This is a genomic window from Actinoplanes sp. NPDC020271, assembly GCF_044388125.1.
Classification (GTDB): domain Bacteria; phylum Actinomycetota; class Actinomycetes; order Mycobacteriales; family Micromonosporaceae; genus Actinoplanes.
The window spans coordinates 115,344-171,380 of the sequence record NZ_JBIRWQ010000013.1 but is presented as its reverse complement, the minus strand read 5'-3'; the positions used below and the strand labels follow the sequence as shown (position 1 = coordinate 171,380).

52 protein-coding genes and 6 pseudogenes (2 of these 58 running past the window's edge) are annotated in these 56,037 nt (G+C 70.1%); 37 read left to right on the top strand and 21 right to left on the bottom strand.

From position 1 onward, the window contains the following. A protein-coding gene (locus ACH442_RS27175) for an ATP-binding cassette domain-containing protein (RefSeq protein ID WP_396340929.1) crosses the window boundary here: on the bottom strand, window positions 1-132 show its beginning. It extends 774 nt beyond the left edge of the window; 132 of the gene's 906 nt are visible here — the first part of the coding sequence; its start codon is at window positions 130-132; the stop codon falls past the left edge of the window. A gap of 215 nt (window positions 133-347) precedes the next feature. Between ACH442_RS27175 and ACH442_RS27170 the strand changes: the two genes are divergently transcribed. Next, window positions 348-4,265, top strand: a complete 3,918-nt coding sequence (locus ACH442_RS27170; RefSeq protein ID WP_396340928.1) for a Pls/PosA family non-ribosomal peptide synthetase — start codon at window positions 348-350, stop codon at window positions 4,263-4,265. After that, entirely contained in the window at window positions 4,262-5,590 is a 1,329-nt protein-coding gene (locus ACH442_RS27165; RefSeq protein WP_396341024.1) for a M1 family metallopeptidase, read from the top strand. Before ACH442_RS27170 ends, ACH442_RS27165 begins: the two co-directional genes overlap by 4 nt. A gap of 124 nt (window positions 5,591-5,714) precedes the next feature. Here ACH442_RS27165 and ACH442_RS27160 read toward each other — a convergent pair whose 3' ends face one another. Continuing rightward, window positions 5,715-5,975, bottom strand: coding sequence for a hypothetical protein (locus tag ACH442_RS27160; protein ID WP_396340927.1), 261 nt, complete (start codon window positions 5,973-5,975; stop codon window positions 5,715-5,717). 178 nt (window positions 5,976-6,153) lie between these two features. On the opposite strand from ACH442_RS27160, the gene lon reads away from it, so the two are divergent. Continuing rightward, window positions 6,154-8,400, top strand: coding sequence for an endopeptidase La (gene lon, locus ACH442_RS27155; protein WP_396341023.1), 2,247 nt, complete (start codon window positions 6,154-6,156; stop codon window positions 8,398-8,400). Window positions 8,401-8,427: 27 nt separating this feature from the next. Further along, complete coding sequence (locus tag ACH442_RS27150) at window positions 8,428-8,787, top strand: hypothetical protein (protein WP_396340926.1); 360 nt, start codon at window positions 8,428-8,430, stop codon at window positions 8,785-8,787. A gap of 32 nt (window positions 8,788-8,819) precedes the next feature. Here ACH442_RS27150 and ACH442_RS27145 read toward each other — a convergent pair whose 3' ends face one another. Together ACH442_RS27145 and ACH442_RS27140 are read right to left on the bottom strand one after the other, a co-directional pair. Next, window positions 8,820-9,290 carry a hypothetical protein gene (locus ACH442_RS27145; RefSeq protein WP_396340925.1) on the bottom strand — a complete coding sequence of 157 codons (471 nt, stop codon included), beginning with the start codon at window positions 9,288-9,290 and terminating at the stop codon, window positions 8,820-8,822. Window positions 9,291-9,419: 129 nt separating this feature from the next. Then, on the bottom strand, window positions 9,420-10,253 hold the full coding sequence (locus tag ACH442_RS27140; RefSeq protein WP_396340924.1) for a helix-turn-helix transcriptional regulator: 834 nt from the start codon (window positions 10,251-10,253) through the stop codon (window positions 9,420-9,422). Window positions 10,254-10,355: 102 nt separating this feature from the next. On the opposite strand from ACH442_RS27140, the gene ACH442_RS27135 reads away from it, so the two are divergent. Together ACH442_RS27135 and ACH442_RS27130 are read left to right on the top strand one after the other, a co-directional pair. Continuing rightward, complete coding sequence (locus ACH442_RS27135; protein ID WP_396340923.1) at window positions 10,356-11,180, top strand: oxidoreductase; 825 nt, start codon at window positions 10,356-10,358, stop codon at window positions 11,178-11,180. Between the two features lie 55 nt (window positions 11,181-11,235). Further along, window positions 11,236-12,399 (top strand): hypothetical protein, encoded by a 1,164-nt coding sequence (locus ACH442_RS27130; protein WP_396340922.1) that lies wholly within the window; start codon window positions 11,236-11,238, stop codon window positions 12,397-12,399. Window positions 12,400-12,495: 96 nt separating this feature from the next. Here ACH442_RS27130 and ACH442_RS27125 read toward each other — a convergent pair. Further along, window positions 12,496-12,666, bottom strand: a pseudogene (locus ACH442_RS27125) (transposase); the annotation flags it as partial. 269 nt (window positions 12,667-12,935) lie between these two features. On the opposite strand from ACH442_RS27125, the gene ACH442_RS27120 reads away from it, so the two are divergent. The 7 genes from ACH442_RS27120 to ACH442_RS27090 all read left to right on the top strand — a co-directional run bounded on the left by ACH442_RS27120 (window position 12,936) and on the right by ACH442_RS27090 (window position 19,774). After that, on the top strand, window positions 12,936-13,121 hold the full coding sequence (locus tag ACH442_RS27120; protein ID WP_396340921.1) for a hypothetical protein: 186 nt from the start codon (window positions 12,936-12,938) through the stop codon (window positions 13,119-13,121). A gap of 80 nt (window positions 13,122-13,201) precedes the next feature. Then, a complete protein-coding gene (locus tag ACH442_RS27115; protein ID WP_396340920.1) occupies window positions 13,202-14,191 on the top strand; it encodes an LD-carboxypeptidase in 990 nt (329 codons plus the stop codon). Between the two features lie 301 nt (window positions 14,192-14,492). After that, complete coding sequence (locus ACH442_RS27110) at window positions 14,493-15,518, top strand: hypothetical protein (protein WP_396340919.1); 1,026 nt, start codon at window positions 14,493-14,495, stop codon at window positions 15,516-15,518. Then, window positions 15,505-17,982 (top strand): nitrate- and nitrite sensing domain-containing protein, encoded by a 2,478-nt coding sequence (locus tag ACH442_RS27105; RefSeq protein WP_396340918.1) that lies wholly within the window; start codon window positions 15,505-15,507, stop codon window positions 17,980-17,982. Before ACH442_RS27110 ends, ACH442_RS27105 begins: the two co-directional genes overlap by 14 nt. A gap of 12 nt (window positions 17,983-17,994) precedes the next feature. Beyond that, a complete protein-coding gene (locus ACH442_RS27100; protein WP_396340917.1) occupies window positions 17,995-18,423 on the top strand; it encodes a roadblock/LC7 domain-containing protein in 429 nt (142 codons plus the stop codon). A gap of 74 nt (window positions 18,424-18,497) precedes the next feature. Next, the gene (locus tag ACH442_RS27095) at window positions 18,498-18,851 is read left to right on the top strand and encodes a DUF742 domain-containing protein (protein WP_396340916.1); all 354 of its coding nucleotides are present in this window, start codon (window positions 18,498-18,500) and stop codon (window positions 18,849-18,851) included. Between the two features lie 68 nt (window positions 18,852-18,919). Beyond that, window positions 18,920-19,774 (top strand): NAD-dependent epimerase/dehydratase family protein, encoded by an 855-nt coding sequence (locus tag ACH442_RS27090; protein WP_396340915.1) that lies wholly within the window; start codon window positions 18,920-18,922, stop codon window positions 19,772-19,774. Window positions 19,775-20,046: 272 nt separating this feature from the next. Here ACH442_RS27090 and ACH442_RS27085 read toward each other — a convergent pair whose 3' ends face one another. Beyond that, window positions 20,047-20,397 (bottom strand): DUF952 domain-containing protein, encoded by a 351-nt coding sequence (locus ACH442_RS27085; RefSeq protein ID WP_396340914.1) that lies wholly within the window; start codon window positions 20,395-20,397, stop codon window positions 20,047-20,049. A gap of 345 nt (window positions 20,398-20,742) precedes the next feature. Here ACH442_RS27085 and ACH442_RS27080 point away from each other — a divergent pair, with 345 nt between their 5' ends. Next, window positions 20,743-21,036, top strand: coding sequence for a hypothetical protein (locus ACH442_RS27080; protein WP_396341029.1), 294 nt, complete (start codon window positions 20,743-20,745; stop codon window positions 21,034-21,036). Window positions 21,037-21,053: 17 nt separating this feature from the next. Here ACH442_RS27080 and ACH442_RS27075 read toward each other — a convergent pair. Both ACH442_RS27075 and ACH442_RS27070 read right to left on the bottom strand, forming a co-directional pair. Further along, window positions 21,054-21,353 (bottom strand): annotated as a pseudogene (locus ACH442_RS27075) (zinc-binding dehydrogenase); the annotation flags it as partial. A gap of 29 nt (window positions 21,354-21,382) precedes the next feature. Further along, window positions 21,383-22,348, bottom strand: a complete 966-nt coding sequence (locus tag ACH442_RS27070; protein ID WP_396340913.1) for an amidohydrolase family protein — start codon at window positions 22,346-22,348, stop codon at window positions 21,383-21,385. Between the two features lie 56 nt (window positions 22,349-22,404). On the opposite strand from ACH442_RS27070, the gene ACH442_RS27065 reads away from it, so the two are divergent. The 5 genes from ACH442_RS27065 to ACH442_RS27045 all read left to right on the top strand — a co-directional run bounded on the left by ACH442_RS27065 (window position 22,405) and on the right by ACH442_RS27045 (window position 26,047). Continuing rightward, window positions 22,405-23,418 (top strand): Lrp/AsnC family transcriptional regulator, encoded by a 1,014-nt coding sequence (locus ACH442_RS27065; protein WP_396340912.1) that lies wholly within the window; start codon window positions 22,405-22,407, stop codon window positions 23,416-23,418. Between the two features lie 69 nt (window positions 23,419-23,487). Next, on the top strand, window positions 23,488-23,910 hold the full coding sequence (locus tag ACH442_RS27060; RefSeq protein WP_396340911.1) for a VOC family protein: 423 nt from the start codon (window positions 23,488-23,490) through the stop codon (window positions 23,908-23,910). Window positions 23,911-24,069: 159 nt separating this feature from the next. Beyond that, window positions 24,070-24,225: a hypothetical protein gene (locus tag ACH442_RS27055; protein ID WP_396340910.1), complete on the top strand. Its 156-nt coding sequence runs from the start codon at window positions 24,070-24,072 to the stop codon at window positions 24,223-24,225. Window positions 24,226-25,043: 818 nt separating this feature from the next. Further along, window positions 25,044-25,190 (top strand): hypothetical protein, encoded by a 147-nt coding sequence (locus ACH442_RS27050; protein WP_396340909.1) that lies wholly within the window; start codon window positions 25,044-25,046, stop codon window positions 25,188-25,190. A gap of 227 nt (window positions 25,191-25,417) precedes the next feature. Then, on the top strand, window positions 25,418-26,047 hold the full coding sequence (locus ACH442_RS27045; protein WP_396340908.1) for a hypothetical protein: 630 nt from the start codon (window positions 25,418-25,420) through the stop codon (window positions 26,045-26,047). 598 nt (window positions 26,048-26,645) lie between these two features. On the opposite strand, the gene ACH442_RS27040 is transcribed toward ACH442_RS27045, so the two are convergent. The 3 genes from ACH442_RS27040 to ACH442_RS27030 are packed head-to-tail and all read right to left on the bottom strand — an operon-like array spanning window position 26,646 to window position 31,038. Continuing rightward, complete coding sequence (locus tag ACH442_RS27040) at window positions 26,646-27,233, bottom strand: DUF6262 family protein (protein ID WP_396340907.1); 588 nt, start codon at window positions 27,231-27,233, stop codon at window positions 26,646-26,648. Then, window positions 27,230-29,863: a tyrosine-type recombinase/integrase gene (locus tag ACH442_RS27035; RefSeq protein ID WP_396340906.1), complete on the bottom strand. Its 2,634-nt coding sequence runs from the start codon at window positions 29,861-29,863 to the stop codon at window positions 27,230-27,232. Before ACH442_RS27035 ends, ACH442_RS27040 begins: the two co-directional genes overlap by 4 nt. Further along, window positions 29,860-31,038, bottom strand: coding sequence for a tyrosine-type recombinase/integrase (locus ACH442_RS27030; protein WP_396340905.1), 1,179 nt, complete (start codon window positions 31,036-31,038; stop codon window positions 29,860-29,862). The genes ACH442_RS27035 and ACH442_RS27030 overlap by 4 nt, the downstream gene beginning before the upstream one ends. Window positions 31,039-31,174: 136 nt before the next feature. On the opposite strand from ACH442_RS27030, the gene ACH442_RS27025 reads away from it, so the two are divergent. The 5 genes and pseudogenes from ACH442_RS27025 to ACH442_RS27005 all read left to right on the top strand — a co-directional run. Continuing rightward, a complete protein-coding gene (locus ACH442_RS27025) occupies window positions 31,175-31,312 on the top strand; it encodes a hypothetical protein (RefSeq protein ID WP_396340904.1) in 138 nt (45 codons plus the stop codon). A gap of 12 nt (window positions 31,313-31,324) precedes the next feature. Continuing rightward, a pseudogene (locus tag ACH442_RS27020) lies at window positions 31,325-32,050 on the top strand (DUF6192 family protein); the annotation flags it as partial. A 10-nt stretch (window positions 32,051-32,060) separates the two neighbouring features. Next, entirely contained in the window at window positions 32,061-32,465 is a 405-nt protein-coding gene (locus ACH442_RS27015) for a hypothetical protein (protein WP_396340903.1), read from the top strand. Beyond that, window positions 32,462-32,662, top strand: a complete 201-nt coding sequence (locus ACH442_RS27010; protein WP_396340902.1) for a hypothetical protein — start codon at window positions 32,462-32,464, stop codon at window positions 32,660-32,662. The genes ACH442_RS27015 and ACH442_RS27010 overlap by 4 nt, the downstream gene beginning before the upstream one ends. Beyond that, window positions 32,659-33,456, top strand: a pseudogene (locus ACH442_RS27005) (IS5 family transposase); the annotation flags it as partial. The gene ACH442_RS27010 and the pseudogene ACH442_RS27005, both read left to right, overlap by 4 nt. Before the next feature lie 8 nt (window positions 33,457-33,464). On the opposite strand, the gene ACH442_RS27000 reads toward ACH442_RS27005, so the two are convergent. After that, window positions 33,465-34,247, bottom strand: a complete 783-nt coding sequence (locus ACH442_RS27000; RefSeq protein ID WP_396340901.1) for a transposase family protein — start codon at window positions 34,245-34,247, stop codon at window positions 33,465-33,467. Window positions 34,248-35,141: 894 nt separating this feature from the next. Further along, window positions 35,142-36,563, bottom strand: a pseudogene (locus ACH442_RS26995) (NF041680 family putative transposase). A 305-nt stretch (window positions 36,564-36,868) separates the two neighbouring features. Between ACH442_RS26995 and ACH442_RS26990 the strand changes: the two are divergent. Then, the gene (locus ACH442_RS26990; RefSeq protein WP_396340900.1) at window positions 36,869-37,675 is read left to right on the top strand and encodes a hypothetical protein; all 807 of its coding nucleotides are present in this window, start codon (window positions 36,869-36,871) and stop codon (window positions 37,673-37,675) included. 170 nt (window positions 37,676-37,845) lie between these two features. Here ACH442_RS26990 and ACH442_RS26985 read toward each other — a convergent pair whose 3' ends face one another. Beyond that, the gene (locus ACH442_RS26985) at window positions 37,846-38,448 is read right to left on the bottom strand and encodes an SMI1/KNR4 family protein (RefSeq protein WP_396340899.1); all 603 of its coding nucleotides are present in this window, start codon (window positions 38,446-38,448) and stop codon (window positions 37,846-37,848) included. 126 nt (window positions 38,449-38,574) lie between these two features. Next, a pseudogene (locus ACH442_RS26980) lies at window positions 38,575-38,982 on the bottom strand (transposase); the annotation flags it as partial. Window positions 38,983-39,336: 354 nt separating this feature from the next. Here ACH442_RS26980 and ACH442_RS26975 point away from each other — a divergent pair. After that, complete coding sequence (locus ACH442_RS26975; RefSeq protein ID WP_396340898.1) at window positions 39,337-41,457, top strand: HelD family protein; 2,121 nt, start codon at window positions 39,337-39,339, stop codon at window positions 41,455-41,457. Between the two features lie 35 nt (window positions 41,458-41,492). After that, window positions 41,493-42,089, top strand: coding sequence for a DM13 domain-containing protein (locus ACH442_RS26970; protein WP_396340897.1), 597 nt, complete (start codon window positions 41,493-41,495; stop codon window positions 42,087-42,089). Here the strand turns inward: ACH442_RS26970 and ACH442_RS26965 are convergent. Next, window positions 42,073-43,167 carry an EAL domain-containing protein gene (locus ACH442_RS26965; RefSeq protein ID WP_396340896.1) on the bottom strand — a complete coding sequence of 365 codons (1,095 nt, stop codon included), beginning with the start codon at window positions 43,165-43,167 and terminating at the stop codon, window positions 42,073-42,075. The genes ACH442_RS26970 and ACH442_RS26965 overlap by 17 nt on opposite strands. A gap of 62 nt (window positions 43,168-43,229) precedes the next feature. Next, the gene (locus tag ACH442_RS26960; RefSeq protein ID WP_396340895.1) at window positions 43,230-44,069 is read right to left on the bottom strand and encodes a MurR/RpiR family transcriptional regulator; all 840 of its coding nucleotides are present in this window, start codon (window positions 44,067-44,069) and stop codon (window positions 43,230-43,232) included. Between the two features lie 65 nt (window positions 44,070-44,134). Here ACH442_RS26960 and ACH442_RS26955 point away from each other — a divergent pair, with 65 nt between their 5' ends. Both ACH442_RS26955 and ACH442_RS26950 read left to right on the top strand, forming a co-directional pair. Next, window positions 44,135-45,157, top strand: a complete 1,023-nt coding sequence (locus ACH442_RS26955) for an ornithine cyclodeaminase family protein (protein WP_396340894.1) — start codon at window positions 44,135-44,137, stop codon at window positions 45,155-45,157. Beyond that, complete coding sequence (locus ACH442_RS26950; RefSeq protein ID WP_396340893.1) at window positions 45,154-46,590, top strand: aromatic amino acid lyase; 1,437 nt, start codon at window positions 45,154-45,156, stop codon at window positions 46,588-46,590. The genes ACH442_RS26955 and ACH442_RS26950 overlap by 4 nt, the downstream gene beginning before the upstream one ends. On the opposite strand, the gene ACH442_RS26945 is transcribed toward ACH442_RS26950, so the two are convergent. Then, window positions 46,547-47,554, bottom strand: coding sequence for a LacI family DNA-binding transcriptional regulator (locus tag ACH442_RS26945; RefSeq protein ID WP_396340892.1), 1,008 nt, complete (start codon window positions 47,552-47,554; stop codon window positions 46,547-46,549). The two genes, ACH442_RS26950 and ACH442_RS26945, sit on opposite strands and share 44 nt — an antisense overlap. 123 nt (window positions 47,555-47,677) lie before the next feature. Between ACH442_RS26945 and ACH442_RS26940 the strand changes: the two genes are divergently transcribed. The 4 genes from ACH442_RS26940 to ACH442_RS26925 all read left to right on the top strand — a co-directional run bounded on the left by ACH442_RS26940 (window position 47,678) and on the right by ACH442_RS26925 (window position 49,981). Beyond that, window positions 47,678-48,574, top strand: coding sequence for an amidohydrolase (locus ACH442_RS26940; RefSeq protein ID WP_396340891.1), 897 nt, complete (start codon window positions 47,678-47,680; stop codon window positions 48,572-48,574). Further along, window positions 48,571-49,065, top strand: coding sequence for a cysteine dioxygenase (locus tag ACH442_RS26935; RefSeq protein ID WP_396340890.1), 495 nt, complete (start codon window positions 48,571-48,573; stop codon window positions 49,063-49,065). Before ACH442_RS26940 ends, ACH442_RS26935 begins: the two co-directional genes overlap by 4 nt. 113 nt (window positions 49,066-49,178) lie before the next feature. Continuing rightward, window positions 49,179-49,499, top strand: coding sequence for a YciI family protein (locus ACH442_RS26930; protein ID WP_396340889.1), 321 nt, complete (start codon window positions 49,179-49,181; stop codon window positions 49,497-49,499). Between the two features lie 56 nt (window positions 49,500-49,555). After that, window positions 49,556-49,981: a hypothetical protein gene (locus tag ACH442_RS26925; protein WP_396340888.1), complete on the top strand. Its 426-nt coding sequence runs from the start codon at window positions 49,556-49,558 to the stop codon at window positions 49,979-49,981. Between the two features lie 39 nt (window positions 49,982-50,020). Here ACH442_RS26925 and ACH442_RS26920 read toward each other — a convergent pair whose 3' ends face one another. Further along, entirely contained in the window at window positions 50,021-50,512 is a 492-nt protein-coding gene (locus ACH442_RS26920; RefSeq protein ID WP_396340887.1) for a DUF3253 domain-containing protein, read from the bottom strand. Between the two features lie 17 nt (window positions 50,513-50,529). Continuing rightward, a complete protein-coding gene (locus tag ACH442_RS26915) occupies window positions 50,530-51,972 on the bottom strand; it encodes an aromatic amino acid lyase (RefSeq protein WP_396340886.1) in 1,443 nt (480 codons plus the stop codon). Window positions 51,973-52,096: 124 nt separating this feature from the next. On the opposite strand from ACH442_RS26915, the gene ACH442_RS26910 reads away from it, so the two are divergent. The 4 genes from ACH442_RS26910 to ACH442_RS26895 all read left to right on the top strand — a co-directional run bounded on the left by ACH442_RS26910 (window position 52,097) and on the right by ACH442_RS26895 (window position 55,503). Next, a complete protein-coding gene (locus ACH442_RS26910) occupies window positions 52,097-53,143 on the top strand; it encodes an ABC transporter ATP-binding protein (RefSeq protein WP_396340885.1) in 1,047 nt (348 codons plus the stop codon). A 73-nt stretch (window positions 53,144-53,216) separates the two neighbouring features. After that, window positions 53,217-53,870 carry an ABC transporter permease gene (locus ACH442_RS26905; RefSeq protein WP_396340884.1) on the top strand — a complete coding sequence of 218 codons (654 nt, stop codon included), beginning with the start codon at window positions 53,217-53,219 and terminating at the stop codon, window positions 53,868-53,870. Further along, a complete protein-coding gene (locus tag ACH442_RS26900) occupies window positions 53,867-54,553 on the top strand; it encodes an ABC transporter permease (protein ID WP_396340883.1) in 687 nt (228 codons plus the stop codon). The genes ACH442_RS26905 and ACH442_RS26900 overlap by 4 nt, the downstream gene beginning before the upstream one ends. A 23-nt stretch (window positions 54,554-54,576) precedes the next feature. After that, window positions 54,577-55,503, top strand: coding sequence for a glycine betaine ABC transporter substrate-binding protein (locus ACH442_RS26895; protein WP_396340882.1), 927 nt, complete (start codon window positions 54,577-54,579; stop codon window positions 55,501-55,503). A 52-nt stretch (window positions 55,504-55,555) separates the two neighbouring features. Here ACH442_RS26895 and ACH442_RS26890 read toward each other — a convergent pair whose 3' ends face one another. Further along, on the bottom strand, window positions 55,556-56,037 hold the 3' portion of the coding sequence (locus ACH442_RS26890; protein ID WP_396340881.1) for an oxidoreductase. The gene runs 424 nt beyond the window's last position; the window shows 482 of its 906 coding nt (coding positions 425-906); its start codon lies off the right edge, out of view — the gene reads right to left on this strand; the stop codon is at window positions 55,556-55,558.

Below are 56,037 nucleotides of genomic sequence, written 5' to 3'. Positions count from 1 at the left end.
CATCGCCGTGGACTTCCCTGCGCCGTTCGGGCCGAGCAGCGCGGTGACCTGCCCGGACGGAACGGTCGCGGTGACCCGGTCGACGGCGGTCCGGTCGCCGTAGCGTTTGGTGAGTTCCCTGAGTTCGATCACGAGTCCAGCGTCGCGGGGCGTAATCGGTCACACATCTACCGATCGACGTCGTTCGGGTATGCCGATCGGCCTACCCGGCTGTGTCAGTGACCACGAATCCTTCAGGGTGACGTCATCCGGCCCCCGACTCCCGTAGCTTGGAAGGTCGCCCCGGGCAGCTCGGCGCCGTGCGCCGGGCCCATGACCGACCTGAGGTGGATAGGGAGCTTTGCCCGGTGACGGTGACCACTGATCTGCGTCTGATCGAGCTGTCCGACATCGCTGACTCGCCCGGGGCGCCGGCGGTGTTCCACTCCCGCTCCGCGCCGATGCGCCGCACCCTCGTCGACATCCTCGACGCCACCGTGCGGGAGCACCCCGGAGCGCCCGCGATCGACGCCGGGGACGTGACGCTCACCTACCGCGAGCTGGCCGCTGAGGTGGAGGCGCTGCGGGCGCTGCTGCAGGAGCACGGGGTCGGGCCCGGCGACCGGGTGGGCATCCGCATCTCGTCCGGTTCGGCCGAGCTGTACCTGGCGATTCTCGGAGTGCTGGCGGCCGGTGCGGCGTATGTGCCGGTGGACGCCGACGACCCGGACGAGCGGGCCGAGCTGGTCTTCGGCGAGGCGGGCGTGTGCGCGGTCCTCGGCGACGGGTTGAGCGTGTCATCACGGCGTGCCCCGGGAGGAAGCGCCGGGCGACCGGCCGCGACCGACGACGCGTGGATCATCTTCACGTCCGGCTCGACCGGGACGCCGAAGGGCGTGGCCGTCACGCACGGCGCGGCCGCCGCGTTCGTGGACGCCGAGGCACAGTTGTTCCTGGTCGACGAGGGCACCGAGCCGCTCGGGCCGGGTGATCGCGTGCTCGCCGGGCTGTCGGTGGCGTTCGACGCGTCCTGCGAGGAGATGTGGCTGGCCTGGCGGCACGGCGCGTGCCTGGTGCCGGCCGCGCGGTCGCTGGTGCGCAGCGGCGTCGACCTGGGGCCGTGGCTGGCCGAGCAGCGGATCACCGTCGTCTCGACCGTGCCGACGCTGGCCGCGTTGTGGCCGGTCGAGGCCCTGGAAGAGGTCCGGCTGCTGATCTTCGGCGGGGAGGCCTGCCCGCCCGAGCTGGCGGAACGTCTGGCCGTGGAGGAGCGGGAGGTCTGGAACACGTACGGGCCGACCGAGGCGACCGTCGTGGCGACCGCCGCCCGGCTGACCGGGGAAGGTCCGGTCCGCATCGGGCTGCCCCTGGCCGGCTGGGAGCTGGCCGTGGTCGGCGCCGACGGCGAGCCGGTCGCGATGGGCGAGACCGGTGAACTGGTCATCGGCGGCGTGGGCCTGGCCCGCTACCTCGACGCCGCGAAGGACGCCGAGAAGTTCGCGGCACTGCCGTCGATGGGCTGGGCGCGGGCGTACCGCAGCGGCGACATCGTGCGCGCCGAGGCCGACGGCCTGCTGTTCCTGGGTCGCGGCGACGAGCAGGTGAAACTCGGTGGCCGGCGGATCGAGCTGGGGGAGATCGACGCCGCGTTGCAGGCGCTGCCCGGGGTCGCCGGGGCCGCCGTCGCGATCAAGAAGACCGCGGCCGGCAACCAGCTGCTGGTCGGCTACCTGGTGGCGCAGAACGGCGCCGAACTGGACATCGCGGCCGCCAACCAGCAGATTCGGGAGCAGCTACCGGCCGCTCTGGTCCCGCTGCTCGCCGTCATCGACGACCTTCCGACGCGTACGTCGGGAAAGGTCGACCGGGTGGCCCTGCCCTGGCCGCTGGTCGTGGCCGGCGGGACCGCGGCCGAACTGACCGCGGCGCAGGACTGGCTGGCCGGCGGCTGGGAGGGGATCCTCGGGCTTCGCCCGGCCGACGGTGACGCCGACTTCTTCAGCAGCGGCGGCAGCAGCCTGAACGCGGCTCAGCTGGTCGCGTGGATCCGGCAGACCTACCCGCAGATGTCGGTGGCCGACATCTACCAGAACCCACGGCTGTCGCAGATGGCGGTGGCCGTCGAGGCGCTCGGCGCGCAGGAGACCACCCGCCGCGACGTCCGCCCGACGCCGCTGCGGGCCGGGCTGCTGCAGGCGCTGCTGATGCTGCCGATGCTCGCGCTGGTCGGCCTGCGCTGGATAACCGTGCTCGCCGCGCTCGGCAAGATCCTCACCCTGCTCACGCCGGCCCCGTGGGCGCCGCAGGTGTCCTGGTCGTGGATCGTGGCGAGCTGGCTGGTGCTGTTCAGCCCGGCCGGGCGGATCGCGGTGGCGGCCGGCGGCGCGCGGATGTTGCTGCGCGGGGTCGGCCCGGGGAAGTACCCGCGCGGCGGCAGTGTGCACCTGCGGTTGTGGGCGGCCGAGCGGCTGGCCGAGCTGACCGGGGCGAACGGGGTCACCGGGGCGGGCTGGATGATCACGTACGCGCGGGCGCTCGGAGCCCGGATCGGCCGCGACGTCGACCTGCACTCCGCGCCGCCCGTCACCGGCCTGCTGAAACTCGGCCGCGGGGTGGCGATCGAGCCCGAGGTCGACCTCTCCGGCTACTGGATCGACGGCGACGTCGTCCGGGTCGGGATGGTCCGGGTCGGCGCCGGTGCGCGGGTCGGCTCCCGCAGCACCCTGATGCCCGGCGCGCGCGTCGGCAAGAACGCGAAGATCGGCGCCGGTTCGACCGTCACCGGTTCCGTTCCCGCCGGTCAGCGCTGGGCCGGCTCCCCGGCCGTGCCCATCGCGGCCAAGGACGGCGAGGGCTGGCCGGCGCAGCGCCCGGAACGGCACCGGTTCGGCTCCAAGTTCTGGGTCGGCTGGTACAGCCTGACCGCGCACCTGCTCGGCCTGGTCCCGGTCGTCGCCGCGCTGCCCGCGCTCGCGCTCCTCGGTCATGTGCTCGGCGAGCACCCGACCGCGACGGCGGCCCTGCCGGCCGCGCCGGTCGCCGCGGTGAGCTACCTGATCACGTACGCGCTGGTCGTGCTCGTCGCTGTTCGCCTGCTCAGCATCGGCCTGCGGGAAGGCTTCCACCCCGTGCAGGGCCGCCGGGCCTGGCAGGTGTGGACCACCGAGCGCCTGATGGGAATGGCCCGGATCGCGCTGTTCCCGATCTACTCCAGCCTGTTCACCCCGGTCTGGCTGCGGCTGCTCGGCGCGAAGGTGGGCCGCAACGTCGAGGCGTCGACCGTGCTGGCGCTGCCGAAGATGACCACCGTCGACGACGGCGCGTTCCTGGCCGACGACACCATGGTCGGTACCTACGAGCTGAGCCACGGCTGGCTGCGGATCGCCCCGGCGCGCATCGGCAAGCAGGCGTTCCTCGGCAACTCCGGGATGGCGGCGCCCGGCCGTTCGGTCCCCAAGCGGGGCCTGGTCGGTGTGCTCTCGTCGGCGCCGCGCAAGGCGAAGAAGGGCTCGTCGTGGCTCGGCGCCCCGCCGATGCCGCTGCGCCGCACGGTCGAGACCGCGGACGCCAATCTGACGTACGCCCCGCCGGCGCGCCTGAAAGTGGCCCGCGCCCTGATCGAGCTGTGCCGGGTCGTCCCGGTGATGGCCGCCGGCACCCTGGTCATCGGCGTCCTGGTCGCGCTCGCGGCGATCTGGCAGACCGCCGGGGGCTGGGTGACCGTGCTCGCCGCCGGCCCGCTCCTGCTGGCCTCGGCGATCGCCGCCGCGCTGCTCGGGACGGCCGCGAAGTGGCTGCTGGTGGGCCGGTTCACGGTCACCGAGCACGCGCTCTGGACGTCGTTCGTCTGGCGCAACGAGCTGGCCGACACGTTCGTCGAGGCGTTCGCCGCGCCGTGGCTGTTCCGTTTCGCCAACGGCACCCCGCTGCTCACCATCTGGATGCGGACCCTCGGCGCGAAGATCGGCCGCGGCGTCTGGCTGGAAACCTACTGGCTTCCGGAGTACGACCTCGTCCGTCTCGGCGACGGTGCCTCGGTCAACCGGGGGTGCGTCGTGCAGACCCACCTGTTCCATGATCGGATCATGGCCATGGACGAGGTGACACTGGGCGCGGGCGCGACGCTCGGCCCGCACGGGATCGTGCTTCCCGGCGCGAGCATCGGTGACGGCAGCACGGTCGGGCCCGGCTCGCTGGTGACCCGCGGTGACGCCGTGCCCGGTGACAGCCGGTGGCTGGGCAACCCGATCGCGGCCTGGCCGGCCACGGCTCGCCGGCGGTCATGACCTCGGCCGCCTCACCCGGCGCCGAGCACTCCACCGATCCGTACCTCCCGGGGCACGGCAACGGTGGGTACCGCGTGCTGCACTACAACCTCGAACTCGACTACAAAGTGTCGACGAACCGGCTGGACGGCCGGGCGGTCATCACCGCCCGCGCCGTCCAGTCGTTGTCGCGTCTCACGCTCGACTTCGGCCGCTCGCGGGTCAAGGACGTCCGGGTCGACGGCCGGCCGGCGAAATTCGACCACCGCCCGGACAAACTGCGCGTCCGCCCGGAACGCACCATCGCCTACGGGTCGATTTTCAAGATCGAGATCAGGTACGGCGGTAAGCCCGCCCCGATCAGCGGGCGATGGGGTGACATCGGCTGGGACGAACTGACCGACGGAGCCCTCGTCGCCAGCCAGCCGAACGGGGCGCCGTCGTGGTTCCCGTGCAACGACCGGCCCGACGACAAGGCGACCTTCCTGGTGTCGGTGACGACCGCGGCGCCGTACACCGTGGTGGTCACCGGTGACCTGGTCAGCCGGCGACGCGAGGCCGGCACGATCACGTGGGTCTACGAGCGCACCGAGCCGACCGCGCCGTACCTGATGGGCGTGCAGGTCGGCCGCTACGAGATGGTGCAACTCGCCCACGGGCGGGTCGTCCAGCGGGCCGCCGTCCCGCCGCGCGTGCAGCCGAACTTCCGGCACGACTTCGGGCGGCACGGCGAGATCATGAACGCCCTGGAGCACCTGTTCGGGCCGTACCCCTTCCGGGAGTACGTCGTGGTCGTCACCGACGACGACCTCGACGACCCGATCGAGGCCCAGGGCATGGCCGTCTTCGGGCGCAACCACGTCGACGGGCGGCGCACCCACGAACGACTCGTCGTGCACGAACTCGCCCACCAGTGGTTCGGCAACAGCCTGACCGTTGCCAGCTGGCGGCACATCTGGCTCAACGAGGGCTTCGCGACGTACGCGGAATGGTTGTGGTCCGGTGCCTCGGGCGGGCGCTCGGCCGCCGCGCACGCCGCCCAGTGGCACGCCTGGGCCGCGACACAGCCGGCCACCATCGCCATCGCGAACCCCGGGGTGGACCGGATGTTCGACCCGCTCGTCTACAAACGCGGGGCGCTCACACTGCACGCGTTGCGGGCGCGGATGGGCGACGCGGCGTTCTTCACGTTCGTCCGCTCCTGGGTCGCCGAACACCGGCACTCGACGGTCACCACCGAGGAGTTCCGCGCGCACGCGGCCCGGTTCACGACCCGCCCGCTCGACGACCTGTTCACCGCCTGGCTCGACCAGCCGGCTCTGCCTCCGCTGCCCCGCACGTTCTAGCCGGCCGGTCCGGCTCACCGCCCCCGGCGCGGCGTGCTTCCCGCCACGAGCCGGTTCCCGCCGTCGATCTGCCGGGAACAACCACGACGGGTGCCGGCCGACCGCGGTGACGTACGCCGGGAACTCAACCCGGCCCGGGGTCGTAGACGATCGGGCCGGATTCGGCGGCCTCCTTCTTCAGCTGGGCGAGGCGGCTCGGGGTCAGCGGTCGGCTGTTCTCCTCGACGACCTCCGACAGGCTCTTGCCGCCATGATTCTGGCCGTCGTCGAGCACGTACCCGCCGGGCGTGGGCGTCTCGTCGCGGGCGTGGGCGGAACTGACGACGGCGAGCGCGCCGGTGACCACCGCGACGACGGCGGCGGCCACGGCGTATCGGGTTCTCATCAGGCGTTTCATCTCGGCCGGGACGGGCCGGAGCTGAGGGAATGTTCGCTGAAAGTGAACGGTGGAAGATCATCGACCCCTTCCTGGTTGAGCCGCGTGTACTCAACTTTCGGAGGTACCGGTGACCAGCAAGCGTCTCCCTGTGTTGTTCCTCGACGACATCGTGCTGCTCCCCGGCATGGTCGTGCCCGTCGAGCTGGACGAGAAAGCCCGCGCGACCGTCGACGCGGCCCGCACAGCGGCCGGTTCGGAGTTGCTGATCGCTCCGCGGCTGGAGGACCGTTACGCCTCGTACGGTGTCGTCGCCACCATCGAGCAGGTCGGCAAGCTGCGCGGCGGCGCGTCCGCGGCGGTGCTACGGACCGGCGTGCGCGCCCGGATCGGCAGCGGCGTGACCGGCCCCGGTGCGGCGCTGTGGGTCGAGGCCGAGCCGGTCGAGGCCGGCACGATCGGCGAGCACGTCCGTGAGCTGGCCGCCGAGTACAAGAAGCTGGTCGTGAGCGTGTTGCAGCGCCGCGAGGCGTGGCAGGTCATCGACTCGGTCAGCGCCATCGACGACCCCGGTGACCTGGCCGACACCGCCGGCTGGGCGCCGTACCTGTCCGGCGACCGCAAGCGTGAGCTGCTGGAGACCCCGGACGTCGAGGCCCGGCTGAAGCTGTTGATCGAGTGGACCGGTGACTTCCTGGCCGAGTCCGAGGTCAGCGACAAGATCGAGACCGATGTGCGCGAGTCGGTCGAGAAGCGTAACCGTGAGTATCTGCTGCGCGAGCAGCTCAAGGCCATCCGCAAGGAACTGGGCGAGGGCGAGGCCGACGGCACCGACGACTACCGGGCCAAGGTGGAGGCGGCGGAACTGCCCGACGCCGTACGGGAATCGGCTCTTCGCGAAGTTGACAAGCTGGAGCGGGCCGGTGACCAGAACCCGGAGGCGGGCTGGATCCGCTCCTGGCTCGACACCGTCCTGGACCTGCCGTGGAGCGTCCGCACCACCGACAACACCGACCTGGACGCGGCCCGCGCCGTGCTGAACGCCGACCACCACGGGCTCGACGAGGTCAAGGACCGCATCGTGGAGTACCTGGGCGTCCGGGCCCGCCGCGAGTCCCGTGGCCTGAGCGTCGTCGGCGGGCGTGGCTCCGGCGCGGTGATCCTGCTGGCCGGTCCGCCCGGAGTCGGCAAGACCTCGCTCGGCGAGTCCGTGGCGCGCACTCTGGGCCGCAAGTTCGTCCGCGTCGCGCTCGGAGGCGTGCGGGACGAGGCCGAGATCCGCGGCCACCGCCGTACCTATGTGGGAGCTCTTCCCGGGCGCATCGTCCGCGCCATCCGCGAGTCGGGTTCGATGAACCCGGTCGTCCTGCTCGACGAGGTCGACAAGATCGGCAGTGACTACCGCGGCGACCCGGCGGCGGCCCTGCTCGAGGTGCTGGACCCGGCGCAGAACCACACGTTCCGCGACCACTACCTGGACCTCGACCTGGACCTGTCCGACGTGCTGTTCATCGCGACCGCGAACACCCTCGAGACGATCCCGCAGGCGCTGTTCGACCGGATGGAGCTGATCGCGATCGACGGCTACACCGAGAACGACAAGGTCGCCATCGCCCGCGACTTCCTGGTGCCGCGGCAACTGGAGAAGGCCGCGTTGTCCGAGGGGGAGGTGACGGTCACCGAGGGCGCTCTGCGCGAGATCGCGGCGAACTACACCCGAGAGGCGGGCGTACGGTCGATGGAGCGCCTCCTCGCCAAGGCGTTCCGCAAAGCGGCGCTGGGTGACCTGCCCGCCACGGTCGACGCGCCCGACCTGAAGGACCTGATCGGCCGTCCCCGGTTCACCCCGGAGTCCGCCGAGCGCACCGCCGTCCCCGGCGTCGCCACCGGTCTGGCCGTCACCGGCATGGGCGGCGACGTGCTCTACATCGAGGCGTCGCTGCTGCCCGGCGACAAGGGCGGCCTGTCCGTCACCGGCCAGCTCGGCGACGTGATGAAGGAGTCGGCGCAGATCGCCCTCTCCTACGTCCGGGCGCACGCCGGTGAGCTCGGCATCTCACCCGAGCAGCTGGACCACCCGATCCACCTGCACGTGCCGGCGGGCGGCACCCCCAAGGACGGCCCCTCGGCCGGTGTCACGATGACCACCGCGCTGGTGTCGCTGCTGCTCGGCCGCAACGTGCGGGCCGAGGTCGGGATGACCGGCGAGGTGTCACTGACCGGCCGGGTCCTGCCGATCGGCGGCGTGAAGCAGAAACTGCTCGCCGCGCAGCGGGCCGGGCTGACCGAGGTCTACCTGCCGCAGCGCAACGAGCCGGACCTGGACGACGTGCCGGCGGACGTGCTGGACGCGTTGACGGTCCACATCGTCTCCGACGTCCGCGAGATCCTGGAGACAGCTCTGGAGCAGGTCGCCGTCGGCGCGGCTGCCTGACCCTTCCACCTCCGGCCGTGGCCCCGGTTGATCCGAGGGCCACGGCCTTTTCTGTCCCCGAGCCGATCGAGCCGTACGCCGGAGGAGGTCGTCGACAACTACCTCCGTGAGCGTCTCGTCGAGCGGGACGACGCTGCGGCGAAGCTGCTCCGATGCCAGGCGCCGAGTGTCGCCCCGATGGACGCCTGCGTCGCCGGCATCCTGGACCGGGAGAAACGCTTCGGCTTCACGATCGACTCGACCTGGGCCGGCCGGCGGACTTCGACCGGGTCAGCCGTGCAGGCCGACCTCACGAGAACCGTCTCCGAGCGACTCACGGAACACGAGGCGTTCGGCCTGGCCGACGAGAACGGTCGGAAGGTCTGCGCCGCCGCCACGCCAGGCTGAGACTCCAGGCCGTCGCATCGGAGGTGAGCCGGTCACCCGGCGGCGCGGACGCTCGTCGTCCGGGTCACCGACGTGTCGCGGCGACGGCGGGCGAACCCGCGCCCGGAGCCCGGCCGGGAGTTCGGGTCGCGGCTGGTCGCGGTCTCGGAGGAGCGGTTCACCGTGCGGCGCAGGCTCGGATGCCGGGTCTCCCAGGCCTCGCGGACCCGGGACGGCAGATGCAGGTCGCGCCACACGCGACGCAGCATGGCCGGGTTTATCAGATCCTCGACCTCGCCGCAGCCGGCCGCCTCGCACAGGACCTGTGCGTAGGCGTGCCGCAACTGGGCGGGATCCTCCAGGTCGTAGCGGCGGCGGCTGGCATGCCCGCAGGCCATGTGATGGGGGACTTCGAGCACGCCAAGGCTGTTGCCGTGCAGATCGTCGATCCGGTCAGGAACGGCTGGGGCCCGGTGCGCGGCGCTGCGATCCCGGCGCCCGTCACGGGTGGCGACGTACGACATGTCCCCAGGTTAGGACGCCGCGAGGCCGCCTTCGCCGATCTCCGGCCCACCGGTGACGAGGGTCTGCCGGAGTGCCCGATGAGACGCCAGATGTCACGGAGCCGCGGCCGGCGGCGCGCGGGTCGGGGGTCATCGCGGGGTGGACATCTGCTGGGTGCCGATGGCGGCGAGCAGGTCGAGTTTGCCGCGCGCGTCCGAGCCGGGCCGGGGGCTGTAGACGATGAGGTGCAGATTCGAGCCCTGGGTGGTGAGCGCGTCGCAGTCCAGCGCGATGTCGCCGACCTCCGGATGCTCGACGATCTTGCGAGAGCTCTGGTGCTCGGCGACGTCGCTGCGCTGCCACAACTCGCGGAAGCGGGGGATCCGATTCAGCCGGGTGATCAGCGCGGCGACCTCCGGGTCACGCGGGTAACGGCCGGTGGTGGCACGCAGGTCGCTGACCATCGATTCCTCGAACTGGGCGCGCTCCCCGGCGGTCTGCCGGACCCGGGACAACCCGTCCTCGAAGTGCGCGAGCAGGACGTTGCGGAAACCGGCGCCGTGCACCGTCGGGTCGCCGAAGGTGGCCGCGAACAGCGGATTCCAGTGCAACAGTTGCCAGGCCGCGTCGTAGACCGCGAGCGGGTGGCCGACGAGCTGATCCATGATCCGGTAGAGACTGCCGGGGATGATCCGGGGGACCCGGTCGGGGTCGGCCGCGTGCCCGGCGAGGCGCATCAGGTGGGCCTGCTCGGAGTCGGAGAGCCGCAGCGCGCGGGCCAGCGCCGAGCACACCTGCGCCGACGGCGTCGGGGCTCGTCCCTGTTCGAGGCGCACCACGTATTCCACGGAGATGCCGGCCAGCACGGCCAGCTCCTCCCGCCGCAGGCCGGGCACGCGCCGCGGGGAGAGGTGGGCGAGACCGACGGTGGCCGGGTCGAGCCGGTCCCGCCAGACCCGGAGCGCGTCGCCGAGCTGATCCATGCCCGCCATCGTGACGCATCCCTGCCGCATCATCCTGGTACCGGCTGTACCAGGATGATCTCTGCCTGCCCGACCGCCTTTTCCGCAGGCAGACTCTTCGGCATGAACGACACGATCACCCTCGCCGACGACCTGGTCCTGACCCGCATCGGTTACGGCGCGATGCAGCTCTCCGGCCCGCAAGCGTTCGGCCCGCCACGGGACCGGGCCGAGGCCGTCCGGGTTCTGCGCGCCGTCGTCGAGCTGGGCATCACCCACATCGACACCAGCGACTACTACGGGCCCTACGTGACGAACGAGATCATCCGGGAGGCGCTGCATCCATACCCGGAGGAGCTCCGGATCGTCACCAAGGTCGGCTTCCGCCGCGGGCCGGACGGCAGCTGGGATCCGTCCCCGCACAACCTGCGCGAGCAGGTGCAGGACAATCTGAAGCGCCTCGGCCTGGACGCGATCCACGGGGTGAACCTGCGGGCGGCGGGGCCGGGGTCGATCGCCGAATCCTTCGAGCAGCTCGCCGAGCTGCGGCGGGAAGGCCTCGTACACCATCTGGGGTTGTCGAACGTCAATGCCGAGCAGATCGCCGAGGCGCGCCGGATCGCACCGGTCGTCTTCGTGCAGAACATGTACAACGTGGTCCTGCGCGACGACGACGCGCTGATCGACGAGCTCGCCGCCGAGGGGATCGGCTACGTGCCGTTCTTCCCGCTGGGTGGCTTCGCGCCGGTGCAGTCCGCGGTGCTCGACGAGATCGCCGCCTCGCTCGGCGCGTCGGTGCAGCAGGTGGCGCTCGCCTGGCTGCTGCGGCGCTCGCCGAACATCCTGCTCATTCCCGGTACCTCGTCGGTCGCGCACCTGCGTGACAACGTCGCCGCCGCCGACCTGGTCCTGCCCGAGGAGGCGATTGCCCGGCTCGATTCCCTCTGAGGTCGGTCCGTGCCATCCTGGCATCGACAGTGATGACTTCATGCGGGGTGGCGTCATGCGGATCAGCCGAGCTTTGATCACCCTGGTCGTCGCCGGTGCGGCGCTCACCGTGCCGGTGGCGGCGCTGGCCGACGTGCCGCCGCCGGCACGGGTCGTCTCCCGGTACGAGACGGCCGGTGGTAACACCGTCAGCCGCGACTGCGGTTACAGCGCTACCCTGCCGTCAGCGAGCGGCCAGGCGCTGTGGACGTTCTGCGACACCGCGATCAACGATCCGGCCGGCACCACGATCGGCTTCATCGGCGGCTCGACCGCGGCGGTCGGCTCCTACACCGCGGGCCAGGTGCCGAGCACCCTGAGCGAGCTGCCGACGCCGCCCGCCGCGCCGGCCGTGCCGAGCACCCGGGCACCCGCGCCGTTCCTGCCCACCCCGATCGGGCTCGTGCTGCCCGGCACGTCCACCGCCTGCGGTGCGAGCGGCACGTCGTCGTATGCAGCGTCCTGGATCTCCGGTCTGGCCCGGGGGCCGAACCGCACCATCAGCGGCCGCAACGGCTCGTCGCTGCTGTTCCTGACCTACTCGAACGTGTGCGTCTACAACAACGCGTGGACCACCCAGAGTTACGGCGTCACGTTCTACGACCCGGCGACCAACCAGCTCGTCGGCGCGGCCACCGTCTTCCCACGGCCCGCCGCCGGCGAGCTGCCCTGGCAACGACGGCTCGGCTCGCCGACGTTCGCCGCCGACGGATATCTGTACCTCTACACGTCGCTGTGCACGTCGTCGGCGTTCGGCGCGTGCGGCGACGGGACGGTCATCCTCGCGCGGACCCCGTGGTCGGCGAGCACCGGCTGGTCCACCGCCGCCAGCTATCAGTACTGGACCGGCACCACCTGGTCCACCGACCCGGCGACGGCGGTGTCCGCGCTACCGGGCGCCCGCCCGTTCGGCGTCGACGTGCGGGTCTTCCCCGGCCGGGGTTACGTCGCGATCGAGCAGACCACGATCGCCGGCCACTACCGAGTGTGGTCGGCCGCCGCGCCGACCGGCCCGTGGACAGCCGGCGCCGAGAACGTCCTGCCCGGCTGCGCCGACACCACCACGAGCTGGTGCTACGCGTTCATCGGCCATCCGGAGTTGAGCACGTCGACGTCGCTGTACATCTCGCACTACCAGCCCGACGACAAGCACGTCCGGGTCGTCGCCGTCCCCTGGTGAAGAGGATGACAGGCAAACCTCGCTGCCGGCCGAGCCCTTCCGGGCTGCAGCGAGCAGCTGGTCACGGGCTTGCCAGGCGTCGCCGCCGGTCACGGGCCGCAGCGGAGTATGCGCGGCCAGGATCAGCCCCGTCCACCGGTCCGCGGCGGCCGGCTCGCGAAGTTGCGGTGCGGTCCAGCCGAGAGTCTGTTTGAGCAGGCGGAAAATGTGTTCGATGTCGAAGCGGCGTAGGAACGCCTGCCGGCCCCGGTCGACATCCTCGGCGGTGGCCACTGCCCAGCGTCGGTCAGCCGGTCGACGAGCTGCCGGACCTGCGAGCACGTGATCGTCGTGACGTCCGCGCCGGGTGGCAGGCGGCCCGCGTCGAGCAGCGCGGTCCAGGAGGTGCGGCCGGTCTCCAGGGCGGCGACGATCTGGCTCTCTCGAACCGCCGATCTGGCGTTCGGATCGACGTCACCGTGACGCCGATCCGAACGCGTCGTGAAGGCCGGCAGGGGGTCTGAGCGCATTGACGGATGCGGCTAGTGTGCCGAGCCGTGGATGTCGCCCGCAGCTTCCTGGTGGAAGGCGATGCTCGCCAGCCCGATGCGCTCGCCGGACTGTTCCTGCACGGTTCGCTCTGCTGGGGCGAGTTCTTCGCCGGCAGCGATGTGGACTTCGTCGGTGTCTGGGCACGGCCACCCGACCATGACGCTCCCCGTCCGAGTGGATCACCGAGCTGATCCGATCGATCGGCTTGACGATCGGGCCCGGTCGCGGCAACGTCGGCCGGGTGACTGTTTCTCGCCGTACTCTCATCGCTGTGGCAACCGCTGGCGCTGCCGTCGCGTCGGCTTCTCCGGCCCGGGCGGATGGCCGCGACGTCGTCCGGCCACGTGCGCTGAGCCCCGGCGACCGGGTGCGGTTGATCGCCCCGGCCGGGGTGCCGGACACCCGGGTGGCCCGCGGCGTCGAGATCCTGCAGAGCTTCGGCCTGGTCGTGGAGGCCGGGGAGCATCTCTCCGACAAGTACGGCTACCTGGCCGGCACCGACGAGGCCCGGCTCGCGGATCTCAACGCGGCGTTCCGCGACCCGGGCGTGCGCGGCGTCTTCGCCGTTCGCGGCGGCTACGGCACCCAGCGGATCATCGACGGCCTGGACCTGGCCGCGGTCCGCCGCGACCCGCGTGTCTTCGTCGGTTTCAGCGACCTGACCGTGCTCAGCGGCCGGTTGTGGACCGCGGCCCGGCTGGTCAGTTTTTACGGCCCGATGATGAACTGGAACGACGCGCGCCTGGGCCCGGCCGAGATCGAGTCGCTGCGCCGCGCGGTGATGACGACCGATCCGATCGTGCTGACCAGCGATCCGGCCGAGCCGAGCGCCGCCGTTTCCGTCCCCGGCGTGGCGACAGGGACGTTGCTCGGCGGCAACTTGACGATGATTCAAGCCGGCGTGGGTACGGCCGATCTCCCCGACCTGCGTGGTGCCATCCTGCTCTTCGAGGACGTGGACGAAGCGCCGTACAGCTACGACCGCATGCTCACCCACCTGGTCCGCAGCGGCGCCCTGCGCGGGATCAAGGGCGTGGCCATCGGTCAGTTCACCAACGCGCCGGTCACGAGTGGTCAGTGGACGGCGGCGCAGGCGGTGCAGGACCGGCTCGGTGGTCTGGGGGTGCCGGTTCTGGGCGGTTTGCGCGTCGGGCACGGCAACGGTCAGCTGACCGTTCCGCTGGGGACGCGCGCGACGATCGACACCGCGGCCGGAACGTTGACGGTCGCGGCCGGCGTGCGGGCCGAATCGGCCTACTGACCTCAAGTCGGAAATGGCGTTTGCGCAGGTCGCGCGCGAAAATACGCCTCAGTTGATCTCCTGGCAAGACGTCGAGACCGGCCACTGTCTGAATGCCTCGCAGTACTGACTGGTCGGCTGTGACAATCGGTCGAGTCGACGTCACTCCTTGCTGTTCTCCAGTCGTACTGTTCCTCCGACCATCCTGTGTGGCTCCCCGGTCCGGAGCATGGCGAGGACAGCGCCCGCGTGCACTTTCGACGCTGCCCCGAGAGAGTGAGCGAAAATGACTGCAGGGTCGCGCGGGCAACCGTTCGGTGTCGTGACACGGGTGCTGCTCCCGGTCGTCCTGGCGATGTCGGTGACCATGCTGTTCGCCATGGTGTGGCAGTCGGCCGGCGACGAGTCGGACTTCGCCTCGCTCGAACGCGACGGTGTCACCTACATCCAGGCGCTCGGTCCGCTGGAGATCGCGCTGACCGACGCCGAGGCGGCCACGGTCAGCGGCGGCGCGGCGACGGCCGGGGAGGTGAGCCGGGCGGTCGACGCCGTGGCCCGCGTCGACGGCCAGTTGCGGGACCGGTTGGGCACGCAGGATCGGTGGGCCGGGCTGCGTGCCAAGATCGAGGCCCTGCCGGCGAGCGGGGACGCGGCGAGCGTCATCACTGCCTACGGCACGGTCCACGACCTGCTGCTGGCGCTGATGGACAAGGTCCGCAACAACTCCGAGCTGATCCGCGACCCGGCCGCCGACCTCTACTACCTCGAGGACGGCGCCGCGCAGGAGCTGCCGGAGGGCATCGCGGCTGCCTCCCGCTACACGAACCTGCTGGTCAGTGCGGCCGGTTCGGCGGCCGCGGAGCGGGCCGAGGCACTCGTCGACATCAGCTCGGCCGGCTCGGACGTGGCGAGCAACGCGCAGGACCTCTCCGACGACGTCCGGCTCGCGGTGGAGGCCACCGGTAGCCGCGGTCTCGGCAGCGCGCTGCTGAGCAAACTCGACCGGTTCAACCGCGCCGTCGACAGCCTTCGGCCGCTGATGACGCCGGTCGTCTCGGGCAAGGGCCGGATCGACCCGGAGCAGGTGACCAAGGCGCGCGGCGAGACGCAGGCCGCGGCGGCCGACCTCTCGTCGGCGCTGCTCACCCAGATCGACCTCGGGCTGCAGGACCGGCTCTCGTCGCTGACCCGGCGACGGCTGCTGGCGGCCGGGGCGTACGCGGTGGCCCTGCTGCTCGCGTTCACGCCACTGGTGCTCGCACTGCGGACGCGGCGCCGAGAACGCCAGGTGCCGGCCCCCTTCGTCGTCGAACCCAGCGGGCGGGAGTACGCCGGTGCGCTTCGATAGGTTCCGCATCAGCCGGCTGCGCATCCGCGGCAAGCTGACCCTGCTGGTGATCATCCCACTGCTGGCGATGGCCGGGCTGGTCCTGCCGGTCGTCCGTGACCTGGTCACCGCCGCGAACAAGGCGACCGCGATCGACGAGGTCGCCACGGTCGCCGAGCGGGTCGGCAACCTGCTCGCCGACATGCAGCGCGAGCGGCTGCTCTCGGTCGGCTACCTGCTCGGCGCCGTCACCGGCGACGACCTCGAACTGCAGACGGCCGCGGTCACCGACCGGGCCCGGGACGTGCAGCGGGAGCTCGGCAGTGCGCTGCCCGACGCCGTACGGGCAAAGATCGAGGAAATTTCGACCCTCGCGACGCTGCGGGAGAAGGTGCGCGCGCGGACCGCCACGACCGACGAGGTGATCGACGAGTTCGCGCCGCTGCTCGACGACATGATCGAGTCGTTCCGGCTGGTGCAGCGGGCCGACCCGGAGACCACGGCCGGGCGGCAGCTCATCGCGCTCGACGCGCTGCTGCGCATGGACGAGTCGAACACCGAGAGCACCGCGTTGCTGGCCGGCATGGCCGCCGGGGACGTGCCGGCCCACTTCGTGCGCTATCGCGAGGAGCGGGCGGAGTACGACACGTACCTCGATCGCTTCGAAGGTTTTGCCACCGCCGGCGAGCGGCAGCTCTACGACCTGGTCGCGGCCGCCTTCCAGGACCGGCTCGGCAAGGACTTCGACACGCGGTTCGAGGCCGACCCGGTCGCGACGATGGCGGCGCTGCCGGTCGCGCGGCTGTTCCCGGCGCTCCGGTCGTTCAGCGTCCTCGGCGGCTTCGTCAAGAAGAGACTGGCCGACGAGGTCGCCACGGCGGTCACCCAACAAAGACAACGACAACTTCTCATTGCGTACGTCGTGGGTGCCCTCGTCCTTCTGGTTCTCCTCGCCGTCCTGGTGCTGGTCGCGGCCGTCGCGCGTGCTGTCGCGGTCCCGCTCACACAGCTCAGCCGGGCCGCGGAACGGGTCGCGGAAGCCGGCGAGACCGAGCTGCGGCGCATCGCCGACGACGAGAGCGAAACGGTCGAACCGGTCCGGTTCGAAGTCCTCGACCTGGACTCCGAGGACGAGATCGGCGACCTGGCCCGGGTCTTCGCCCGCGTCCAGAACACCGCCTCCCAGCTGGTCGAACGTCAGGTGCTGAGCCGGCGCAACGTCGCCGAGATGTTCGGCCACATCGGGCGGCGCACCCAGAACCTGGTCGGCGGGCAGGTCGGCCTGATCGACGAACTGGAGAACGACGAGACCAGCCCGGACCGGCTGGCCAAGCTCTACCAGCTCGACCACATCGCCAACCGGTTGCGCCGCAGCGCCGACAGCCTCGTGGTGATCTCCGGCGCGGAACGGGAGGAGAGCCACCGCCTGCCGGTGCGGCTCGTCGACGTGACGCGGCTGGCGCTGGCCGAGATCGAGGAGTACACCCGGGTCGACGTGGACGTGCCGCTCGACTTGCTGCTCGCGCCCGCCCTGGTCAGCGACATGGTGCTGATCTGCGGCGAGCTGCTGGAGAACGCGACCACGTTCTCGCCGCCGCACACCCGGGTCAGCGTCACGGCCCGGGCCGTACCCGGTGGGGCCCGGCTCGTCGTCGCCGACCACGGGATCGGGATGCCGGCGGAACGGCTCGCGGAGGAGAACGCGCGGATTGCCCGGCGGGAGCGGCTCGATCTCGTACCGACGCAGGTTCTCGGTCTGTTCGTGGTGGGCCGGCTCGCGCGTCGGCACGGGCTGGAAGTCGTGCTGTCGCCGACCGCCGGGGGTGGGGTGACCGTGGAGGTGCGCATCGGCGGCGGATCGGTGCTGACCTCGGTGCCGGAGATCGCTCCGGCGGCGCCGATGCCGTCCGCACCGCGCTCACCGGCCCCGATCTTCCCGCGGGCCTCGTCGGAGCTGACGCGGATCACTCCGGAGTGGATTCCGGCGGCGGAGATCTCCTTCGAGCCTCGGCCGGATGTGCGGGCGGCGGTGTCGCGGGCCAGTCAGGCTCTGGGTGATCAGCGCACGTGGAACGGGTTCGGCGCCCCACGGCAGGTTCCGGCTCCGGCCACAGCTCCGGCTCCGGCACCGCCCTCCGGGCTGCGGCAGCGTGTTCCCGGTGCTCAATTACCACCCGTGACCGCGCCGGCCCTGGCGACCCACGTGCCCGGGATCGCCGACGCCGAGGCGGCGAAGAGTTTCGTCGAAGCCCTGGAGTTCGGCGTCCGGTCCGCGGAGACCGCCGCCGGGCCGCCGGAGACCAGCCCGCACGGGCTCAACCGGCGAGTGCCCGGCGCCAGCCTGCCCCACGGCGAGACCACCCGGCGTCCCGCCGCGCCACCGGCGGTCGTCCACGACCCGGACGCGGCCCGCCTCCTCGTCGAACAGATCGAGTTCGGCGTCACGCAGGCGCTGCACGACACCTCACCCAGCAACCGGCAGTAGAAAGGCGGCACCATGGAGATCACGGATCTCAGCGCCGAGGTGAAGACGTTCAACTGGCTGCTCGGCTCGTTCGTCACCCGGACGGCAGGCGTCCAGGAAGCGGTCGTCGTCTCCACCGACGGCCTGCTGATGGCCCGGTCGTCGAAACGGGAGGAATCCGACCCGGAACGCCTCGCCGCGGTCGTCTCCGGCATGATCAGCCTGGCCGCGGGCGCCAGCGAGTGGTACCGGCTCGGCGCGATGAACCGGATCGTGCTCGACGTCTCCGACGGCTACCTGGTCATCACCAACATCAGCCGCGGCTCGGCGCTCGGCGTCGTCGCCGGCCGCGCCGCGAACCTCGCCACCGTCGCCTACGAGATGACGCTGTTCGGCACGCGGGCCAAGGAGTCGCTGACCCCGGGCCTGATCGCGGAACTGAAGATCGCCGTCCAGAGTTGAGCGAGCCGATCGGGAGGATCCCTCCCTACCTGCGGAAACCCCCGGGCGGCGCCGCGCCGCCCGGGCGTCCGGCGGTGCCACCCGATCGTTCCTCGTCGCCCCGCCCGTTCGTGCTCACCGCCGGGCGGGTCACCGCCGCCGACCCCGACATCGACGTCGAGACCCAGGTGACGCTGCGCCGCCAGGAACCGTGGACCGGACGTCCGCCGCTCACCTCGCTCGGGCCGGAGTTGCAGGCGATGGTCGCGCTCTGCGCCGTGCCCACGTCGGTCGCCGAACTCTCCTCGCGGCTGCGCCTGCACCTCGGCGTCACCAAGATCCTGGTTGCCGACCTGCGCGCCGCCGGGTACCTCGACGTGCACGTCACCGACCCGCTGACCGCCGACACCATCCTCCGGGTCATGCAGGGACTGCGCGCGATCTCCTGAGATTGGCCCATCCGACCGGCCGTAAAATGGCCCATCCCGTCGGACGATCGCGGACTAGCGTGATCCACATGCGCATCTTTGTCGCCGGGGCGACCGGCGCGGTCGGACGGCTGCTCGTGCCCCGGCTGCTCGCCGACGGTCACCACGTCACCGGCACCACCCGCAGTGCGGCCGGGGTGCAGGCGCTCACCGCGCAGGGGGCGACCGGCATCCAGGTCGACGTCTACGACCCGGCCGCGCTGACAGCCGCGGTGCGCCAGGCTTCCCCCGACACGGTCATCCACCAGTTGACCGCGCTCGGCGACTACAACCTCGCCGACAATTCACGGATCCGGCGGGAAGGCACGCGTCACCTTGTCGACGCGGCACGATCCGCGGGCGTACGGCGGGTGATCGCCCAGTCCATCGCCTGGGCCTACGAGCCGGGCGACGCCCCCGCGGTCGAGAAGACGTCGCTCGACCTGGAGGCGACCGGTCCCCGGGGGGAGACCGTGTCCGGTGTGCAGGCCCTGGAGACGCAGGTCGCTGAGCTGCCCGACCACGTGATCCTGCGGTACGGGCTGCTCTACGGGCCCGGCACGTGGTATCGGCGCGGTGACCGCATCGACGAACTGTTCCGCACCGGCGGGTTCACCGCGACCGACGCGGTCACGTCGTTCCTGCACGTGACGGATGCGGCCCGGGCGGCGGTCGCGGCACTGGAGTGGCCGGTCGGTGTCTACAACATCGTGGACGACGAGCCGGCCGCGGGCCGTAGCTGGGCGCCGGTGTTCGCACGGGCGGTGGGCGCGCCGGCTCCGCCTCGGGGCGCCGGGCGGGCGCCGTGGGAACGTGGTGCCGACAACACGCTGGCCCGGAACGAGCTGAACTGGAAGCCGGAACATCCCAGCTGGCGGACGGGGTTCGGCACACTCGCCGGGTGAGCCGCCGGCTGGTCCCGTCCTGCGTGCCGACTACCCCCGCTGTGCTTGCGGCTCCGGCCGGCGCTTCGGCTCGCGGCGTGGTCAGGCTGTGCGTGCCGGCCACGCCCGCTGCGCTCACGGTTGTGGCCGCCGGTCACCCTCCCGGCCGGCACTCAGGGTCGGAGACCCGGCCCGGAACCAGCCACCAGCGCCGGTCGGCCCCGCCCAAGCCGACGCTCACGATCCGGGTCGGACGGCAGGCACCGAACGTCTCGTCGCCGGCGTCCGGTGAATCACTCCGGCAGCAGCATGCGCCCCTCGGCGTCCCGCTCGACCGGGACCACCCCGGTCACCGCGCCGACCGGAACCGGCCCGTAGATGTGCGGGAACTCGTCGGCGCCCGGCTCCGGCGCCTCATACTTCAGCGGTACGCCGAGCAGCTCACTGTCGATCACCAGCACCACCAGGTCTTCGTCGCCGTCGCCGTAGACGAACTCGGCGACGGTCCGCAGCTGGTGCGGTAGCGAGCAGTGGATGAAACCCTGCTGGTCGAGCGACACGCCCCGGGTCGACATGCGATACCAACCGGTGGGCCGGGCGGCTTCCCAGGTGTCCCGTTCCGTGATGTGCAGCAGTCGCGTCATCCCGGCACCCTAGCCGACCCATGATCCCCGGAGTGGCTCACCGCGCACGTCCGCCCGGACGCGCCGCCGCTCCGCCATCCGAAGGACGCAGCAACTGTGCAGGTCCGCCGCTGCTTCGCGATCACTACCGATGCCTTGGTGGAGGGCGCCGACGGCCCGTTCACCGTTCGTGAAGCAGGATGGTCTCGGCAATCTGTCGCACTCGTTCCGCGGTGATGCCGGAATGTTCTCCCGGCGCAGGGGTAAGGAGCCCTCCTGGAGGTGGGGATGGCGAGGCGGATGTGGGGACCGGCACGGTCACTGCGAGTTGCTGCGGTGGCGCGATTCGGCTGGGGGTGCGCGCTGGTGGCCGTACCGGAAAAGGTTCTGGAATGGGGCGGACGGGGAACGCCGACCGCGACGGCGGTGGCTGTCGCGCGGGTGCTCGGGGTGCGGCAGATCGTGCAGGCCGTCGTGACCTCGGCGCGGCCGTCTCCGCAGGTGGCCGGGTTGAGTGCGATGGTGGACGCGGCGCACGCGAGCACCGGCGTGTGGTTGGCGGCGACGTCGCCGCGGTGGCGCCCGATCGCCACGGCCGATGCGGCTTTCGCCTGCGGGCTGGCCGTGGTCGGCTGGCTTGCGCGGCGACGCGCGATGTAATGCAATAGCACGACCTTTCCGGCGGCTTGATCGGCTTCCGTGCATTGGTGGGCAGCGGTCACGTCGTCCAGCCCGAGAACGCGGTCGAGCCGGGGTTTCACGGTCCCGGACCCGACCGCGTCGACAATCCGCTGGACAACGTCGGCGCGGCCTTTCATGGTGTTGCTGTGAAATGCCGGCGTCAGCGGATCACTCAGCGGCTGGGCGATTCTGCAATTCGAGCCGAACGCCATGATTCTGTCCGGCACGCGGCCCACCCGCCTGGACAAACACCGCCGCAGTTTTATCGCCGCTTTCACGGCGATCGTGAAGACCACGTCCGGCCGCTACCGGAACGGTTGACCTTTCAGAGCTTCAGGCCGAACAGGGCGCAGGCATTGCCGTACGCGAAATCGGCCCTCTGCTTTTCGGTGGGAAAATGGTCGAGAAATGCGGTGACGTCCGCGTGGCTCGGGCGCTGGAAAGGGTAGTCGGTCGAGAAGATCAGCCGGTCCGGAGTGGTCACGGAAAGCGTATGTTGCAACAGCGCCGGGTTGAGCATCCCGGACGTGGTGATGTGAAAGTTGCTGCGGATGTAGTCGGAGACCCGCCGTGGCAGGCCGGCCACCCGGGACAGGCTGTCGGCGCGGTCGAGCCAGAACAGCAGCATCTCGCCCCAGTGACCGAGAATGATCTGCAGCCGCGGGTGCCGGTCGAAGGTGCCGCGCAGGATCAGGCGCAGCGCGGCGGTCGCGGCGTCGAGGTGCCAGCCCCAGCCGAACGTGGCCAGCGCCAGGTCGGTGACCGGGCTGATGCCGCGGTACGACGCGTCGCGCAGCGCGGGCGACGGCAGTTGCGGGTGCAGGAACACCGGCTGCCCGAGGCGCGCGGCGGCGGCGAAGAAGTCCTCGTAGACCGGGTCGTCGAGAAACCGCCCGCCACTGCGCCCGTAGACCATCGCGCCGACATGTCCCAGGTCAGCGGCCCGTTCGAGCTCGGCCGCGACCGCTTCCGGCGCGGACATCGGCAGCGTCGACAACGCACGGAACCGGGTGGGATGCGCGTCGATCGCTGACGCGGCCAGGTCGTTGGCGGCGCGGCTCAGCCGTACGGCGACATCGGGGTTGAGGGGTTGGGTCCCCGGCGGGGTCAGCGCGAGCACCGACAGGTCGATGCCCTGCGCGTCCATCGCCGCGATCCGACCGGCCCCCAGGTCCTGAAGCCGCTGCTGGTGGTCACCCAGGTCGTTGAAGGCGAGGCTTTCGTCCAGAGTGTCGAGGGCGGACGTCAGCTCGGGCATGATCCAGTGCTCTTCGATGGCGATGAGAGTCATGATCCAAGCATTGGCCGGGCGCGCCTTCCGCCGGCCCCGGACGTACCATCGCCCTCATGGAGGGTCCCGAAGTAGCCGATTCCATCAAACTGGAACACGATGACGTACGAATCCTTCGTGCGCTTTTGATCGATCCACGGGCCGGCTTCGCGGCGGTCGGCAGCGTGCTCGGGCTCTCCGAACTGACCGTCGCCCGCCGGTACCGGCGGATGTGCAAAACCGGGGCGATCCGGGTCGTCGGCGTCATCGACCCCGGCGCGCTCGGGCAGAGCCAGTGGCTGGTCCGGCTGCGCTGCCGGCCGGGCAGCGTCACCGCGATCGCCGACGCACTCGCGCAGCGACCAGATGTGAGCTGGGTGGCGCTGACCGGTTCGGAGGTGCTGTGCGCGGTGCGGTCGCGAACCCGGGAGCAGCGCGATGACCTGCTCGGACGTCGGCTTCCCCGGGCTGCTGCGGTCCTCGACATCCAGACGTCGGTGCAGTTGCGGCAGTTCGTGGCCGGACGGGGGCACTACTGGGCGGCGCTCGCCGGGGTGCTGACGCCCGCGGAGGAGTCGGCGCTGGGGCCCCGCCCGTTCGCCGAACGGCCGGTGGCCCGCGGGCAGGCGATGTCCCTGACCGATGCGGACGACAAGCTGATCGCGACGTTGGCCGTTGACGGGCGAGCCAGTCTGGTCGATCTCGCGGCGGCTTCCGGGCTCACACCGGGGCGGGTGTCGCGGCGGATGCAGTCGCTGCTGGCGGCCGGAGTGCTGTACTTCGATGTGGAAGTGGCCCCGGGCGCGCTGGGCTATCGGACGCGGGCCAACTTGTCGATGCGGGTGCACCCGGCGCAGCTCAAAACGGCCGGGCGGGCATTGGCGGAAATGCCGGAAGTGGCGTTCGCGGCGGCGGTGTCGGGGCCGCACAACCTGCACGCCGTTGTGCACTGCCGTGACCTGGACGAACTGTTCGAGTTCACGACCGAGCGGGTGGGAACATTGCCGGGGCTGGAGGCGCTGGAGGTCAGCCCGATCTCCCGCCAGGTGAAGCAGGTCGGCACCCGCATCGACGGGGGCCGGCTCATCTGACCCCGGTCAGGCCGGCATCGGCGGGGACAGCGGCCACGATCTGACCGCTGTCCCCGGCACGCTGCACCTATGACTCGTGACCGCTCGGGATCCAGAATCGACCACCTCAACGTCGCTGTGCCCGACCTTGCCGCCGCCGTAGCCTTCTACGAACCTGTGCTGGCCGCCATCGGGATCACGAAAATGCTGGAGATCCCACCGAACGCGACGCCCCACCAGCCGACCGCTATGACCGGGTTCGGTCTGGCGGACGTCAAACCGTACTTCTGGCTCATCGACGGGGGCACCGTCGGCACCAACATGCACCTGGCTTTCACCGTCGACACCCGCGACGAAGTAGCAGTCTTTTACCGTGCGGCGCTGGCGGCCGGCGGGGTCGCACTGCTGGAACCGGCGATTCATCCGGAGTATCACGGCGATTACTACGGCGCTTTCGTGCAGGACCCGCACGGCATCAACCTTGAAGCAGTGTGTCACCGCGCCGGAGCATGACCCTTCGCGGGCGATAAGTCAGCACCCGGCGGGCCACTGAGCCGAGCCGTGCCGCACATCCGCAGCTGCAGTAGGGCGAACCAGCGAGGGGATTGGCTTTTGGATGGGCTGGGTACAGAGCCGCCGGCGGGAAACACCGCAGACGAAACGGAGTAAGTCATGCTGGTCATGGGGCTCATCCTCTTGCTGCTGGGCATCCTGCTGAAGGTGTCGATCCTCTACACGATCGGCATTCTTCTCCTGGTGGTCGGCGCCGTGCTCTGGATTCTCGGAGCCGTCGGCCGACCGGTCGGTGGTCGAAAAGTCTGGTTCTAGTCTTACCTGCCAGTAACGCGGGAAAGGGCGTCCCACATCGAAGTGGGCGCCCATTCGCGTACCGCAGACCCGAACCGGCAAATACCGGGCTCGGCGGATAAACGACGCTCCTATTTCGCCGGACCGCGCCCGGCTGCTGGACAGCCTCAGATCGCGCGGCCGCGGTGACCATTCGTGTCGTTCATCCCGCACATGCTCTCTGTCGCTGTCCGTGCCCCGGCCGGCCTTTACGTCGAGCCGTCGTTCAGCGCTGCCGGTGATTGCTTAGCTTGTCGTTTAGTGCCTGTCTCGCTACTCCAAGATCGATTTAGAGCCGGTTCTACGCTCGCGAGATGAGCGGTGCGAAGCGCGGCGCCCGCGGCTGGTTGTCGCTGGTCCCGCAGCCGACCGGGGTCGCTGGGAACTCGGTGCAGAAGCCGTTGCGGCGGTGCCCGGTCTGCGGTAGCCGGTTGCCGACAGCGGCTCGGATGTCGATGGTGTTCTGCTCGCCGGCGTGCCGAGCTCGGCACTGGCGTACGGTCCGGCGGAGCCGAGCCCGGATCGCCGCGGCGAGGCAGAATCATCGGACTACGTGTCCACAGTGCGGGGCCGAGTGGGTTGCTGGTTTGGATCGGCCGTTGTCGGCGGTGTTCTGCTCGCCGCGGTGCCGTACGAGGGCGTGGCGGAGCAGGTCACTCACATCTGGTCGTTCGGACGAGTGACCGCTTGCGGGGGACTGCGACCTTGCTGACCTGCGGCTCAGCCTGACTGGTATCGACCGTAGTTGCTGACGGCGGGTTCTTCGCCGCGCTGCGGGCGGCTTCTTGGGCGGTGACCTGATGCCAGCCATGATCGGGAACGTGACGCAGGCCCGGTACGACGAGATCGTGACCGAGTGCCGCACGTTGATGCAGGAGCACACCCGGATCCAGTTCCGGATGGGTAAGTGGGTGTTGGATCTCTTTACCGACCGGCGGGACCCGTGAAGCCAATCTGACCTGCGGCGATTCATAAGTTACATGTCCACGACGGAGGGGTGGGGCAGCCGCTGTAGTCCGTCCGGGTGGTCCTCGGGACGAGCGGTCAGCAGATGGGAAGGATGGGCCGCACCTGGCGCTGATCGGTTACGCTGCGTGATGTTAGGCGGATTCGCCGACATCCGGATCTGCCGATGAGAGAGCGTTCGGTAGATCGAGCGCCCTGGATTTGTGTGATGTTCGAAGCCCGCACCGCATATTCAGATGCTGTCATTGGGCCTGAATGTCACACTGCCGTGGTGGAAACCTTTCGGTGTGCTGAGTGCGGGAACGCGCTGAGCGTTCCGGTCCGGTTGGTGGAACTGCCAGCGCAACCGCACTCGTCGCTTCTTGACTGCCACCATGTCAATCCACCACTTCTCAGCCCCGGCACCTACGCGATCGACGAGACGGCGTATGGGTGCGATCAGGTGGTCGACACTTTCGTGCTATCGCCCGGCGATGTTCGTGGCACCCGCATCGTCCACGACCTTGTTCTCGTTGGTTGCTGGTCCCTCGCCGGCGGAAACCTGTGTGTAGCCTGCGAGAGTTGCGGCGTCTTGGTCGCTTCTCGGACGGACGATTGCCAGGTGGCTCAGGAAACGCGCTTCTACCCCTCCGTAGTCGTCCGGGAAGTCAACGACGATGATGTCGATTACACCGCAGACCCGTTCGCACTGATCGCTGACTGGGACAACGCCCCGCCCGACACCAGACGGCACGGCTGGCTACCGAAACAAACGCGTCCACGACCCGAACTCACCGCGACCCGCTGGGGCGGCCGAGGCGTAAGGGAAGATCTCTATCGAGACGATCCACCAGCTTGACGGGAGCACTGTCGTGCCGAGTTGAGTGTATCCGATCGCGCTCATTCCCAGCAGGCTTTACTGACCGTATCAGCTGCTTCGATCAATGCGGTAGAGGTTGCTCTGCTCGGTCGAATCTCGGCCGGTTAATGGGTTAAGATTGAACTCCCTTTCGGTTTGCGGAAGCGCTATTTCGACCAACTTGCCCTCATGGATCATCCAGAGGCCGAAGCAATCGTCTCCCTCGTCATGGATGAGAACCTGCACTGTCTCCGGGCGTGGCCAGGGTAGAGACTCAAGGTGACCTAGCAGGTCGGCCCAATGGTGCCGATGAGTGAACTCAATAGCCCAGCCGCGGCCGAAGGAACCCGGCCACTGGCTTTGAATGGGTACAAAAATGCTGTTCCATGGACGTGTGCCGTCGTTCTCCCGAGTCAACGGTGCCATGACTTCGTGGGCGTCGTCAGCTAGAACAACGACCTCTGCGAACCTACTCACCAGTTAATTTGATCTTGCGAACACTGGTAGGGCAAGTAGCTTTCTGGACCAATGCTCATCTGCCGGGATCCGGGCGCTTGCCACCTCTTCCGATTAACCCTGCGTAAGTAGCTGAGCGACATTACGTAGCTGGCGCTGGGTCGGTGAGGCGTGCCTCCAGGTCGGCGATGCGCCGGTCCTGGAAGCGGACGTTAGAACGAGCCGCCTTGAGCCGCTCGTCGAGAACCCGGTTGTCGGCCGTCATCTGGCGGACCCGCTGCCTGAGCGTGGTGTTCTCGGTGGTGATCCGCTGGATGCTCTCTTCAGCCCACTCGGCCTCCAAGCTGCGGATCTGGCCAAGAAGCTCACCGATCCGAGTCCGCTGGGCGAGGATCTCGGCGTGGGCGGTCTTGAGGGCGTCCTCGGCATTGAGCTCGCGTTCGCGCCAGGTTGCCTCGTGTTCGGCGTCCTGACCGTCGAGGATCTGGTTCTGTCGTTCGCCGGTGTCAGCCATAGCGGCAGAGACTGCGGCCCTGGCCTGCGGGTTGGTGTAGAGGAAGGTCCGGGAGACGTTCGCCCGGCAGGCGACGGCGGCGACGCTGATCGGCGCCCTCTCGTGGCGAAGCCGGGCGACGGCGTCGTGGACACGTCCGACGGCGGCCTCGGCGCTGCGGCTCCGGGCTGCCAAGGCTGCGGCCGTTCGGGGGTCGGGAACGGTGACGTTGTTCATGCGCAGGCTTCCTCTTGGTTGTTGGCGCTGTTCTCGTCGTGCGTGGTCGTCTCCTCGGCGGCCACCGTGTCGGCGAGGTCTGCGGCTCGGAAAGCGGTGGACCACATGCGGTGGAAGTAGTCCTGCGGCCTGCGTAGATCGAGTGCGAGAGCGTCTTGTAGCAGGCCGAGGCCGGCCAGGGCCTTCTCCAGACCGTCGATGGCGCGGGCGGTGGGCTCGAAGACCTGGTGCAGGTAGTCAGCGGTGGCGTCGTCCGGGGCGCGTTCCGCGATCGACATCCACTGCTCGCGTTTGCGGCGCCAGTAGAGCAGGTCGGCACCGGAGAGCACGAACTTGTCGCAGGTGTGGCAGTTCAGGTTCCAGGGACAGGATCCGCCGTTGACGACCGGCTGGAAGGTGCAGAGGCCGCCTTCGGCCGGCGTGCTGTGGCGGGTGAGGTCCAGTGCGAGGGCCTCGGCCTGGTGCCGGTCGAGCGGGGTGGTGCCGGCGGACAACACCTCGCCGGGACGGGCGCTCCCGGGGCCGGAGACCCAGACGTGCTGCAGCACGTCCTCGATCTCCGAGACGGCGACCTTCGCGTAGTGCTCGGTCATCCGATTCGAGACGTGCCCGAGGAACCGCTTGATGTGATGCAAACCGGCGCCGTTGGCCAGCAGCTTGGTCGCCAGAGTGTGCCGGGCTTGATGGGTGACACAGGAGCCCAGGTTGAGTTCGGACACCCAGTCGTGGAACGCGGATCCGTACCAGCCGTAGCTGACCGAACGCGCGAAGCCGGGGTTGTGTTTCGGGGCGGGGAACAGGGCCATCCGTGCCCGCTCCGCCGGAGTAGCGGGATGACCGAATCGGCCCTCGAAACGCGCCAAGGTCAAGCGCTGGCGTTCGCGGATGCGCTGGTAGGTGTACTCGGGGATGCGGATGGCCTGGTCGTAGCTGCCGACCTTGGTCTGGTCGTGCCAGAGCATGGGCAGGTTGCTGTAGCGGCCGACGCAGTCCAGCCTCAGCTTGATCACCTCGCTGGCCCGGCGGCCGGTCACGATGATGATCTCCCAGATGTCACGCACGCCCCGGTCACCGGGATCGTGCACGTCGGCGAGACGTCGGAGGTTCTCCTCGGCGGCCAGGGCCTGTGCGACGTCGTCAGTGAAGGGACTGCGGGTCCGGTGGGTGCCGGTACCCATCGATGGGAAGGCGACCACGAAGTCACGGGTAAGGCCGGCGCGGTCGGCAGCTCCGGTTTCCAGCGCCCACCGCATCATCTTGCGGGCGTGGCTGAAGATGAAGTGCAGCGTGGTCGCGGTGACGGTACTGGGTTTTCCCGTCCTCAACCGCACGACCAGCGACGGCAGGTGGTTGCGGGCCCGGTGGCGCTGATCGGCTAGAAATCGGTGAACATGCTCGGCCTGCAGGAGCGCCGGGGCATGCCCGCCTTGCTCGCAAGCGGCTTCCAGAAAGGCGCTCAGCTCGAGGCAGGCGCGCCGCGTGTCGTCGTAAGACGCCCTGGTGCGCGCGCTGCCCGGCGTGCGCAACTGGTGGGTGAGGTAGTCCCATAGCAGGTCGCGCAGCCATCGCTGCGTCACGCCGGTCAGGTCGTAGTGGCTGGAGAAGCCGCGAATACTCGTGCCGAAGTGATCGAGTTCGACATAGCCGGCCTCCCGGGTCTCCGCCGGCGTCACGTAGACCACCCGCAGGGACTGCAACATCGCCTTGGCCAACCCCTGCGAACGGCGAGGCAGGCCGCCCAGGTCGAGGTCGGTCAGCGTGCCGAGTATCCGGCAGGAGTCCACCAAGCTCTGCACTGCGATCGGTGTCCACCGGGACCGGACGTTGCTCTGCAGGCGGGCGAACAGCACCCACTGGAACTCCGCCCGCAGCAGCGGGCGCAGGCCGAGCAGGTTGATCTCACCGATCCGTAGGACCGGCTCCACCCGGGCGCACCAGGCGTGGAATGCCCGCCGATCGGCGTAGCGGACGGTGACGGACGACGGGTCGCGTTCGTAGGCATGGACCCAGTACCTCGACGGATCGAGCTCAGCCCCGCCCGGCCGGCCCTCACGCGTGTAGCGCTGGTCGTGATTGGGACACAGGCCAAGCGGCGAAAGCGCCCCGTCGCGGCAGGAGGCCGCCTGGCAGACGCCGAACCCGTTGTAAGGACGCTCCTCGCTCATCCAGGCGTCGAGATCGAACTCGACACCCCGAGCGCGTGCGTGCGCGCTCGCGTGGCGCCACCGGTTGTCATGCCGGGGACAGAACCGGTGCTTGTGACCCAGCGCCATGCGCTCGCAGGCGGTGACTCGGCAGGGACCGGGACGGGCAGCCGTGGTCAGCTTCAGCGGCACTGCAATGCGGAAGAACTCGGCGCGGTCCGCTTCGTCGCCTCCCTGCTCGTTCCACTGCTGGCGGTGGGTGTCACAGAGGTCGCTGGTGCCGTGCGCGGACCGCTCGCATTGCGGGACCCGGCACCCCCAGCCGAACACCGGGTGCTCGGGCGGCACCTCGATGATGTCGGCTCGCAGCAGCGGATCGAAGCCGGGGCCGTTGATCAGAGCGGTCAGGATCTCTAACCGGTCGCGCGAGTCACGCTGATCCGTCGTCCAGGGAAGCAGCCGCAGGGCTTCGCTTCCGCGTGTCACGCCTGCTCACCCCAGACCTTGCGCAGCGCGGCGTCGAAGGCCGGGTCATGGATGTCGACGTGGCCGTAGATCTCATCAGGTGTGCTGGTGGAGGCCCAACCGCCCGCGTCCCGGGTGATCAGCAGGTTACCGCCGGAGGCGTCCAGGACCGCGGAGGCGAACTCGTGCCGGAACGCAAGCGGGTTCACCCTGCCCAGCCCGGTGCGGGCCGCGGCCCGCATCAGCATCCGGCGGGCGCCGACCGTCGCCCACGGCTGGCCCCATTGCCGGCCGCGGAGCTGAACCAGAAGCATGCCGTGCCGCACGTGCTTGGGGTATTCGCTGGTGATGTAGTCGAAGTAGGTGTGGATCATGTTCGGGCTGACCCGTTTGATCAGCCCGCCGGTGACCACTCCGTTCTTCACCGTCCAGGGGTACTTGGTCTTCGCCCGCGCCCGGTTCGGATTCGTCTCGCGATGGCAGATGTGCACGTGCGGGGCCCGGCAGTCGCCGCACGACGCCCTCTCCCGCAAGTGCAGGTCCACGAGATGCAGGCCGCACATCTCGCCGATGCGAAAGCCGCCGTCGATCAGCCACCTCAGCAACATGCGGTCCCGGGCGGCGTGAACCTCCGCAAGCAGCCGTTCCTTCGCGCCCTCTGGAAGCATCTTCGGATGGCGACGCCGCACTCGGGTCGGGGCGAGCGGGTTCGCCGGCAGAGCGCCGGTGACGTGCCCGAGCAAGGCGCGGTCACGATCGGCGCGGGTTGGAAGCCGCGAGATGTTCAAGGCCGAGCCCAACTCCGCGTTGATGCCCAGCGATGCCAGCAGCAGGTAGAAGCCTTTCAGGCAAGCCGCTGCCGTGGACAACGCCGCTTTCCCGTACGGGCGTTTACCCAGGCGCCATGGTTGGCCGAGCGGCAGCCGGACTTCCGCTCCGACCAGGCCCATGTACCGTTCCAGATCCCGCAACGCCACGGCGCCGAAGCCGAGGCACTCACGCTCCAACCAGCGCAGATGATCCACCAGCAGATACGCATAGGTCCGCTGCGTACCGGAGCCCTCATGCTCGCGCAGGAACCGGTCCGCTTCCTTATGAACGGTGCCCTCGGGCCACACGATCGTCCACGACCGCCGTCCATCCTTCCGATCGATCTGCTGAACCCTCAGGTCCCCGATGACCAGCTGCCGTACCACTCGTCCTCCGTACCGACCTTCAGGACATGAACGACGTCCTTGACTCGGTCGGTAAACGAGCCCGTGACGTCCACGTCACAGGCCCAGACGAACATCACGGGCAGCACTATCTGCGGTCGGTAAAGAGATCGAGCCGATGCGCCCGTATGGCGGTGCGCATCCGGCGCTGAGCGAGGAGCTGGTGGCCGTCTCGCAGGCGCTGGCCATGTTCGCCGAGGACATCGGAGCCGCCGCGACCACGGTGAAGAAGTGGCGGTGGGTGGCCTCGCGCTGACCCCGGGAGCACCGGCGACCGGATGCCTCGTTCACCGTGCACACGATCCTGGCGGAGATCCCGGACGCTGAGCAGCGGTTCGCGGCGATCGCTCAACCGCCGGTGATCGCTCGCACAGGCGAGCGGCGGTGGAGCCCGGACGACGCCAGGCGCCGGGTTGGCAACCGGGTCGCGCGGCCGGAGTCGGTGGAGGAGAAGATCGTGGCGGTCCATGACCTGGTCCGCGATGAGAAGGTCGCCTCGCGGGTCGCCGCCGACCTGCTGCGCCGGCCGGACGTGGCGTTCACCGAAACCACGGTGCAGGAGAAGGTGGTGGTGGCGCAGGAGCTGGTCCGTGACGAGGAAGTCGCCTCGCAGGTCGCCACGAATTTGCTGCGCCGGCCGGAGGTCGCCGCGCGGGCGATGACCGACAGCACGGCCCGGCACCAGGTCAACCGCGCCCAGTTCGACCAGTCCCGGCAAGGAGCGGAGATGGTCCGGCAGCGCACTCCCGCGCTTCGGCACATCGAGCACACCAGCGAGTTCCTCGACCTGGTTGGGGCGTGCGCGCAGTTCGTCGCGTCCGCTGAACGGATCGTGCCGGGCCTGCGCGGGCAGAACTACACCGACGATGAGAAGGCGACGGTGCAGCGCAACGTGGCCCGGGTCCGGGCGGCCGCGGACTGGATCGAGGGCGCGGTGGCCACCGGCCAGGTCACTCCGGAGGAGGGCCTGGCCCGCCTCCTGGCCGGGGAGTAGGCCGCCGGTCATGGGACGGGTGCCCGCGAATGTCGCCGGTGATCTGGTCCGGGTCGCGTTGATGGAAGCCCGCCCGGCCGGGCTGACCACCCGGCAGCTGGTGATTGCGACCGAGATGAGCGCTTACCAGGTCCAGTCCGGGCTCCGGTTCGTGCGTGAGGTCCTCGCGGCGGAGAAGCTCACCCCGCTGACCTGGACCCGCAAGGACGGCTACCAGCTGTCGACCGAGCCGGCCGACTGGATCGCCTACGAGCGAGCCTGCGTGCGCACCGAGCTGACCCGCATCGCTCGGCTGCTGAGCAGCACGGTCATCCCGCACGCTCAACGGCTTCCCGACGACGAGTGGGTGCAGCTGGTGCTCGGGCAGCTCACCGGCGTCAAGTCCGCGCTCGGTCTGCTCGTCCGCGGCGCATGACGACCATCGAGGGCGAGGACTGGACCACCTACGAACGCAGCTGCGTGCGCGAGGAGATGCTGCGGATCACCCGGCTGCTGGACACCGTGCTCATCCTGCACCTCAAGGGCCATCCCGACGACGAGTGGGCCCAGCTAGTGCTGGGCCAGCTCACCAGCGTCAAGACCGCACTCGAGCTGCTGGCACGTGGCGAATGAACGCCACGATCACAGTTCTGCCCCGACGGCGGCGCTACCCGTCGGACACCACCGAAGCCGAATGGGAACTCCTGGAGGCGCTGCTGCCGCCGCCGGCCAGCACCACACCGACGGGTGGACATCCGGAGGCGCACCCGCGCCGGGAGATCGTGGACGCGATCCGCTATCTGGTCGACAACGGCTGCAAGTGGCGAGCCCTGCCCTCGGACTTCCTACCGTGGAAGACCGTCTACGGGTTCTTCGCCCGCTGGGCCAAGAACGGCGGCCTCGACTACCTCCGCGACCAGCTGCGCCGCCGGATCCGCGTCGATGCCGGCCGGTGCCCCCGCCTGGTCACCGCCATCATGGACTCCCAAAGCGTGAAAGCCGCCGAGACCGTCAGCCGAGACACCCGCGGATTCGACGGCGCGAAGCTGATCAATGGCCGAAAGCGGCACCTGATCGTCGACACGAAAGGCCTGTTGATGACGGTGAAGGTGACCCCGGCGGACGTCACCGACCGCGATGCCGCCCGCGAAATGCTGCCTGAGCTGCGCAAAAGCAATCCAGAGCTGACCCTGATGTGGGCCGACAACGCCTACACCGGCCTGACCGACTGGGCCCGCAACGACCTCGACCTCACCTTCAAAGTCGTGAAGAAACCGCCGAACCAGGTCGGATTCAAGGTGCTGCCCCGCCGATGGATCGTCGAGCGCTCACTGTCCTGGCTGATGCGCGCCCGCCGCAACGCCCGCGACTACGAACGCCTCCCGGCGCATTCCGAAGCCCACATCACCTGGGCAAACATCACATTGAGCCTTTTTCATCCTGGGTAGCGGTTGGCTTCGACGTGGTGCAGAGCAAGGATGGCCTGCACGATCGCGGTCGCTCGGCGTGGGCAGCAACGCAGTTTGATCAGGATCTTCCAGGTCTTGAGCGTGGCGATCGCGCGTTCACCGCGTGCGCGGATCTTGGCGTGAGCTCGGTTGACCGCCTTTTGCCGGCGTGACAGCTTCGGCCGGAAGCGGCGCCGCTTGAACGGGGTGCGCACGCTGCCGCGGGCGCCTTGATAGCCCTTGTCAGCGAAGGTCGTGACGTCTGCCCTGGTCAGTGTGTCGATGATGCCGTGGGTACGGGCGGCCGTCAGGTCGTGGGTGGCGCCGGGCAGTGCGGCCGAGGCCCACACCAGGCGTCCGACGGCGTCGGCGATGACCTGCACGTTCACGCCGTGACGCTTGTGCTTGCCGGAGTAGTACGGCTTCTGGTCGGCGACCCGGTCGATCGGGATCAGGGTGCCGTCCAGGATCGCGTAGGCCAGGTGCCGGATGCGCCGCATGGCGGCGTTCAGGTCCTCGGCCACTGCGCTGAGTAGGGCGATCGCCTCCTGGACGTAACGCCAGGCGGTCGCGATACCAATCTTGAAGCCGGCGGCGAGGCGTGTGTAGGTGTCGCCGTTGCGCAGGTGGGCAAGGGCGAGCAGAGCCTGGCGGCCGGGGTTCAACCGCCGCCATCGGGATTTGCGTTGCTGGCGTTGGCTGCGGATGCGGTCTGCGAGGTGGTTCAGGGTCCGGCTGGACAACGAGATCGTGGACGGGTAAGACAGCATGGCGAGGCTCCCGGTCGGGGCATCGGGTTTTGGTCGATTTGCTGTCCTACCTGGAGCCTCGCCCTCATCGATCACCGACCCCCGGCGACGGGCCCTGACCTGCAAGATCAGGTTGAAAAAGGCTCACTGATGACCCGCCGGATCACCCGGGCGGATGGTCGGCGGGCCGCCCTACCCAAGCTCATCGCCGCCTGATCAGCTGGGGCATCCTAAGACCGTGGATCGCGGCATGAGAGCGCGCGTGGGTGCCGATGCCAGGGCTTCAGCCGATCAGCTCGCGAACTGTCGCGGCATCGGCGGCGGTGACACGGTCGTCGGCCCTCCCCTATCCACTACGTATGTGGGGTAGTCGACGAAGTGGCGCCGGCGACCCAAGTAGTGGGGGTAGTGATCGAAGTGCCACCGACACTGTTCGATGAAATCTTCGTGATCATCCAGTTGAAGCCCACCGCACAGGGAAGCGAAATCGTCCAGGCCGTGGAGCATCTCGGCGCATTCAGCCGCCGTCGCGCCGTTAGGACCCCATAGAACACCAACTGGAAGTTCGTGCAGGGCGTATAGGAGCCACTCGCGCGCTTCGCAATACGCGCGCCGTTCGTCGACGAGCTTGCGACCTTCGCCGTCCGATGCTGCCCCCATAAGTGCAGAATAGGACACTCATGTGTTCGTCAACGTCGAGCGCACGCTCTTCGGCTGATTCGCGCATCGGGCTTGGAGGGGATCTCCGCGATGCCGCGTTCGGATCGGCGCCACTGTGACGGTGATACGAACGGCGGGGAGTGACCTCCGCAGTCCAATATTGGCGCTAGCTGCGGAAACAGGTAGCGAGACAGACACTTAACTTGTCGTTTAACCGGTTCGGCGGGGCTTGGTGCCCTTCTTGTGGTGGGCCGGTCATTGGTGTGCCTGGCCGGTGACCAGGATGAGGCCCACGTCGTGACGGGCGGCAGACTGCCGGTTGCGGGAGCCTGGCGGGCGTCCGGGGCTGGGGTGGCTGGGTTTAGGTGCACGCGCTGGCGAAGGGCTGGTTGCGCGCAGGTTCCGAAACCCGCGTCGCACCCGGGCCGGGGTGAGCCGCTCCGGCGCCATCGGGCGTTCCCAGGGCCGGCGCAGGTCCTTTGCGAGGGGCCGGGCAAGACGCAGCTGAGTATGCGCGGCCAGGATCAGCCACGTCCAGCGGTCCGCGGCAGCCGGTTCGCGAAGCTGCGGGGCGGTCCAGCCCAGCGTCTGCTTCATTAGGCGGAAGGTGTGTTCGATGTCGAAGCGGCGCAGGAACGCCTGCCAGCACCGGTCGACATCCATCGGCGTGGCGTCGATCTTGGACCACCACAGCCAGAGCGGCTTCGGCTCGCCGCGGCTGGGCAGGTGGTCGACGGTGAGCCGGATGACCGTGCCCTGGATGATCGGCAACGGCCCATCATGGTCGTTCCAGGCGGCGCGGTGGGTCAGCCGCGGGTGCAGCCGGTCCCAGGCCTGCGCCTTCACCTGCCCGGAGAGCCGAGTATCGGTGTGCGTGACCGCCTGCTCGCCGTCCCAGGTGGCGGAGTCGCCGAAGACGAACTCACCACCGTGCTTGGCAGGCCGACCATCCAGCGGCTGGTAGACGCGGGGCGGAGTCGCTCGGCGAAGTACCCGGTCGGAGCGCATCCGGCCAAGGATCTCCACCGGTAGGTCACGTAGCAGCCAGGCGATGCGTGGGGCTTCGTAGCCGGCGTCGAGCACGATGAGGACGTCACGGTCTCCCAGCCGCCACTGGCCTGCGTCAGTCAGCCGGTCGACGAGCTGCCGGATCTGCGCGCAGGTGATCGTCGTGACGTCCGCGCCGGGCGGCAGGCGGACCGCGTCCAGCAACGCCGTCCAGGAGGTCCGGCCGGTCTCCAGTGCGGCGACGATCGAGTGCGACCAGCCAGGGATCATCCGGTGTTCGTCCTTGCCGCGGCCGTAGGTGTGGCAGAACGAGCGCTACGGGCTGCAGTTGCCGTCCGGACGCAGCCACGGCGAAACGTCCACCGCGAGCACCAGCCGCCCGTCCGCCGCCCGCGGCAACGGTAACCCGGCCAACTGCCGGCGCAGCGACGCCACCTCGATGCGCCCCGCGTTGAGCGCGTCATACATGGCGCCGTGGCCCCGCCGGTGCTCCGGCCCGAGTGACTGCCCGACCAGCGTCTTGACCGGCCCGTCGGTACACAACAGGGCGTCCGTCAGCTCGAACAAGGCGTCCGCCCGCCGGGTCATGCATCGGTAGAGCTGCTCACGGAACCCCGCCAACACATCGATCGTTTCCGCCCTGTCCGTCACGACCGCCACAACGATCATCGATCGGCGCGGACACGGCTCCGCGGGCGCCAGCATGCCGAAGCGTCACCTACCCCGGCTCCGGATGACGCTGGGTTACAGTCGGTCGGCTCAGCGGCGGGACGCTACGAGCGCACGGATTTGCCGAAGAGAGTGCGTTGGCATTCTCTCCGTGGAGCGGCGGCGGGAATACGGTTAAAGCGCGGCGGTAATCGCTAATGAATGCCGAGACGTTCTGAGACTGCAATCAACGCTGGCCCTGCACAGTCGCTACCGTGCGAGCTCGGCGGGCGACAGGCCAATCGCGCACAGTTAGGATCTGACTGATGACGGACTGGCGTTCTCGGTGGGATGCGGCTGTCGCGAGCGATGTGAGCGCCAGCGGCGGCCTTGGATGGGAGTTCACCAGCCGAGCCGGCGAACCGGCTTGGACAGTTTTCCGCGTGGACGGCGGGCCGTACCCGATCTTCTCCGCAGCGCGCGGGCAGAGCTTTCCCCCGCCGGACGACCTAGCCGCCATGACGCATGAGGCTGTGGCGGACCTTTTGGCTGCTGCTGGACTGGCTGACCAGCACGGCTGGATCACTCAGAATATCTCAGCCGCACTTCTGCTGGCCTCCATGAGCATAGCGTCATGGGAGGGAGTGGAATGGGCCCTTGAGTCGGCCCCGAACGATTTCCCGATTGCGTGGGCTGAACCTGACGCCGCGCGGACACCCTACGACTGGCTACGCGCAATCGGCGCCGAAGCATCGACAGAAATTAGCGTCTACCAGGATGACGTGCTCTTCGGTCTTCGCTTCGTTCCGACCGGAGAACTCCGACTGCCGGAGTTCGATTCCGGCGCCCGGCGGTCCCGCCGGGAGATTCCACTCGTACGCGGCCCGATCAACCAGGTGGAGGTCGTCTACGACACCGTTGTCGAGGGCGGTCGCGAGGCTGGGCTCGTTAGCGAGGTCTTGCTGCACGGCAATCACGCGTCGACGTTGCTCATCGCCGCTGAAGCGTATTCCCGGAACGAGTGGCACCTGTTCGACGAATCCGTAGTCGCCCTGACGGAACCGACCACCGCCGACGCCCTAGCCTGGACTCCCGAGCGGCGCCCCTGGCGAGGGACCGAAGGCCGCCGCTGAGACTCGCTGATGCTGCCGATCGTACGCGCCGGCCACGGATTCGGTCACGCGCCGCGATTCGTCGACCGCGTCGCCCGAGCACACGCTCTTGCCGACGAGAGTGCACGCTCGTTCGATTTCGGTGAAGAACAACAAGTCAAGTGCCGCCCCGACGGCGTCGAGGTGAAACCTCAACGAGTCAGTGACCAGTTGAGCCGACCGTCTTCGACGATGGGGCGCCTTCGCTCAATTTCGGTGCCATCTATCATGGCACCAGCAACGTCCGACAGCATTGCTGTCACGCTCAGCCAGATCGGGCCGTCATAATTCCATTCATCCTTGCGGTGTAACCCCACGCATCCGGATTTTGGTCCGGGACGTAGATCGAGGAAGAGGTAGTCCCCTCCAAGATTGTGGGCTATCGGAAACCACTCCGGCAGCCAAGTCCAGGAGAGCGGAGAACCGGCTGGCTCGGTGCGCCGTTGAGCAAGCTCGGGCTCGCCGGCGACGAACTTCAACATGACTTGGTAGCGGGCCAGGACATCTCTCGTGGAGAGGGGTGTCCAAACAACGGGTATGAGCCAGACGGCGGTGCCGCCTTCGTCAGTTCCATCTGCGAGCCGCCACCACGCCCGCTGATCAGCTGGCAGCGGCCTTCCCAAGACATGCTCGATAACGTCGAGCTGCTCAGCGGGAGCGGGGCCTCGAAGGCCCGCAAGATCATCTGGGCAGTTGTCTGCAAGCCATTTGACGATCCTGTTCCATGAGCGTTCCACATCCGGTAATTGCCCCATGTGGCTAGCATCTCCGAAGCCGGAGGAGTTGACCGCGAAGATCGCGGTATTGCATCGGTAAGCACGATGCCAGCCCGCCAGCGTGCTTACTCATTTGCCGCAGAGAACGCGCGCTCCGTCCCGTCTCTATCCGTGCCCAGCGCGCTGGCCGGCACTCGCTGTAGTCACCCTTGATGACGCAGCGGTGGAGTCTGCGGCGACGTTGGGCGGAGCCGGGAGGTTAAACGACAAGCTTAACCAGTCCGGCGGGGCTTGGTGCCCTTCTTGTGGTGGGTTGGTCGCTGGTGTGCCTGTCCGGTGACCAGGATCAATCTCACGTCGTGGCGGGCAGCGGTCTGCCGGTTGCGGGAGCCGGTCGGGACGCATCCGGCCGAGGATCTCGATCGGGAGGTCACGCAGCAGCCAGGCGATTCGCGGGGCTTCGTAGCCGGCGTCGAGCACGATCAGAATGTCGCGGTCTCCAGCCTGCCACTGCCCGGCGTCGATGAGACGGGCGACGAGTTGCCGGATCTGCGCGCAGGTGATCGTGGTGACGTGGACTGCCACCACGTGCGGCTCGCACTGGCCGAACTGGTCGCCCGTCAGGACGGCTGAGTGACCCCGCACGGCGGGCCGCGCCGCGGGCTGACGTCCCGAGGCCGGGCTCCACCGCCTCGCGGCCGTGACAGCCGTCGCCCGAGTAGCGGAAAAGTCGTCACCGGTGACCCACGGGAATGACCGACTCACCACCTCGCCGACCGGTAGGAATGGCGATGAGCTGTGCCCGTTCATTCAGAAGGCCACATTTACGGCGTACCGTCAAGCATTCTTTTGTGTTTTGGAGATGGCATCACGCGGAAGAATGCAATGTCGGGTTCGTCACGCGCACAGGAGCCGGAGAAGCCATTAGTGTTGCCGCTCGACGAGGGGACACTGATGCGGGCTCTGGCCGAGGAACAGCAATTCTTGAATGCCGCGCTGGCGCGCCGCGCGGAACTGATCGCGCATTTGCGGGCCGAGCTGGAAGTTGCCCCGACCGACGCGCTGGAGGAAGCGCGGCAGCGTGGCCTGCGGCGACAGGTCGAGGAGTTGCGGCGGGCCGAGGGCGGGCTGATCTTCGGGCGGCTCGACGGGCGGGACGGGGCGGTGCGGCACATCGGGCGGGCCGGGGTGCGGGCCGAGGCGGAGGATGCCGACCCACTGGTGATCGACTGGCGGGCGCCGGCGGCGCGGCCGTTCTACACCGCCACGGCGCGGGAGCCGCAGGGCCAGGCCCGGCGGCGCCACGTGCGGACCAGTGGCGATGTCGTGACCGGCGTCGACGACGAGCCGCTCGACGGGTCCGCGGACGGTGAGCTGGTCGGCGAGGGGGCGCTGCTCGCGGCGCTCGACGAGCGGCGGACCGGGCGGATGTCGACGGCGATCGCGACGCTGCAACGCGAGCAGGACGAGATCATTCGCGCCGGGACGAGTGGGCCGCTGATCGTGCAGGGCGGCCCGGGCACCGGCAAGACGGTGGTCGCCCTGCACCGCGTGGCCTACCTGCTCTTCACCCACCAACAGCTCGCCGACCAGGCAGTTCTGGTGCTCGGGCCGTCGCCGCGCTTCTTGGAGTACATCGGGCGGGTGCTGCCGGCGCTCGGCGAGACCGCGGTGGTGTCGGCGACCTGCGACACGCTGCTGCCGGGCGTCGCCGTGACCCGGGCCGAGACCCGCACGATCTCCGAGATCAAGGGGCGGGCGCTGTGGCAGCCGGCGCTCGAGCGGTACGTGTCGTCGCTGTTCCCGGTGGCGCGGGAGCTGCGGTTGCGCTGGGCCGGCGAGTTCTACGTGATCGACGCTTCCGCGGTGCGGCGGGCGCTGGTTTCGGCCGTACCGGGAAAGGCTTATCACCGGGCTCGGCGTGCGTTTGCCGAACAACTTCATCAATTGCTCGCCGACACGGTCGCGGAGCAGCGGGAAGCATTGCTGGAGGAGATGGAGGAGGGCTTCGAGGAATTGCTCGCCCGTTTCGATCGGCGGGTGCAGCCAGGCCCGGAAATCCACGAGTCCGGCTCGGACGTCGACGGCTTGCTGTCCGAGGAGGAGATCGAGGAACTGCGGGAGCGGATCTCCGAGGACGCGAATATCGCCCGCTTCCTGGAGGCGTGGTGGCCGACGCGGGACCCGGGTGTGACGCTGCGCGAGTTCCTGGGTGACCCCGCGCTGCTGGGCCGGTTCGCGCCGGAGCTTTCCGCGGAGGAGATCGCCCTGGTCACGGCCGAGCCGACCGGCTGGGCGTCCGGCGACATCCCGCTGCTCGACGCGGTCGCGGAGTTGCTCGGCGACGCGGTTCCGGTGCGCACGCAGGGCGAATCGGTCGCGGATCGAGCAAAAATGCAGAGAGATTGGGCGTACGGGCATGTGGTCGTCGACGAGGCGCAGGAACTGTCCGAGATGCAGTGGCACATGGTGCTGCGGCGCTGCCCGGCCCGATCCGTCACCGCGGTCGGCGACATCGACCAGGCCGAGGCGTCGCACCGGCACACGACGTGGGCCGAGGCGGTCCGGGCGACGCTGGGGGAGCGGTGGACCGCCGCTGAGCTGACCATCTGCTATCGCACCCCACGGGAGGTCATGGAACTCACCGGCCCGGTCCTGGCGAAAGCCGGCAGTCGTAACCGTCCGCCGCGCGCGGTCCGCAGCTCCGGCATCGTCCCGTGGGAGCGCGTCGTCGCACCCGACGAGTTGTTCGACGCCGCTGTGCGGGCCGTGGCTGAGCTGGGGGAGCGGTGGGCGGGCGGCACGTTCGGGGTGGTCGCTCCCGTGGCCCGGGTGGGCGCGCTCACGGGCGTACTGCGGGAGGTTCCGGTTTTGACGGCGACGCAGGCCAAAGGTCTGGAGTGGGATGCGACGCTGCTGGTCGACGCGGACGGGATCGCGGCCGAACCGCGTGGCTGGAACGGGCTGTATGTGGCGCTGACCCGGTGCACGCAGGAACTCGGGCAGCTCCGGCTGTCGGTGCTCCCCGGAACCGTCACCGTCCGGTAAGGATTGCCGACCGGTCAGCCCGGTGTACTGGGGCGGTGAACAAGCGCCTGCTGATCGTCGCGGTGGCTCTGGTGTTGATCGCCGGGGCCGGCCTCTACTGGTTCCAGCCCTGGAAACTCGCCACCGATCGCCACGTCGACGAAGCCCTCGCGGTCGTTCCCGCGGCATCGAGTTCGGCGGCCCTGCCCGCAGGATCGAGTCCGGCGGCCCTGCCCGCAGCATCGGGTGCGGCGGTCGCGCCCGAGGCGTCGGCGAGCGGGCCGGCTGTGGTGCGGCGTGGCGAGTTCGTCAGCCACGAACACGACACCGCAGGTCAGGCGCGGGTGGTTCGGAATGTCGACGGTTCGCACACCCTGGAACTGGTCGACCTCGCCACCTCCAACGGCCCTGATCTGCGGGTCTGGCTCTCCGATCAGCCGGTGCAGGCCGGCGCGGCCGGGTGGCGGGTCTTCGACGACGGGAAATGGGTCGAGCTGGGACGGCTCAAGGGCAACAAGGGCAATCAGCGGTACGCGATCCCGGCCGGCACGGATCTGGAGAAGCTCACGAGCGTCGCGATCTGGTGCAAGCGCTTCTCGGTGTCCTTCGGCGCGGCGAGTCTCACCCCGGCCGGGGTCAGCGCGAGCGGCTGAGCAGGATGCGGGCGCAGGCCGCAGCGGTCGGCAGGTGGTCGGAGGTCACCCGGTGCGCGCCGCGGGTGCTGGTCACGACGCCACGGCCCTCGGCCATGACCACGACGGTGGTCTCGCCCGGTATCGGTTCGACGGTGATGACGCTGCGCGCCTGCTCGGTCAGCCCACGCAGCCCGCCCGCGTCGCCGGCCACCATGACCAGGGCGCTGTCGGTGGTCGCGGCCAGAGCGGCCGGCGCGTCCGCGGTGGCCGTCGACGGGTGGGCGGCTGCGATCGCGAACGGGGTGCCGACGGGCCGATGGAAACCGGGCCGCGGCGGGCGCAGAGCCGCCGCGGCCTGCGGGCGGTAGTCGTGAACCACCTGGTCGAGCCGGCCCGGGCGGCCGAACAGCCAGCCCTGACCCCAGTGCGCGCCGAGTTCGCGGGCCGCGCTCAGGTCGTCCTCGGTCTCGATGCCCTCGGCGATGACCATCGCGCCGGTCCGCCGCGACTCGGATCGGACCAGCGTGGCCACCGCCCGGGTGTGCGCGTCACCCGGGTTGCGTACCAGGCTCATGTCCAGCTTGATCACCTCGGGCTCGACGATCGGCAGGAACGCCAGCGACATCGGGTCGACGCCGACGTCGTCGAGCGCCAGGGCGTTGCCCCAGTCCTGTACCTGCCCGGCAATGCGCAGAAGACTTCCCGGTACGGCGGGCAACGCCCGCTCGGTGAACTCCAGCACCATCCGGAACGGGAGCCCGCTGCGCAACAGGTCGAGCAGGCGCGGGGAGAGCGGCTGGTCGAGCACGCCCGGTTCGGCGTTGACGAACAGCAGCGGCGGAGCCGCGGCCGCCGCGGCCGCGCCCTCGATGGCCTGCTCGCAGCAGAGCATGTCGAGTTCGCCGAGCCGGGAGGCCTCCCGGCCCGCGGCGAACAGCTGGTCGGGGAACTCCAGCGCGCTCCCGGCCGGGCCCCGCGCGAGCGCTTCGACCCCGACCACGCCGCCTCCGGCCAGGTCGACGATCGGCTGGAAGGCCGGCTCCACCAGCCGGTGCGTCAGCACGTCGGTGATCGTCAGTTCGGCGGTCCGCATCATGAAGGCTCCTCTGTCAGCCGGCTCACCCGACTTATCGGCCGCCTCCGGCTTCCGCTGAATCGTCAGGCGTCGTGGACCCAGCGGTCGACGAGCGCCTCGTGTGCCTCCAAACGCTGCTGCGTACGGTGCGGATCGGTTCTGGTGATCGCGTCGAGCAGACTGATCGCAAGGGTGACCACTGACGCATGTGAGTCGAAGATCAGGCCGGTGCCGACCGGGGCGACCAGCAGCACGTCGGCGTCCTCGGCGAACGGCACGAGCGGGTTGTCGGCGATCACCACGGTGGCCAGGCCGAGACCGCGGGCCAGCCGGACGGCGGCGACAGTGGCGGCCGGATACCGCGGCATCGCGAAGAACAGCAGCGCCTCGGCACCCTGCTGGCTCAGTTGCAGCACGGCGTCGTCGACAGCGCCGGCATCGGTGCAGACGCTCACCGCCGGCAGGACGCGCCGGGCGAAGTAGCCGAAGTACTGTGCGAGAGCGGCCGAGGCGCGCAGACCGATCACGCCCAGCGGGCTCGCCCCGGCCAGCAGGTGCACGGCCCGGGCCATCGGATCACCGGCGATGACCCGTTTGAGGCTGTCCAGGTTCGCGCGCTCCTGGTCGATCGCGGCCACCCCGGACTCCGGCCGGGCGGGCGAGCGCTGCTGCGGGATGCCGGCGAGGACGGCGTCGCGCAGCGCGGCACGGAACTCACCGAACCCGGCGAAACCCAGCGCCGCGGCGAGCCGGGTGACCGTCGGCTGGCTGACCCCGGCCCGCTCGGCGATCTCGATCGTCGACAGGAATGCGACGTCGGGGAACATGCCGAGCATCCGCTGCACGATCTGCCGCTGCGCCGGGGAGAGTCGATGTGCCTGGGCCAGGTCCAGCAGCCATTCACCGGCCCCGTCGCGCGCCATTGATCTCCTTCTGTGTCATTCCGCCCCTGAATACTCTAAAACACACAGGAGATATGGTGCATTCGATGATTCACAACGAGCGGGCGATCTGGTTACGGTTCCTCTCCGGCGCCGACATCGACGAGCTGAACATCGGCTCGGACGAGGTCATCGCCGCGGTCGAGAACGTCGTCGACGCGCACGGGCGCGGCCGGACGGTCTTCGAGCCGCGCACCCACCTCGTCCCGGACAACGGCGGGGCCGGGCATTTCAACATCCTCCGCGGTCATGTCTCCACGCTGGGCGACCACGGCCTGAGCGGGGTGAAGGTGGTCGGCGACTTCGTCCCGAACTACCAGCTGGGGCTGCCCAGCGAGCTGGCCCTGATGACACTGCTCGACCCGGCCACCGGCGTCCCCCTGGCGATCATGGACGCGACGCTGATCACCGAGGTGCGGACCGGCGCGATGACCGCTGTCGGCGCCAAATACCTGGCCCGGCCGGATTCGAGGATCCTCGGCCACGTCGGCGCCCGCGGCACCGCGTTCAGCAACGTCACCATGCTCGACCGCCTCTTCCCCCTCGAGGAGATCCGGGTGACCAGCCGCCGGCCCGAGTCACGGGCGGCGTTCGCCGACCGGCTGCGCGCGGTCACCGACACCCCCGTGCGCGTGGTCGCCACCGCCGACGAGGTCTACCGGGACGCCGACATCCTCGTCGAGGCCTCCCGCCTGGAAGAACCACAACCATTGCTGCGTACGGCCATGGTCCGCCCCGGTGCGTTCGTCGTCCCCTACGGCACTGTCAGCGCCGTCGAACTCGACCTGCTCGACGTGATGGACAAGGTGGTCGTCGACGACTGGCGCGAGTCCCGCTCCGGCCGGTTCGGGGCCCTGCGCGCGCACGTCGACACCGGCAGGCTGACCGAGCGGACGCTCTACGGCCAGATCGGTGAGATCGTCAGCGGCGCCAAACCCGGGCGGGAGAGCGCGGACGAACGGATCCTGTTCTGGCACCGCGGGCTCTCCGTCCTCGACGTGGCACTGGCCCACCTCATCCTGAACCGGGCCGAAGCCGCCGACGCCGGCACCATGCTGCGCTACCGATGACCGGAGAGCTGCGGGTGCGGACGGCCGCGGACCTCGGTCGTACCGAAATCGGTCTGGTCGCGAGCGGAGCGAAGCGGATCGTGCTGGCCCCCGAGCTCCTGGCCGGGGTGGCCGCGAGCCGCGCCGCGGCACTGCGGGCGCTCGACGGTGACCAGCCGGTCTACGGCGTGAACACCGGCATGGGTGCGCTCGCCGGGATCCGGCTCGACGCCGAGGCCCGCGCGCGGCACCAGGACACCCTGATGGCCGGCCGAGCGGTCGGCTCGGCGCCCTGGCTGCGGCCCGATCAGGCGCGGGCGGTGATGGCGGTCCGGCTCCGGACGCTGCTGCACCCGGCCGCGGGCGTGTCACCGGAGCTGTGCCGGCACCTGGCCGACCTGGTGAACGCGGGCCTGGCGCCGGCGATCCCGGCGCGTGGTGTCGGCGCGGCGGGGGAGATCATCCCGCTGGCGCACCTCGGGGCAGTACTGATCGGAACCGGTCAGGTGCTCGACGACGCGGGGCGGGCCGTGGACGTGGCCGGGGTGCCGGCCCGCTCGTTCGAGGCCAAGGAGGGCGTCGCGTTCCTGGAAGGGGTGCCCGGGCTGACCGGGCTGGCGATCCTGGCCACGGCAGCGGCGCGGACCCTGGCTGAGCAGGTGATCGCGGTGGCGGGCGCGGCTCAGGCGGTGGTCGGCGCCAGCGCGGACCCGTTGCGCTCGGAGCTCGCGTCGGGCGACGACGTACTGCGTAGCGTCAATGCCGCTCTTCTGAAGTCCCGCGGTGACGGACCGTCCCGGGCGCTGCAGGCGCCGGTCTCGTTCCGGGTGACCGGGCCCGCGCTGGCCGTGGTGATCCGGGCGGCCGGCGCCCTCGACGCCGCCGCCGAGCGGGCGCTGACCGGGATCACCGACTCGCCGGCGCACCTGGACGGTCGGTTCTACGGCACCGCGGGGTTCGCCGGCACCGAGCTGGCCGCGGCGTGCGGCGCGTTGACCGGCGCACTCGTCCACCTGGCCGAGGTCGGCACCGCGCGACTGCACCGGCTGCTGGACCCGGCCGTGACCGGGTTGCCGAAACAGCTCTCCGACGCGCCCGGCGTGCACGCCGGGATGGTGTCGGTGCACAAACGGGCGGCCGGGGTGGCGCACCGGCTGCGGCGGTTCGCGATGCCGGCGCTGCTCGGGGCGATGGAGACGTCGGGCGGTCAGGAGGACGTGCAGAGTTTCGGGTTCGAGGCCGCCGAGTGCCTGGACGAGGCGGTCGACGGGCTGCGTGAGGTGCTGGCCTGCGAGCTGCTGGCGGTGCACCAGGCCCGGCTGCTGTCCGGCGATCCGGCCCCGATCCTGCCGGTCGGCACGCTGCCCGCCGGGACCGCGGACCGGCCGTTCGGGCGGGACCTGGACGCGCTCATCGCGCTGCTGCGATCGGGCTGGTCGAGTTCCGCACGATGAGTTCCGGGCGGAACGCCGGGGCATCGGCGGGCCCGTCGAGCTGACCGATCGCCGCCTCCACGATGGCGTCCTCGTCCCAGGCCATCGTGGTCAGGCCCGGGTCGACCAGCACCGCGAGCTGGTGATCGTCGTAGCCGACCACCGACAGGTCAGCCGGGATGCACAGGCCGGCCTCGCGCGCGGCCCGGTACACCGCGAAGGCGAGGGAATCGGTCAGGCAGAACACGCCGGTCGGGCGGTCGGGCCCGGCCAGCAGCGCGGCGACCACGGTGACGGCCTCGGTCGTGGCGGCCGGGGCGGCGACCACGGTCAGCTCGATGCCCAGGCCGGCCGCGACCTCACCGGCGAGCACCTCGGCCGGGCGGCCCGGCGTGGTCGGCAGTGACGGGGCCAGCAGCGCAATCGTGCGATGACCCAGATCGGTCAGATGGGCCAGCGCGGTGCGCACGCCGTAGTCGTTGTCGAACAGGACGCTGCCGGACCCGGGGCGCGCGACCAGGGCGTCCCCGATCGACACGACCGCGATCTCCGGGCCGAGCAACCGCCAGTAGCCGGCGGCCGGGTCGACCGGGGAGACCAGCGCGCCGTCCACGCGCTGGGCGACGAACTGCTCGACGATCAGGCGTTCCTGCTCCGGGTCGGCGTCGGCGTCGGCGATCGTCGCGTACCGCCCCCGGCTGCGCAGGGCCCGGGTCAGCATCACCGAGAGATCCTGCTGCCACAGGTCACGCAGGGAACCGCTGACCCCGACCGATCCGGTACGGCCACTGGCCAGCGCCCGTGCGATCGGGTCGACGGTGTAGCCCAGCTCGGCGGCGAGCTCCCGGACACGCTGGATGGTGGCGGGGGAACCACGGACACCGCGCAGCGCGTACGAGGTGGCGGCGAGCGAGAGGCCGGCGGCGGTCGCGAGGTCCTGCAGCGTGCGCCGGGACTGCCCGCGCGGCGTCTGCCCTCGTTGCATCGGGCGAGGGTAACACCGGTGGCGATACCGGTCATTGAGATCACGTTGCGCTTCCGCGAGGTGAAGCGCTTCACTTAGCGGGTGGAGTGAAGCGCTTCACCTGACAGGAAGCGGAGGTGCCGGATGCTGTTCGACTGCCATCAGCACCTATGGCCCGCGCCCCTCGTCGAGGCCCTGCGCCGGCGTGACTCGTACCCGTACCTGCGGGAATGGACTTTGTATCTGCCCGGCGAGGCACCCTACGAGGTCGACCCGGCCGCGCACGACCTCACCCGGCGCCGCGAGCGCGAGATCGCCGAGGGTCGCTCGCAGGTGCTGCTCTCGCTCTCCAGCCCACTCGGCATCGAACACCTGCCCGGCGACGAGGGCGCCGGCCTCCTCGCCCTCTGGCACGAGAGCGCGCTGAACCTGCCCGACCCCTACCGGATCTGGGCCGCGGCGTCCGTCACCGACCCCGACCCGGCGGTGTTGGCCACGGTGCTGCGCGAGGAACGGGTCGCCGGCCTGCAACTGCCCGCGACCGCCCTCGCCGAGCCCGGCGACATCACCCGCATGGGCCCGCTGCTGGCCGAGGCCGAGAGTGCGGACAAGCCGGTGCTGGTGCACCCCGGTCCCGCGCCGGCCTGCGCCCCGGACCTGCCCGGCTGGTGGCCGGCCATGGTGCCCTACGTCGCGCAGCAGCACCGGGCGTGGCTGGCCTGGCACATCGCCGGGCGGCGGGCGCACCCGCGGCTGCGGATCGCGTTCGTGGCGCTGGCCGGGCTCGCGCCGCTGCACCACGAGCGGCTCACGGCGCGCGGGGGCGAACTCGGGCCGCTCGACCCGTACGTGTACTACGAGACCTCCTCCTACGGCACGCGGGCGATCGACGCGCTCGTCCGCGTGGTCGGCGTCGACCCGATCGTGCACGGCTCCGACCGGCCGTACGCGGAATCGGTTGATCCCGGTCTCGGTGCGGCCTTCACCCATGCCATGTTCACCGCCAACCCCCGCCACCTGCTGACCGGAGCCGACCGTTGACAGTCCTGCCCGCGCTGCCGGGGCGCGTCCTCACCCCGAAGGAACTGCAGCTCTGGGTGACCGAGCTGGCCGCCCGCCCGCACCTGTGGGAGCACCTGGTCCGTCACGACACCGGCGGGCGGCACTACGCGTCGCTGTACCGTGACGGCGACATCGACGTGTGGGTGCTGTGCTGGAACGTGCAGGACGACACCGGCTGGCACGATCACGACGTGTCGTCGGGTGCGGTCGCGGTCACCCGCGGCGCGGTCACCGAGGCGACGCCGCGCATCGGCGGGGAGCCGTCGTCCCGGGTGGTCGAAGCGGGGCGGACGTTCGCCTTCGGCCCCGACCGCATCCACCGGATGGGCGGGGCGGTGGACGGGTCGGTGTCGCTGCACGCGTACTCGCCGCCACTGTGGCGCATGGGCCAGTACTCGATCAGCGCCGACGGCGTCCTGCGCCGCGTCTCGGTCAGCTACGCCGACGAGCTGCGCCCCATCGACGGCTGACGATCACACCCGATTATTTTGTACGCCGAGCTGCTACCGTCCCCGAGTTCGGTGTCATTGATCGGGGGCAGGTCGTGGATCCGTCGGAGCAACAGTCGCCACTCCCACGATTCATGATCCTCATCTACGAGCGCGAGGCCCCGGAAAGTGCTCGGGCCGCGCCGCCCACGGTCCTCGAAGCGCACCTGCGCCTGCCGCGGCAGATCGCCGAGACCGGCGCCCGCATCGTCGCCGGCAACGCGATCGGCCCGGCATCCCACGCCGTGTCCATCCGTGACAACGTGCCCGTCGGCGGGTCGCTGGCCGGCCACGAAGCGACCCTCGCCGGATACTTCCTGGTCGAGGCGTCCGACCTGGACCATGCGGTCTGGATCGGTCGCATGATCCCGGTCATCGACGGCTGGGTCGAGGTCCGCCCGGTCCTCACGTCCTGACTCGCCGATCGAGTCCGATCCCCGGACTTCGGCGAGCCGGTGTCTACTGTGCTCACATGCGGCGCGTGCGGGTGTTCACGGCAACGATCGTCATGCTGTCCGTCGCCGGTTGCGGCCCGGCCGACGCGGGACCGGTCGTGGCGCCGGTGCGGTCGGCCGTGGCGCCGGTGTCCTCGGCCGTGGCGTCGGCTGCTCCGGCGTCGCCCGGAGCGCAGGCGGTGCGGGCCTGCCGGCTCGCGGCCGCGGCGCCCCGGGCCGGTGAAGCGGTCGAGCTGGACGAGCCGGCGGTCAAGGCGATCATCCAGAGCGCGGGGAAGTCCGGTGTCGCGGGTGTCGAGCGGGCCGGCGCGCAGGTGCAGGCCCGGTATGAGGCCTGGCTGCGCGCGGACCTCGGGGACGAGGCGGCGAACGCGCTCGACGACCTGCTCGACTCGGTGGGGCTGATCACGAGAGCTTGTGCCGAGGCGGCTGTTCCCTCGTGAGGGTGTGGGCTCCGGCGGCGTACGCGGGAAGGGGTTTGATCACCACGCTGGGCCGCGAGCGAGGCGGATCGGCCCGGTCGCGGCGGTGATGTCGACGTCCTCGCCGTGCTGACGGACCGTGACGACCCCGTCCCGGGCCAGCTCGGCCGCCACTTCCCGGGCCGCGTCCATCAGGTCCCGCCACGTCTCGCCGCCCGCGACCCGGGCTGCGTCGCTCGGGCAGATCGTGGCCTCCGGGCGGCGGTGCCGTAGCAGCGTGCGGATCGCCGCGGCCAGCCGGACCCGCTGCCCGTCGGGGGTCGGCTCCCACCACGGGTCGCCGCGTTCGCCGAGCGCGACTTTGGCGTCCTGCACGCGGGGGCGGGCCGTCTCCGGGTCGGTGCGGACGAGCCGGCGGGCGGCCATCAGCTCGTCGACCAGTTCCTGGCGCAGCGGTTCGGGGATGGCCGGGTCGGTGGCCCGCCAGCGCCGGCCGGACACGATCAGGTAGCGGCCGTCGGCCGTCAGTGTGGCGTCGTCGCGCGAGCTCATGACCCTATTGTCGCGGTTCAGGCGGTCTCCAGGAGCGCGGCCAGGGCGGGGAGGACGGCGACGGCGTTGGCGAGGTCGGTGCCGAGGGGCCGGTCGTCGAAGGCGGGCTCCAGGTTTTTCGCGGCCAGTTCGAAGGCGTCGCGGGCGATCCCGTCCGGCAGCCGGCCGGGGGCCATCCGCAGCGCGCGGACGGCCGCGACCAGTTCGGCGGCGAGCAGGGTCGGGGCGAGCCGGGTCATCCGGCGCAGCGATCGGGCGCCCTGGGTGGCGAAGCTGGCGTGTTCCTCGAGGCCGAGCGAGATGGTCAGCGTGCCGGCCGCGATCGGTTGCATGCCGACGCGGATCTCGGTGAGCACGTCCTGGACCACGTATTCGCTGATCATCAGCCCGGAGCTGCCGGCCGGGCCGTCGGCGAGGAACGCCCGCAGGCCGGTCAGGTCGGGGCGCATCAGCAGGCCGACGCGGGCCGACGACAGGGACAGCACCGGCAGGAACGCGCTGCGGACGGCGTCGAGGCCGGCGGCCAGGGTCGCGGTGTGGAACTGGCCGTGGTGCAGCACGCCGTCGTCGGTGACCAGCGGGTTCTCGACGGCCGCGTTGAGTTCGGCGGTGAGCACGTCGTGCAGGGACCGGGCCGCGTGCACGGCCGGCGCGGTGACCTGCGGCACGACCCGCAGCCCGAACGGGTCCTGGATGCGGACCGGCGGGGCGCCACCGGCGACCAGGGCGCTGAGCAGCGCGGCGACCTCGACCTGGCCGGGGTGGGCGCGCGCGGAGTGCACGGCCGGGTGGTAGGCCTCGGGGTTGCCGCGCAGCGCCAGGAACGACAGCCCGGCCACCGTCACCGAGGCCCGGATCAACTCTTCCACCTGGGACAACGCGAGAATCCCGGTGGCCACGGTGAGCGCGCTGGAGCTGATCATCGGCAGGGCGTCGGTGCCGTCGATGGTGATGACCGGCCCGTTCCCGGAGCGCCAGGGGCGTTCGCCGGCCAAGGTCAGCCCGAGTTCGGCCAGGGCGGAGAGGTCGGCCGTGCCGATCGCGCCCCACGGGTGCAGACTCGGGACCGCGCCGTCGCGCAACGCCGTGGCCAGGGCTTCCGCGACGCGACGGGAGACACCGGAACCCCCGGACAGAATCTGATTCAGCCGTACGGCCATGGCCGCGCGAGCCGTCACGTCGTCCTCCTCGGGCCCGACCGCCGCGCAGTGGCTGCGCAGCAGCCGCAGCCCGTGCTCCCCGCCGTCGCCGGTGTGTTCGTGCCGGTTGGCGCCGACGCCCGTGTTCGCCCCGTAGACTGCACCACGTTCCCGGGCGTCGTGCAGCCGCGCGTGTCGCGCCTCGACGAACCGTAGTGCGGCCGGTCCCACCTCGGCCGCCGCCCGTCCGGAGGCGATCGCGAGGAGACCGGGGATCGTCAGGGTCCGCCCGTCGAGGGCCACGCTGTTGGTTCCGTGCATGTACCCTCCAGCCCGCGTGTTAACGAGCCGTAACACCTCTCACGTGCCCGTTGACTTGTTATTCACCACCGCACAAGTATGAATAGCAGTATTCATGACAACGTCTGACGCCGCCAGGAGCGCCATGATCACATTTGAGGACGTCGTCAAGGTCTACCCCGGCGGCAGCACTGCGGTCGATCACCTCTCGATGGAGTTGCCCACCGGGAAGATGACGGTTCTCGTCGGGCCGTCCGGGTGTGGCAAGACCACCTCTCTCCGCATGATCAACCGGATGGTCAGCCCCACCTCGGGCCGGATCCTCATCGACGGCCGGGACGTGGCGGGGCAGGACGAGGCGCTGCTGCGGCGCGGCATCGGCTACGTGATCCAGCACGCCGGGCTCTTCCCGCACAAGACGGTGCTGGACAACGTGGCGACCGTGCCGCTGCTGCTCGGCCGGACCCGGCGCGAGGCCCGCGCGGCGGCTCTCGAGCTGCTGGAACGGGTCGGGCTCACCGCCGAGTTCGCCGGGCGCTACCCGGCCCAGCTCTCCGGCGGGCAGCAGCAGCGCGTCGGCGTCGCCCGTGCCCTGGCCGCCGACCCGCCGGTGATGCTGATGGACGAGCCGTTCAGCGCGGTCGACCCGGTGGTGCGCGAGGGCCTGCACCGCGAGTTCCTGCGGCTGCAGCAGGACCTGGGCAAGACCATCGCGATGGTCACCCACGACATCGACGAGGCGATCAAGCTCGGCGACAAGGTGGCGGTGTTCCGTCAGGGCGGGCGGCTGGCCCAGTTCGGTACGCCGCAGGAACTGCTCGAACAGCCGGTCGACGACTTCGTGGCCGAGTTCGTGGGCCGGGACCGCGGTCTGCGCAGCCTCTCCTTCGACACCGCCGCCGACGTGCCGGTCCGCGCGCTGACCGAGGTGGAGGGGGCCGAGCTGGTGCTGGACGACGCCGGCCGGCCGCTGGGCTGGCAGCGTGGCGGCGGCCCGCTCGAACCGACCGCCGGAGTGTTCACCAAGTCGGACTCGCTGCGAATGGTCACCGACCTGGCCATCACCTCGCCGGTCGGCGTCGCGGTCCGCGTCGGTGCCGACGGTGCCGCCGACGGCCTGGTCCGCCACCACGACCTGGTCGACTTCCTGGCCGCCCGGCGCGACCGGCGGGCGGCGGAGCGCAGCGCATGAGCGAGCTTGCGAGCGAACCGTCGCGCTCCGTGAACAAACCATGGCGACGCCGGAGCGCGGCGGAGGTGGCGGCATGATCCAGTATTTGAGCAACAACCATGAGGTGGTGCTGGCGGCGCTGCGGCAGCACATCTACCTCGCGTTGCTGCCGGTCCTGATCGGCTTCGCGCTGAGCCTGCCGATCGGCTGGCTCGGGGTGCGTTTCCCCTGGTTCTACCACCCGCTCGTGAACGTCTGCGGCGTGCTCTACTCGATCCCGTCGCTGGCCCTCTTCGTGTTCCTGCCGGTCCTCCTCGGCACCAAGATCCTGTCGCCGGCGAACATCGTCGTGGCCCTCACGATCTACACGGTGGCGCTGCTGGCCCGCACGGTCGCGGACGGGCTGCGCGCGGTCGACCCGATCGTCGTCCAGTCCGCCACCGCCATGGGCTACCGCCGGACACGCCGGCTGCTCGACGTGGAGCTGCCGGTCGCGCTGCCGGTCATCCTGGCCGGGCTGCGGGTCGCCACGGTCTCCAACATCAGCCTGGTCAGCGTCGGCGCGCTGATCGGCATCGGCGGGCTCGGCCAGCTGTTCACCCGAGGCTTCCAGCTGTTCTACCTGGAGCCGATCATCATCGGCATCATTCTCTCCGTGCTGCTCGCCGGGATCGCCGACCTGATCATCGTGCTCATCCAGCGGGCCGTCACCCCGTGGACGAAGTTCCAGCACGGAGGTACGGCGTGAACCTCTCCTACCTGTTCGACCCCGCGCACTGGGACCCCGCCGCGTCCGGCGGCTTCCCGCAGCTCATCCTGGCCCACCTCGGCTACGTCGCCCTCGCGCTGCTGATCGGCACGGTCATCGCGCTGCCGGTCGGACTCTGGATCGGGCACACCGGGCGGGGCTCGTTCATCGCGATCAACTCCGGTAACGCCGGCCGGTCGTTGCCGACGCTCGGCCTGCTGATGCTGATGGTCACATTGCTCGGGCTCGGCCTGACCCCGGTCCTGATCGCGTTGACCGTTCTCGTCATCCCACCGATCCTGACCTCGGCGTACGCGGGAATGCGGTCTTTGGATCGTCGTGTCGTCGACGCGGCCAAGGGCATGGGCATGCGCCCGTGGCAGGTGCTGCTCAAGGTCGAGGTGCCGATGGCGCTGCCGGTGCTGATGAGTGGCTTCCGCAGCGCCGCCCTGCAGGTGGTCGCGACCGCGACGGTGGCCGCCGCGGTGGGCCTCAGCGGTCTCGGCCGGCTCCTGATCGACGGCCTGGCCGTCAACGACTACTCCCGGGTCCTGGCCGGCGCCATCGTCGTCGCCGTCCTCGCCGTGCTGCTCGACCTGTTCCTGGCGCTGGTGCAGCGCTGGATCGTCTCACCCGGCCTGACCGGACGGGCCCCGGCCCGTTCGCGCCGTGCCACCACCTGAGAAACCCCACCGGAAGGTTGATCATGTTCCGCCTACGTACCCTCGGCGCTGCCGTCACCGGCATCAGCCTCGCCCTGTCCCTGACCGCGTGCGGCGCCGACAGCGACCCGCTCGCCGGCGACACCAAGGGCACCGGATCGTCCACGGTCACCGTCGGCTCGGCCAACTTCGCCGAGAGCGAGCTGCTGGCCGAGATCTACTCCCAGGCCCTGGAGGCCAAGGGCGTGACGGTGAAGCGGCAGTTCAACATCGGCGCCCGTGAGCTGTACCTGAAGGCGCTGCAGGACAAGTCGATCGACCTGCTGCCCGAGTACAACGGCGCGCTGCTCGCCGCGCTCTCCACCGGCGGCGTGCCCGAGGGCGTCAGCAGCCCGACGGACGTGCTCGCCGCGCTGAAGAAGGTCGTTCCCGTCGGCACCGAGGTGCTGGAACAGTCGGCCGCCGAGGACAAGGACACCCTGACCGTCACCCAGGCGACGGCCGACAAGTTCAAGCTGACCAGCATCGAGGACCTCAAGGCGGTCGCGCCGACGCTGAAGGTCGGTGCCGGCCCCGAGTTCCAGGAGCGGTACCAGGGGCTCAAGGGCCTCGAATCGGTCTACGGCGTGAAGTTCAAGGAGTTCAAGGCGCTCGACGCGGGCGGCCCGCTCACGATGAAGGGCCTGGTCGACGGAGACATCGACGTCGGCAACATCTTCTCCACCGACTCCGGCATCGCCACCAACAAGCTGGTCGTGCTGAAGGACCCGAAGAACCTCTACACCTCGCAGAACGTGCTCCCGCTGATCCGTACCGCGGCGAAGACCGACACGGTGGCGAGCGCGCTCAACGGCGTCTCGGCCAAGCTGACCACCGAGAACCTCACCACCTACCTGGCGAAGATCCAGGTGGACAAGCAGGACAGCGCGACCGTGGCCAAGGCGTTCCTCAAGGACAACGGGCTGGCCTGATCACCGGCTGACCGCAGGGCCCCGCCGAGCGGCGGGGCCCTGCCCTGTTCGATCAGAGGTAACGCACGCCGGTCAGCTCCTCGGCCGCCGCCCAGAGCCGTCGGCCGACCGCCGGATCGGCGGCCTCCCGGCTGAGCCGGGCCTCGGTGACCCGGCCCCGGGTCTCCCCGAGCCCGGCCGGGCCGAAGAACTGGCCACCCCGCACCCCGGGATCGGTGGCCGCCCGCAACTGCGGCAGCGCGCCCTGCTCCACCGGCTGAGTCGCCAGCAAGCCGAGCCGCGCGATCACCCGGCCGAAGCGGCCACGGTGCTCCCACGCGCGGGGCGTGAGGTTGGTACGGGTGAGGCCGGGATGCGCCAGTGCACTCACGATCGGCGACCCGGCCGCGCGCAGCCGGCGGTCCAGTTCCAGACCGAAGACCGTGGTGGCGAGCTTGGACCGGCCGTACGCGGTGGCCGCCCGATAGTTCCGTTCGAACATCAGGTCGTCGAAGTCCAGGTGCGCGCCCCGATGGGTGATCGAGCTGAGCCCGA

Bases quoted from the DNA above. Each gene is read 5' to 3' on its own strand.
- ACH442_RS27165 (WP_396341024.1), top strand. From the start codon at position 4,262: ATGACCTCGGCCGCCTCACCCGGCGCCGAGCACTCCACCGATCCGTAC.
- ACH442_RS27160 (WP_396340927.1), bottom strand. From the start codon at position 5,975: ATGAGAACCCGATACGCCGTGGCCGCCGCCGTCGTCGCGGTGGTCACC.
- lon (WP_396341023.1), top strand. From the start codon at position 6,154: ATGGTCGTGCCCGTCGAGCTGGACGAGAAAGCCCGCGCGACCGTCGAC.
- ACH442_RS27145 (WP_396340925.1), bottom strand. From the start codon at position 9,290: ATGTCGTACGTCGCCACCCGTGACGGGCGCCGGGATCGCAGCGCCGCG.
- ACH442_RS27140 (WP_396340924.1), bottom strand. From the start codon at position 10,253: ATGGATCAGCTCGGCGACGCGCTCCGGGTCTGGCGGGACCGGCTCGAC.
- ACH442_RS27135 (WP_396340923.1), top strand. From the start codon at position 10,356: ATGAACGACACGATCACCCTCGCCGACGACCTGGTCCTGACCCGCATC.
- ACH442_RS27130 (WP_396340922.1), top strand. From the start codon at position 11,236: ATGCGGATCAGCCGAGCTTTGATCACCCTGGTCGTCGCCGGTGCGGCG.
- ACH442_RS27100 (WP_396340917.1), top strand. From the start codon at position 17,995: ATGGAGATCACGGATCTCAGCGCCGAGGTGAAGACGTTCAACTGGCTG.
- ACH442_RS27090 (WP_396340915.1), top strand. From the start codon at position 18,920: ATGCGCATCTTTGTCGCCGGGGCGACCGGCGCGGTCGGACGGCTGCTC.
- ACH442_RS27085 (WP_396340914.1), bottom strand. From the start codon at position 20,397: ATGACGCGACTGCTGCACATCACGGAACGGGACACCTGGGAAGCCGCC.
- ACH442_RS27070 (WP_396340913.1), bottom strand. From the start codon at position 22,348: ATGACTCTCATCGCCATCGAAGAGCACTGGATCATGCCCGAGCTGACG.
- ACH442_RS27065 (WP_396340912.1), top strand. From the start codon at position 22,405: ATGGAGGGTCCCGAAGTAGCCGATTCCATCAAACTGGAACACGATGAC.
- ACH442_RS27060 (WP_396340911.1), top strand. From the start codon at position 23,488: ATGACTCGTGACCGCTCGGGATCCAGAATCGACCACCTCAACGTCGCT.
- ACH442_RS27055 (WP_396340910.1), top strand. From the start codon at position 24,070: ATGCTGGTCATGGGGCTCATCCTCTTGCTGCTGGGCATCCTGCTGAAG.
- ACH442_RS27050 (WP_396340909.1), top strand. From the start codon at position 25,044: ATGCCAGCCATGATCGGGAACGTGACGCAGGCCCGGTACGACGAGATC.
- ACH442_RS27045 (WP_396340908.1), top strand. From the start codon at position 25,418: ATGTTCGAAGCCCGCACCGCATATTCAGATGCTGTCATTGGGCCTGAA.
- ACH442_RS27040 (WP_396340907.1), bottom strand. From the start codon at position 27,233: ATGAACAACGTCACCGTTCCCGACCCCCGAACGGCCGCAGCCTTGGCA.
- ACH442_RS27025 (WP_396340904.1), top strand. From the start codon at position 31,175: ATGCGCCCGTATGGCGGTGCGCATCCGGCGCTGAGCGAGGAGCTGGTG.
- ACH442_RS27015 (WP_396340903.1), top strand. From the start codon at position 32,061: ATGGGACGGGTGCCCGCGAATGTCGCCGGTGATCTGGTCCGGGTCGCG.
- ACH442_RS27010 (WP_396340902.1), top strand. From the start codon at position 32,462: ATGACGACCATCGAGGGCGAGGACTGGACCACCTACGAACGCAGCTGC.
- ACH442_RS27000 (WP_396340901.1), bottom strand. From the start codon at position 34,247: ATGCTGTCTTACCCGTCCACGATCTCGTTGTCCAGCCGGACCCTGAAC.
- ACH442_RS26990 (WP_396340900.1), top strand. From the start codon at position 36,869: ATGACGGACTGGCGTTCTCGGTGGGATGCGGCTGTCGCGAGCGATGTG.
- ACH442_RS26985 (WP_396340899.1), bottom strand. From the start codon at position 38,448: ATGGGGCAATTACCGGATGTGGAACGCTCATGGAACAGGATCGTCAAA.
- ACH442_RS26965 (WP_396340896.1), bottom strand. From the start codon at position 43,167: ATGATGCGGACCGCCGAACTGACGATCACCGACGTGCTGACGCACCGG.
- ACH442_RS26960 (WP_396340895.1), bottom strand. From the start codon at position 44,069: ATGGCGCGCGACGGGGCCGGTGAATGGCTGCTGGACCTGGCCCAGGCA.
- ACH442_RS26955 (WP_396340894.1), top strand. From the start codon at position 44,135: ATGATTCACAACGAGCGGGCGATCTGGTTACGGTTCCTCTCCGGCGCC.
- ACH442_RS26950 (WP_396340893.1), top strand. From the start codon at position 45,154: ATGACCGGAGAGCTGCGGGTGCGGACGGCCGCGGACCTCGGTCGTACC.
- ACH442_RS26945 (WP_396340892.1), bottom strand. From the start codon at position 47,554: ATGCAACGAGGGCAGACGCCGCGCGGGCAGTCCCGGCGCACGCTGCAG.
- ACH442_RS26940 (WP_396340891.1), top strand. From the start codon at position 47,678: ATGCTGTTCGACTGCCATCAGCACCTATGGCCCGCGCCCCTCGTCGAG.
- ACH442_RS26930 (WP_396340889.1), top strand. From the start codon at position 49,179: ATGATCCTCATCTACGAGCGCGAGGCCCCGGAAAGTGCTCGGGCCGCG.
- ACH442_RS26925 (WP_396340888.1), top strand. From the start codon at position 49,556: ATGCGGCGCGTGCGGGTGTTCACGGCAACGATCGTCATGCTGTCCGTC.
- ACH442_RS26920 (WP_396340887.1), bottom strand. From the start codon at position 50,512: ATGAGCTCGCGCGACGACGCCACACTGACGGCCGACGGCCGCTACCTG.
- ACH442_RS26915 (WP_396340886.1), bottom strand. From the start codon at position 51,972: ATGCACGGAACCAACAGCGTGGCCCTCGACGGGCGGACCCTGACGATC.
- ACH442_RS26910 (WP_396340885.1), top strand. From the start codon at position 52,097: ATGATCACATTTGAGGACGTCGTCAAGGTCTACCCCGGCGGCAGCACT.
- ACH442_RS26905 (WP_396340884.1), top strand. From the start codon at position 53,217: ATGATCCAGTATTTGAGCAACAACCATGAGGTGGTGCTGGCGGCGCTG.
- ACH442_RS26895 (WP_396340882.1), top strand. From the start codon at position 54,577: ATGTTCCGCCTACGTACCCTCGGCGCTGCCGTCACCGGCATCAGCCTC.